This window comes from Microbispora sp. CL1-1, assembly GCF_012034195.1.
Taxonomy (GTDB): Bacteria; Actinomycetota; Actinomycetes; order Streptosporangiales; family Streptosporangiaceae; genus Microbispora.
The window spans coordinates 57,672-111,901 of the sequence record NZ_JAATEK010000004.1; the positions used below are offsets into that span (position 1 = coordinate 57,672).

At 71.2% G+C, this 54,230-nt stretch carries 59 protein-coding genes, 1 tRNA gene and 1 pseudogene (2 of these 61 cut by a window edge); 32 read left to right on the forward strand and 29 right to left on the reverse strand.

All coding sequences use genetic code 11. The annotated features are described in order from the left end of the window. Together HCK04_RS06265 and HCK04_RS06270 are read left to right on the forward strand one after the other, a co-directional pair. Positions 1–209, forward strand: the 3' end of a protein-coding gene (locus HCK04_RS06265) for a pyridoxamine 5'-phosphate oxidase family protein (RefSeq protein WP_142645932.1). The gene continues 220 nt to the left of window position 1, outside the view; only the last 209 of its 429 coding nucleotides appear in the window; its start codon lies off the left edge, out of view; the stop codon is at positions 207–209. Next, a complete protein-coding gene (locus HCK04_RS06270) occupies positions 209–1,213 on the forward strand; it encodes a zinc-binding alcohol dehydrogenase family protein (RefSeq protein ID WP_142645933.1) in 1,005 nt (334 codons plus the stop codon). The genes HCK04_RS06265 and HCK04_RS06270 overlap by 1 nt, the downstream gene beginning before the upstream one ends. Positions 1,214–1,229: 16 nt before the next feature. On the opposite strand, the gene HCK04_RS06275 is transcribed toward HCK04_RS06270, so the two are convergent. Continuing rightward, the gene (locus HCK04_RS06275) at positions 1,230–1,709 is read right to left on the reverse strand and encodes a CBS domain-containing protein (RefSeq protein WP_142645934.1); all 480 of its coding nucleotides are present in this window, start codon (positions 1,707–1,709) and stop codon (positions 1,230–1,232) included. Then, positions 1,706–2,398 carry a CBS domain-containing protein gene (locus tag HCK04_RS06280; protein ID WP_142645935.1) on the reverse strand — a complete coding sequence of 231 codons (693 nt, stop codon included), beginning with the start codon at positions 2,396–2,398 and terminating at the stop codon, positions 1,706–1,708. The genes HCK04_RS06275 and HCK04_RS06280 overlap by 4 nt, the downstream gene beginning before the upstream one ends. Before the next feature lie 131 nt (positions 2,399–2,529). Between HCK04_RS06280 and HCK04_RS44090 the strand changes: the two genes are divergently transcribed. The 3 genes from HCK04_RS44090 to HCK04_RS06295 are packed head-to-tail and all read left to right on the forward strand — an operon-like array spanning position 2,530 to position 6,528. Continuing rightward, positions 2,530–4,188 (forward strand): FAD-dependent oxidoreductase, encoded by a 1,659-nt coding sequence (locus HCK04_RS44090; protein WP_142645936.1) that lies wholly within the window; start codon positions 2,530–2,532, stop codon positions 4,186–4,188. Then, on the forward strand, positions 4,185–5,633 hold the full coding sequence (locus tag HCK04_RS06290) for an ATP-binding protein (protein WP_142645937.1): 1,449 nt from the start codon (positions 4,185–4,187) through the stop codon (positions 5,631–5,633). Before HCK04_RS44090 ends, HCK04_RS06290 begins: the two co-directional genes overlap by 4 nt. 31 nt (positions 5,634–5,664) lie before the next feature. Next, positions 5,665–6,528: an NAD(+)/NADH kinase gene (locus tag HCK04_RS06295; RefSeq protein WP_168065698.1), complete on the forward strand. Its 864-nt coding sequence runs from the start codon at positions 5,665–5,667 to the stop codon at positions 6,526–6,528. A gap of 45 nt (positions 6,529–6,573) precedes the next feature. Here HCK04_RS06295 and mgrA read toward each other — a convergent pair whose 3' ends face one another. The 3 genes from mgrA to HCK04_RS06310 all read right to left on the reverse strand — a co-directional run bounded on the left by mgrA (position 6,574) and on the right by HCK04_RS06310 (position 10,613). After that, positions 6,574–7,569, reverse strand: a complete 996-nt coding sequence (mgrA, locus tag HCK04_RS06300) for an L-glyceraldehyde 3-phosphate reductase (RefSeq protein WP_142645938.1) — start codon at positions 7,567–7,569, stop codon at positions 6,574–6,576. A 220-nt stretch (positions 7,570–7,789) separates the two neighbouring features. After that, positions 7,790–8,419 carry an alpha-ketoglutarate-dependent dioxygenase AlkB gene (locus HCK04_RS06305; protein WP_142645939.1) on the reverse strand — a complete coding sequence of 210 codons (630 nt, stop codon included), beginning with the start codon at positions 8,417–8,419 and terminating at the stop codon, positions 7,790–7,792. 58 nt (positions 8,420–8,477) lie between these two features. Next, positions 8,478–10,613 (reverse strand): glycogen debranching N-terminal domain-containing protein, encoded by a 2,136-nt coding sequence (locus HCK04_RS06310; RefSeq protein WP_260617139.1) that lies wholly within the window; start codon positions 10,611–10,613, stop codon positions 8,478–8,480. A 148-nt stretch (positions 10,614–10,761) separates the two neighbouring features. On the opposite strand from HCK04_RS06310, the gene HCK04_RS06315 reads away from it, so the two are divergent. The 5 genes from HCK04_RS06315 to HCK04_RS06335 all read left to right on the forward strand — a co-directional run bounded on the left by HCK04_RS06315 (position 10,762) and on the right by HCK04_RS06335 (position 16,046). Further along, positions 10,762–11,811, forward strand: coding sequence for a LacI family DNA-binding transcriptional regulator (locus HCK04_RS06315; RefSeq protein WP_142645940.1), 1,050 nt, complete (start codon positions 10,762–10,764; stop codon positions 11,809–11,811). A gap of 40 nt (positions 11,812–11,851) precedes the next feature. Next, positions 11,852–13,099, forward strand: a complete 1,248-nt coding sequence (locus HCK04_RS06320) for an extracellular solute-binding protein (protein WP_142645941.1) — start codon at positions 11,852–11,854, stop codon at positions 13,097–13,099. 63 nt (positions 13,100–13,162) lie between these two features. Then, entirely contained in the window at positions 13,163–14,278 is a 1,116-nt protein-coding gene (locus HCK04_RS06325; RefSeq protein ID WP_260617140.1) for a sugar ABC transporter permease, read from the forward strand. After that, on the forward strand, positions 14,275–15,126 hold the full coding sequence (locus HCK04_RS06330; RefSeq protein ID WP_260617141.1) for a carbohydrate ABC transporter permease: 852 nt from the start codon (positions 14,275–14,277) through the stop codon (positions 15,124–15,126). Before HCK04_RS06325 ends, HCK04_RS06330 begins: the two co-directional genes overlap by 4 nt. 575 nt (positions 15,127–15,701) lie before the next feature. Further along, positions 15,702–16,046 (forward strand): hypothetical protein, encoded by a 345-nt coding sequence (locus HCK04_RS06335; RefSeq protein WP_142645943.1) that lies wholly within the window; start codon positions 15,702–15,704, stop codon positions 16,044–16,046. A 256-nt stretch (positions 16,047–16,302) separates the two neighbouring features. On the opposite strand, the gene HCK04_RS06340 is transcribed toward HCK04_RS06335, so the two are convergent. After that, positions 16,303–16,527, reverse strand: a complete 225-nt coding sequence (locus HCK04_RS06340; protein ID WP_142645944.1) for a hypothetical protein — start codon at positions 16,525–16,527, stop codon at positions 16,303–16,305. Between the two features lie 182 nt (positions 16,528–16,709). Here HCK04_RS06340 and HCK04_RS06345 point away from each other — a divergent pair, with 182 nt between their 5' ends. The 5 genes from HCK04_RS06345 (at position 16,710) to HCK04_RS06365 (ending at position 21,063) form a co-directional block, all read left to right on the forward strand. Next, entirely contained in the window at positions 16,710–18,050 is a 1,341-nt protein-coding gene (locus HCK04_RS06345) for a helix-turn-helix transcriptional regulator (protein WP_142645945.1), read from the forward strand. Positions 18,051–18,207: 157 nt separating this feature from the next. Next, complete coding sequence (locus HCK04_RS06350; protein ID WP_142645946.1) at positions 18,208–18,822, forward strand: TetR/AcrR family transcriptional regulator; 615 nt, start codon at positions 18,208–18,210, stop codon at positions 18,820–18,822. A 42-nt stretch (positions 18,823–18,864) separates the two neighbouring features. After that, positions 18,865–19,797 carry a LysR family transcriptional regulator gene (locus tag HCK04_RS06355; protein WP_185948929.1) on the forward strand — a complete coding sequence of 311 codons (933 nt, stop codon included), beginning with the start codon at positions 18,865–18,867 and terminating at the stop codon, positions 19,795–19,797. 147 nt (positions 19,798–19,944) lie between these two features. Beyond that, on the forward strand, positions 19,945–20,658 hold the full coding sequence (locus tag HCK04_RS06360) for an SDR family oxidoreductase (protein ID WP_142645948.1): 714 nt from the start codon (positions 19,945–19,947) through the stop codon (positions 20,656–20,658). Between the two features lie 36 nt (positions 20,659–20,694). Then, positions 20,695–21,063, forward strand: coding sequence for a nuclear transport factor 2 family protein (locus HCK04_RS06365; RefSeq protein ID WP_142645949.1), 369 nt, complete (start codon positions 20,695–20,697; stop codon positions 21,061–21,063). 25 nt (positions 21,064–21,088) lie between these two features. Here HCK04_RS06365 and HCK04_RS06370 read toward each other — a convergent pair whose 3' ends face one another. Continuing rightward, entirely contained in the window at positions 21,089–21,916 is an 828-nt protein-coding gene (locus tag HCK04_RS06370) for an oxidoreductase (RefSeq protein WP_142645950.1), read from the reverse strand. A 100-nt stretch (positions 21,917–22,016) separates the two neighbouring features. Between HCK04_RS06370 and HCK04_RS06375 the strand changes: the two genes are divergently transcribed. After that, complete coding sequence (locus HCK04_RS06375) at positions 22,017–22,418, forward strand: LysR family transcriptional regulator (RefSeq protein ID WP_142645951.1); 402 nt, start codon at positions 22,017–22,019, stop codon at positions 22,416–22,418. 4 nt (positions 22,419–22,422) lie between these two features. Here the strand turns inward: HCK04_RS06375 and HCK04_RS06380 are convergent, their stop codons facing one another. Next, entirely contained in the window at positions 22,423–23,076 is a 654-nt protein-coding gene (locus HCK04_RS06380; protein ID WP_142645952.1) for an HAD family hydrolase, read from the reverse strand. Positions 23,077–23,257: 181 nt separating this feature from the next. Between HCK04_RS06380 and HCK04_RS06385 the strand changes: the two genes are divergently transcribed. After that, positions 23,258–24,049 carry a class II aldolase/adducin family protein gene (locus HCK04_RS06385; protein WP_142645953.1) on the forward strand — a complete coding sequence of 264 codons (792 nt, stop codon included), beginning with the start codon at positions 23,258–23,260 and terminating at the stop codon, positions 24,047–24,049. Positions 24,050–24,118: 69 nt separating this feature from the next. On the opposite strand, the gene HCK04_RS06390 is transcribed toward HCK04_RS06385, so the two are convergent. The 5 genes from HCK04_RS06390 to HCK04_RS06410 are packed head-to-tail and all read right to left on the reverse strand — an operon-like array spanning position 24,119 to position 29,903. After that, positions 24,119–25,537 carry a cellulose binding domain-containing protein gene (locus tag HCK04_RS06390; RefSeq protein ID WP_142645954.1) on the reverse strand — a complete coding sequence of 473 codons (1,419 nt, stop codon included), beginning with the start codon at positions 25,535–25,537 and terminating at the stop codon, positions 24,119–24,121. 35 nt (positions 25,538–25,572) lie between these two features. Next, positions 25,573–26,844, reverse strand: coding sequence for a beta-N-acetylhexosaminidase (locus tag HCK04_RS06395; protein WP_142645955.1), 1,272 nt, complete (start codon positions 26,842–26,844; stop codon positions 25,573–25,575). Positions 26,845–26,849: 5 nt separating this feature from the next. Continuing rightward, entirely contained in the window at positions 26,850–27,698 is an 849-nt protein-coding gene (locus HCK04_RS06400) for a carbohydrate ABC transporter permease (protein ID WP_142645956.1), read from the reverse strand. Beyond that, complete coding sequence (locus HCK04_RS06405) at positions 27,695–28,642, reverse strand: sugar ABC transporter permease (protein ID WP_142645957.1); 948 nt, start codon at positions 28,640–28,642, stop codon at positions 27,695–27,697. The genes HCK04_RS06400 and HCK04_RS06405 overlap by 4 nt, the downstream gene beginning before the upstream one ends. Position 28,643: 1 nt before the next feature. Beyond that, the gene (locus HCK04_RS06410) at positions 28,644–29,903 is read right to left on the reverse strand and encodes an extracellular solute-binding protein (protein WP_142645958.1); all 1,260 of its coding nucleotides are present in this window, start codon (positions 29,901–29,903) and stop codon (positions 28,644–28,646) included. Positions 29,904–30,044: 141 nt separating this feature from the next. Here HCK04_RS06410 and HCK04_RS06415 point away from each other — a divergent pair, with 141 nt between their 5' ends. After that, a complete protein-coding gene (locus tag HCK04_RS06415; RefSeq protein ID WP_142645959.1) occupies positions 30,045–30,773 on the forward strand; it encodes a GntR family transcriptional regulator in 729 nt (242 codons plus the stop codon). A 194-nt stretch (positions 30,774–30,967) separates the two neighbouring features. Then, positions 30,968–31,492: a DinB family protein gene (locus HCK04_RS06420; RefSeq protein WP_142645960.1), complete on the forward strand. Its 525-nt coding sequence runs from the start codon at positions 30,968–30,970 to the stop codon at positions 31,490–31,492. Positions 31,493–31,607: 115 nt separating this feature from the next. Here the strand turns inward: HCK04_RS06420 and HCK04_RS06425 are convergent, their stop codons facing one another. Continuing rightward, positions 31,608–32,990, reverse strand: coding sequence for a DUF2786 domain-containing protein (locus HCK04_RS06425; RefSeq protein WP_205829931.1), 1,383 nt, complete (start codon positions 32,988–32,990; stop codon positions 31,608–31,610). A gap of 421 nt (positions 32,991–33,411) precedes the next feature. Here HCK04_RS06425 and HCK04_RS06430 point away from each other — a divergent pair, with 421 nt between their 5' ends. Then, positions 33,412–33,615 carry a hypothetical protein gene (locus tag HCK04_RS06430; RefSeq protein ID WP_142645961.1) on the forward strand — a complete coding sequence of 68 codons (204 nt, stop codon included), beginning with the start codon at positions 33,412–33,414 and terminating at the stop codon, positions 33,613–33,615. 16 nt (positions 33,616–33,631) lie between these two features. Here HCK04_RS06430 and HCK04_RS06435 read toward each other — a convergent pair whose 3' ends face one another. Further along, positions 33,632–34,213, reverse strand: coding sequence for a TetR/AcrR family transcriptional regulator (locus HCK04_RS06435; protein ID WP_260617142.1), 582 nt, complete (start codon positions 34,211–34,213; stop codon positions 33,632–33,634). Between the two features lie 210 nt (positions 34,214–34,423). On the opposite strand from HCK04_RS06435, the gene HCK04_RS06440 reads away from it, so the two are divergent. Both HCK04_RS06440 and HCK04_RS06445 read left to right on the forward strand, forming a co-directional pair. Further along, positions 34,424–35,200 (forward strand): SDR family oxidoreductase, encoded by a 777-nt coding sequence (locus HCK04_RS06440; RefSeq protein ID WP_142645963.1) that lies wholly within the window; start codon positions 34,424–34,426, stop codon positions 35,198–35,200. 22 nt (positions 35,201–35,222) lie between these two features. Next, the gene (locus HCK04_RS06445) at positions 35,223–35,570 is read left to right on the forward strand and encodes a DoxX family protein (RefSeq protein ID WP_260617143.1); all 348 of its coding nucleotides are present in this window, start codon (positions 35,223–35,225) and stop codon (positions 35,568–35,570) included. Between the two features lie 88 nt (positions 35,571–35,658). Here HCK04_RS06445 and HCK04_RS06450 read toward each other — a convergent pair. Beyond that, a tRNA-Lys gene (locus HCK04_RS06450) sits at positions 35,659–35,735 on the reverse strand. A 248-nt stretch (positions 35,736–35,983) separates the two neighbouring features. Beyond that, positions 35,984–36,580 carry a nucleotidyltransferase family protein gene (locus HCK04_RS06455; RefSeq protein ID WP_142645964.1) on the reverse strand — a complete coding sequence of 199 codons (597 nt, stop codon included), beginning with the start codon at positions 36,578–36,580 and terminating at the stop codon, positions 35,984–35,986. 55 nt (positions 36,581–36,635) lie between these two features. Between HCK04_RS06455 and HCK04_RS06460 the strand changes: the two genes are divergently transcribed. After that, positions 36,636–37,136, forward strand: a complete 501-nt coding sequence (locus tag HCK04_RS06460) for a DUF1360 domain-containing protein (protein ID WP_142645965.1) — start codon at positions 36,636–36,638, stop codon at positions 37,134–37,136. A gap of 19 nt (positions 37,137–37,155) precedes the next feature. Next, complete coding sequence (locus tag HCK04_RS06465) at positions 37,156–37,644, forward strand: DUF6328 family protein (protein ID WP_142645966.1); 489 nt, start codon at positions 37,156–37,158, stop codon at positions 37,642–37,644. Positions 37,645–37,752: 108 nt separating this feature from the next. Here HCK04_RS06465 and HCK04_RS06470 read toward each other — a convergent pair whose 3' ends face one another. Further along, on the reverse strand, positions 37,753–38,571 hold the full coding sequence (locus HCK04_RS06470) for a TIGR03557 family F420-dependent LLM class oxidoreductase (RefSeq protein WP_142645967.1): 819 nt from the start codon (positions 38,569–38,571) through the stop codon (positions 37,753–37,755). 120 nt (positions 38,572–38,691) lie between these two features. On the opposite strand from HCK04_RS06470, the gene HCK04_RS06475 reads away from it, so the two are divergent. Next, the gene (locus tag HCK04_RS06475; RefSeq protein WP_167530303.1) at positions 38,692–38,841 is read left to right on the forward strand and encodes a GPGG-motif small membrane protein; all 150 of its coding nucleotides are present in this window, start codon (positions 38,692–38,694) and stop codon (positions 38,839–38,841) included. Positions 38,842–38,999: 158 nt separating this feature from the next. Here the strand turns inward: HCK04_RS06475 and HCK04_RS06480 are convergent, their stop codons facing one another. Both HCK04_RS06480 and HCK04_RS06485 read right to left on the reverse strand, forming a co-directional pair. Next, on the reverse strand, positions 39,000–39,728 hold the full coding sequence (locus HCK04_RS06480) for a metallophosphoesterase (RefSeq protein WP_221889876.1): 729 nt from the start codon (positions 39,726–39,728) through the stop codon (positions 39,000–39,002). Next, positions 39,725–39,970, reverse strand: coding sequence for a BON domain-containing protein (locus HCK04_RS06485; protein WP_142645968.1), 246 nt, complete (start codon positions 39,968–39,970; stop codon positions 39,725–39,727). Before HCK04_RS06485 ends, HCK04_RS06480 begins: the two co-directional genes overlap by 4 nt. Before the next feature lie 449 nt (positions 39,971–40,419). Here HCK04_RS06485 and HCK04_RS06490 point away from each other — a divergent pair, with 449 nt between their 5' ends. Continuing rightward, a complete protein-coding gene (locus tag HCK04_RS06490; protein WP_240971074.1) occupies positions 40,420–41,643 on the forward strand; it encodes a glycosyltransferase in 1,224 nt (407 codons plus the stop codon). A 252-nt stretch (positions 41,644–41,895) separates the two neighbouring features. On the opposite strand, the gene HCK04_RS06495 is transcribed toward HCK04_RS06490, so the two are convergent. Together HCK04_RS06495 and HCK04_RS06500 are read right to left on the reverse strand one after the other, a co-directional pair. Further along, positions 41,896–42,993 (reverse strand): DNA topoisomerase IB, encoded by a 1,098-nt coding sequence (locus tag HCK04_RS06495; protein WP_142645970.1) that lies wholly within the window; start codon positions 42,991–42,993, stop codon positions 41,896–41,898. Further along, entirely contained in the window at positions 42,990–44,075 is a 1,086-nt protein-coding gene (locus HCK04_RS06500) for a glycosyltransferase family 9 protein (RefSeq protein WP_142645971.1), read from the reverse strand. The genes HCK04_RS06495 and HCK04_RS06500 overlap by 4 nt, the downstream gene beginning before the upstream one ends. 268 nt (positions 44,076–44,343) lie before the next feature. On the opposite strand from HCK04_RS06500, the gene HCK04_RS06505 reads away from it, so the two are divergent. The 3 genes from HCK04_RS06505 (at position 44,344) to HCK04_RS06515 (ending at position 47,579) form a co-directional block, all read left to right on the forward strand. Then, entirely contained in the window at positions 44,344–44,592 is a 249-nt protein-coding gene (locus HCK04_RS06505; protein WP_142645972.1) for a hypothetical protein, read from the forward strand. A 4-nt stretch (positions 44,593–44,596) separates the two neighbouring features. Next, complete coding sequence (locus HCK04_RS06510; RefSeq protein ID WP_312845720.1) at positions 44,597–45,595, forward strand: SDR family oxidoreductase; 999 nt, start codon at positions 44,597–44,599, stop codon at positions 45,593–45,595. Between the two features lie 157 nt (positions 45,596–45,752). Next, a complete protein-coding gene (locus tag HCK04_RS06515; protein ID WP_142645973.1) occupies positions 45,753–47,579 on the forward strand; it encodes a transketolase in 1,827 nt (608 codons plus the stop codon). A gap of 12 nt (positions 47,580–47,591) precedes the next feature. On the opposite strand, the gene HCK04_RS42050 is transcribed toward HCK04_RS06515, so the two are convergent. Both HCK04_RS42050 and HCK04_RS42055 read right to left on the reverse strand, forming a co-directional pair. Next, positions 47,592–47,759 carry a hypothetical protein gene (locus HCK04_RS42050; RefSeq protein WP_240971169.1) on the reverse strand — a complete coding sequence of 56 codons (168 nt, stop codon included), beginning with the start codon at positions 47,757–47,759 and terminating at the stop codon, positions 47,592–47,594. Positions 47,760–47,889: 130 nt separating this feature from the next. Further along, positions 47,890–48,141, reverse strand: a pseudogene (locus HCK04_RS42055) (excinuclease ABC subunit UvrA); the annotation flags it as partial. Positions 48,142–48,160: 19 nt separating this feature from the next. On the opposite strand from HCK04_RS42055, the gene HCK04_RS06525 reads away from it, so the two are divergent. Beyond that, a complete protein-coding gene (locus HCK04_RS06525; protein WP_240971076.1) occupies positions 48,161–49,267 on the forward strand; it encodes a WYL domain-containing protein in 1,107 nt (368 codons plus the stop codon). Here HCK04_RS06525 and HCK04_RS06530 read toward each other — a convergent pair. Both HCK04_RS06530 and HCK04_RS06535 read right to left on the reverse strand, forming a co-directional pair. After that, positions 49,227–49,619 carry a ChaB family protein gene (locus HCK04_RS06530; protein ID WP_142645974.1) on the reverse strand — a complete coding sequence of 131 codons (393 nt, stop codon included), beginning with the start codon at positions 49,617–49,619 and terminating at the stop codon, positions 49,227–49,229. The genes HCK04_RS06525 and HCK04_RS06530 overlap by 41 nt on opposite strands. Positions 49,620–49,663: 44 nt before the next feature. Next, positions 49,664–49,924, reverse strand: coding sequence for a DUF6458 family protein (locus HCK04_RS06535; RefSeq protein ID WP_142645975.1), 261 nt, complete (start codon positions 49,922–49,924; stop codon positions 49,664–49,666). 87 nt (positions 49,925–50,011) lie between these two features. Between HCK04_RS06535 and HCK04_RS06540 the strand changes: the two genes are divergently transcribed. Further along, entirely contained in the window at positions 50,012–50,533 is a 522-nt protein-coding gene (locus HCK04_RS06540) for a shikimate kinase (protein ID WP_205829933.1), read from the forward strand. A 238-nt stretch (positions 50,534–50,771) separates the two neighbouring features. On the opposite strand, the gene HCK04_RS06545 is transcribed toward HCK04_RS06540, so the two are convergent. The 3 genes from HCK04_RS06545 to HCK04_RS06555 form a co-directional block, all read right to left on the reverse strand. Continuing rightward, complete coding sequence (locus tag HCK04_RS06545) at positions 50,772–51,239, reverse strand: ATP-binding protein (RefSeq protein ID WP_168065700.1); 468 nt, start codon at positions 51,237–51,239, stop codon at positions 50,772–50,774. Between the two features lie 347 nt (positions 51,240–51,586). Beyond that, positions 51,587–52,525, reverse strand: a complete 939-nt coding sequence (locus HCK04_RS06550) for an aldose 1-epimerase family protein (RefSeq protein WP_142645977.1) — start codon at positions 52,523–52,525, stop codon at positions 51,587–51,589. 123 nt (positions 52,526–52,648) lie between these two features. Then, complete coding sequence (locus HCK04_RS06555; protein ID WP_142645978.1) at positions 52,649–52,885, reverse strand: hypothetical protein; 237 nt, start codon at positions 52,883–52,885, stop codon at positions 52,649–52,651. A gap of 372 nt (positions 52,886–53,257) precedes the next feature. Between HCK04_RS06555 and HCK04_RS06560 the strand changes: the two genes are divergently transcribed. Next, positions 53,258–54,230: the 5' portion of a cytochrome P450 gene (locus HCK04_RS06560; RefSeq protein WP_142645979.1), read on the forward strand. The gene runs 203 nt beyond the window's last position; the window shows 973 of its 1,176 coding nt (coding positions 1–973); it begins with the start codon at positions 53,258–53,260; its stop codon lies off the right edge, out of view.

The following is a 54,230-nucleotide window of genomic DNA, read 5'->3' on the forward strand; positions in this document are numbered from 1 at the left end:
AGGGGGCCGACTTCATGGTGGCCTTCGAGGTGGACCACATCGACGAGAGCACCCGCGAGGGCTGGAGCGTGCTCGTGCGCGGCGGGGCCCACCACATCACGGGCGACGTGAACAAGGACGCCGTGGAATCGTGGGCGGGCGGCGAACGCCCGCTCTACATCCGGATCTCGCCCAACGAGATCACCGGCCGGCGCATCACGCACGCGTGATGGACGCCTGGGTCGTGGCCCGGCCGGGGCCCGTCGCGACTCGGCCGCTGGAGCGCACGGTGCTGCCGGACCCCGTGCCCGGGCCGGGGGAGCTGCTCATCCGCGTCGAGGCGTGCGCGGTCTGCCGCACCGACCTGCACCTCGCCGAGGGCGATCTCCCCCCGAGGCGTCCGCGTACGGTTCCCGGGCACGAGGTCGTGGGACGCGTGGCCGGGCTCGGCCCGGACACGCAGGGGCCGCCGGTCGGCGCCCGCGTGGGCGTGGCCTGGCTGCGCTCGACCTGCGGGCGGTGCCGCTACTGCCGGCGCGGCGCGGAGAACCTGTGCCCCGAGTCCACCTACACGGGCTGGGACGCCGACGGCGGATACGCGGAGCTGCTGACCGCCCCCGCGGCGTACGTCTATCCGCTGCCCGAGGACGTCCCGGCCGAGACGCTCGCCCCGCTGCTGTGCGCGGGGATCATCGGCTATCGCGCGCTGGTCCGCGCCGACCTGCCTCCGGGCGGGCGGCTCGGCGTCTACGGGTTCGGCGCCTCGGCCCATCTGACCGCGCAGATCGCGATCGCCGAGGGCGCGACCGTGCACGTGATGACGAGGTCGGCGGCGGCCAGGGAGCTCGCGCTGCGGCTGGGCGCGGCCTCCGCGGCGGGCAGCGCCGACCCGCCGCCCGAGCCTCTGGACGCGGCCATCCTGTTCGCCCCGGTGGGCGATCTCGTGCCGGTCGCGCTGGCCGCGCTCGACCGGGGCGGCACGCTCGCGGTGGCGGGGATCCACCTCACCGACATCCCGGTGCTGAACTACCAGCGCCACCTGTTCCAGGAGCGGACGCTGCGCAGCGTGACGGCCAACACCCGCGACGACGGGCGGGAGTTCCTGCGGCTGGCGTCCCTCCACCACCCGCGGGTCACGACGACGCCCTATCCCTTCGCCGCCGCCGACCGGGCGCTGGCCGACCTGGCCGCCGACCGCGTGGAGGGGGCGGCGGTCCTGCTCATGGACGGGTGACAGCCAGGGGTGACGCTTATGGACGGGGCGCGGACGGCACCGGCTCCAGGCGGAACAGGCCGCCCTTCACGTACGTGGGGTCGCCGACCGGCCGCGCCGTCCTCCCGGCCAGCGCCATCAGCACGTCGGTGGTGGTGACCAGGCCCCGCAGGACGTCGTCCGGGCCCAGCACGGGGACCGCGCAGCAGTCGGCGTCGGCCATCAGCGCGGCGACCTCGGGCAGCGGGGCGTCCGGGGCGACCCGGGGACAGCGCCGCCCCTGCAGGAGCGTGCGCACCGCCGTCCGGGACTGCTCGGCGGGGCCGCCCGACCAGTGCGCGGCGACGTCCTCCCGCCCGAGCACGCCGACGAGCCGGAAGCAGGCGTCCACGACCGGGAGGTGGTGGACGCCTGCCCGCCACATGAGCTCCCAGGCCATCAGCGGCGACTCCTCCGGCTCCACCGTGACGAGCGTCCGGGTCATCACGTCGGACGCGGTCATCGTCTCGACGCTCATCGGTCCTTCCCGCCCTCCGGGGTCCACCGGGGCGCGCCCGCGGGGACTGCCCGGTCCGCGTCGTCCGTCTCGTAGGTGATGGAGGAGTCGACGTCCACCACGCCGTCCACCTGCCAGACCTCATCGATCAGGGCGCGGACCTGGCGACGCCGCGCCACGCTGCCGGCGAGGTGGACGATCCCGTCCTCGACCCGTACGGAACACTGCGGGGAGTAGCGCGACACCACCGCGATGACGTCGTCGCGGAGGTCCTCCGCGGGCCGGCAGAACGCCCTGATCAGGTCCGACTGTTTGACCAGTCCGGTGATGCGGCCGGTCTCGCCGTCCACGACCGGCAGCTCCTTGATCCTGTTGCGGCGCATCAGGCAGGCCGCCCGCCGCAGCGTGGTGTCCTCGGTGACCGTGATCGCGGGGCTGGTCATGATCTGGGCGGCGGTGCGGCCGCTCGCCTTCCTGCGCTCCCTGCACCGGGACGGCCCCTCGATGATCAGGTCGCCGGGTCGCCGGTCGAGGCTCTTGAGCAGCAGGTCGCTGTCGCTCACCATGCCGATGACGCGCCGGTCCCCGTCCACGACGGGGACCGCCCCCACATGGAAGCGGCACATCGCGGTGACCACGTCGGCGAACGAGGCCGTCGCCTCGACGGCGACGACGAACCGGTTCATGACGTCGCTCACGGTCATCGGCATGGCGGGCCTCCCTCGTCTCCCCCAGCCTTCGCCACGACCGGCCGCGGGGCGACCGGCGAACGTCCCCCTCCCGTGGGACCTATGTCCTCAGGGGTGCCAATCAGGGAAGACCCGCCAGTACCGTGTGAGATGTGCAGAATGCCGCGATCCTCACCGTAGATGACGACCCGTCCGTCTCCCGGGCCGTGGCTCGTGACATCCGCCGCCGATACGGCGACCGCTACCGGGTGATCCGAGCCGAGTCCGGCCCCAGCGCGCTCGACGCGCTGCGCGAGATCAAGCTGCGCGGCGAGCAGGTCGCCGTCCTCCTGGCCGACTATCGGATGCCCCAGATGAACGGCATCGAGTTCCTCGAGGCCGCCATGGACGTCTTCCCGCTGGCGCGCAGAGTGCTGCTGACCGCGTACGCGGACACCGATGCGGCCATCAACGCGATCAACATCGTCGATCTCGACCACTACCTGCTCAAGCCGTGGAACCCGCCGGAGGAGAAGCTCTACCCGGTGCTCGACGCGCTGCTGGAGGCGTGGCTCGCCGCGCCCGCCGTGACGATGCCGGAGACCAAGGTCGTCGGGCACCGCTGGTCGGCGCACTCGTTCGCGGTGCGCGACTTCCTCGCCCGCAACCTCGTGCCGTACCGCTGGCTGCGGGCCGACGAGGCCGAGGGCACCCGCCTGCTGGCCGCCGCCGGGATGAGCGAGGCGGACGTGCCGGTGGTGATCACCACGGACGGCAAGGCCCTGGCGCGGCCCACGGAGGCCGACCTCGCCGCGCACGTGGGTATGGCCACCACCCCCGCCTCGGATCTCTACGACCTCGCCGTGATCGGCGCGGGACCCGCCGGCCTCGGCGCCGCCGTCTATGGCGCGTCCGAGGGACTGCGCACCCTGCTCGTGGAGCAGCGGGCCACCGGCGGCCAGGCCGGGCAGAGCAGCCGGATCGAGAACTACCTGGGCTTTCCCGACGGGGTCTCCGGCGCCCAGCTCACCGACCGCGCCCGCAGGCAGGCGCTGAAGTTCAACACCGAGCTGCTCACCGCCCGCGAGGTCGTCGGCCTCGAACGGAGCGGTTCGGCGACCCTGCTGCACTTCGGCGACGGCACCGCCGTGACGGCGCACACGGTCGTGCTGGCGACCGGCGTGTCATACCGGCTCCTGAACGCGCCCGGCCTGGCCGACCTGACCGGCCGGGGCGTCTTCTACGGCGCGGCCGCCACCGAGGCCCCGAGCTGCGCCGGGGAAGAGGTCTACATCGTCGGCGGGGCCAACTCGGCCGGGCAGGCGGCGGTGCACTTCTCCCGCTACGCCCGCAAGGTGCACGTCCTCATCCGGGGCGAGGACCTCACCCGGTCGATGTCGCGCTATTTGATCGATCAGATCGAGGCCATCCCCTCGATCGAGGTCCATCCGTGTACGCAGGTGGTCGCCGGCGAGGGCCGCGACCATCTGGAGCGCCTGACCCTGTGCGACGGGACGACCGGCCGGACGACCACCGTGCCGGCGTCGTGGCTGTTCGTCTTCATCGGGGCGGAGCCGCGCACCGACTGGCTCGGCGACGTGGTCGCCCGCGACGCCGGCGGCTATGTGCTGACCGGCTCCGACCTGCTCGCCGACGGCCGCCGCCCGGCCGGGTGGACACTGTCCAGGGACCCCTATCACCTGGAGTCGAGCATGCCCGGCGTCTTCGCGGCGGGCGACGTGCGGGCCGGGTCGGTCAAGCGCGTCGCCTCGGCCGTGGGTGAGGGCGCCATGGCGGTCTCACTCGTTCACCGTTATCTGGAGACTCCATGACCGACCATCCCCATGAGCCGACGCTGCCCCCCGACGAGCTGCGCACGCTGTTCCTGTTCGAGGCGCTGGACGACGCGCAGCTCGCCCGGCTGTCGGAGGCGGGGCGGGTCGAGCGACGGCTCGCCGGCACCCTCGTCTACCCGGAGGGCGACCCCGCCACCTGCTTCTTCGTGCTGCTGAACGGCACGGTCGCGATGAGCAGGCGGGTGCAGGGCGACGACGTCGAGGTGAGCCGCACCAGCCAGCGCGGCGTGTACGCCGGCGCCACCCAGGCGTACATCTCCGGCGAGTTCTCCCAGCTCTACCTGAACTCGCTGACCGCGGTCACCGACGCCGAGTTCTTCGTGCTGCCGGCCGAGGTGATCGCCGAATGCGTGCGCGAGTGGTTCCCGATGGCGATGCACCTGCTGGAGGGGTTGTTCCTCGGCATGCGCACCAGCCAGACGATCGTCAGCGAACGGGAGCGGCTGCTCGCGCTCGGCTCGCTGTCGGCCGGACTGACCCACGAGCTGAACAACCCGGCCGCCGCCGCCGTACGGGCGACGTCGGCGCTGCGCGAGCGGGTGGCGGGCATGCGGCACAAGCTCGCCATGATCGCCGACGGGCGGCTGGACGGCAGTCAGCTGCACGACCTGGTGGAGCTCCAGGAGAACGCGGTCAAGCGGTCGGCCTCCGCCCCCGACCTCACGCCGCTGGCGCGCTCCGACGCCGAGGACGCGGTCGCCGACTGGCTGGACGACCACGACATCGTCGGCAGCTGGGACCTGGCGGCGACGCTGGTGGCCGGTGGCCTCGACGCGAGCTGGCTCGACCAGATCGCCGGAGCGGTGGGCGAGGAGAACCTGGAGTCCGCGATCCGATGGCTCACCTACACGGTGGACGCCGAGCTGCTGATGTGCGAGATCGACGACGCGGTCAACCGGATCTCGGGCCTGGTCGCCGCTGCCAAGCAGTACTCCCAGCTCGACCGCGCCCCGTACCAGACGGTCGACGTGCACGACCTGCTCGACGCCACGCTGACCATGATGCAGGGCAAGATCCCCGGGGGCGTCCACACGGTCAAGGACTACGACCGGTCGCTGCCGCTCATCCCGGCGTACGCCGCCGAGCTCAACCAGGTGTGGACCAACCTGATCGACAACGCGCTCGGCGCGATGAACGGCACGGGCACGCTGACCCTCCGCACCCGGCGCAAGGACGGCCACCTGGTCGTCGAGGTCGGCGACACCGGCACCGGCATCTCGCCCGAGGTCCGGCCCCGCATCTTCGAGCCGTTCTTCACCACCAAGCCCGTCGGTGAGGGCACCGGCCTGGGCCTGGACATCTCCTATCGGATCGTGGTCAACAAGCACCACGGGGACATCCGGGTGGACTCACAGCCCGGCGACACCCGGTTCCGGGTCTACCTTCCGCTGGACCAGGCGGCCCCGGAGGCCGTTCGGTAGAGCCGCCCACACGGCCCCGTACAGTGTGGGCATGGGCATGGTCAGCACCGTGGGTCTCGTCCTGCACCCGCAGCGCGACTCCAGGGAGGCGATCGAGACGATCGTCGAGTGGGCGCGCAAGCGGGACTGCGCGGTGCTGGGGCTGCCCGACGAGGTCGGGCGCATCGACTGCAGCGCCATCGCGGTGGACGCCCAGACGCTGGTGAAGCGGTCCGACCTCCTCGTCAGCCTCGGCGGCGACGGCACGATGCTGCGCACGATGCGCCTGATCGCCGGGCGGCCGACCCCCGTCCTCGGGGTCAACCTGGGACGGCTCGGCTTCCTCGCCGAGATCGACGTGGACGAGCTGGCCCCCGCGCTGTCGGCGATCGACGAGCACAGATACACGGTCGAGCCGCGCATGGCCGTCCGGGCGACGAGCCACGACGGCCGGATGGTGACCGCGTTCAACGACATCGCCCTCGTCCGCATCCCCGGCGACGGGCTCGCCGCGGTGTCCGTCTCGGTCTACGGCGAGCCGTTCGTCCGCTACTCCGCCGACGCCGTGATCGTCTCCACCTCGACCGGCTCCACCGCGTACAACTTCTCGGCGGGTGGCCCGATCGTCTCCCCCACGGTCGAGGGTTTCCTCGTCGTCCCGGCCGCCGCCCACTCGGCGTTCAACCGGGCGCTGGTCCTGTCGGCCGACGAGGAGGTGACGCTCGACGTGCTCCCGACCAGCGGACAGCTCGCGCTGGAGGTCGACGGCACCATCGGCGGCCACCTGTGTCCCGGCGACCGGCTCACGGTGACCGCGCTGCGCGCCGCCGCCCGCGTGGTGCGGCTCGGCACGACGACCTTCTACGAGCGAGCCCGCCGCAAGCTCCGCGTGAACGGCAGTGCCGAGGCCGACTGACCGGGCCGGCACGGGTGTGCCGCCCCGGACAACACGTCGGGAGGGTTATAGCAGGCTCTCGATCGCGGCCAGCTCCTCGGCGGTGAGCGCCGGCGCGTCCAGGGCCGCGACGTTCTGCTCGAGCTGGGTGACCGAGCTCGCCCCGATCAGCACGGACGTGACCCGCTGGTCGCGCAGGATCCACGCGAGCGCGAGCTGCGCGAGCGACTGACCGCGCTCCTGGGCGATCTTGTTGAGGCCGCGCAGGGTCTCCAGCAGCTCGGGGGTGAGCCGGTCGCGCTTCAGGAAGTGGCCGATCGCCATCCGGGAGTCCGCCGGCACCGCGCCGTCGAGGTAGCGGCCGGTGAGCAGGCCCTGCGCGAGCGGCGAGTAGGCGATGCACCCCGCCCCGGCCCGCTCCAGCGTGTCCAGCAGGCCGTCCTCGACCCAGCGGTCGAGCATGGAGTAGCGCGGCTGGTGGATCAGCAGCGGCGTGCCCAGCTCGCGCAGCACGGCGGCGGCCCGCTCGGTCTGCTCCGCCGAGTAGTTCGAGATGCCTACATAGAGCGCCTTGCCGGAGCGCACCGCCGTGTCGAGGGCGCCCATCGTCTCCTCGATCGGGGTGTCCGGGTCGGGCCGGTGGGAGTAGAAGACGTCGACGTAGTCGAGGCCCATCCGGCTCAGCGACCGGTCGAGGCTCGCCAGCAGATACTTGCGCGACCCCCACTCGCCGTACGGCCCGGGCCACATGTCGTAGCCCGCCTTGGTCGAGATGAACAGCTCGTCGCGGTAGGGCCGGAAGTCCGCGCGCAGGTGGCGGCCGAAGTTCTCCTCCGCCGAGCCGTACGGCGGGCCGTAGTTGTTGGCCAGGTCGAAGTGGGTGATGCCGAGGTCGAAGGCACGGCGCAGGACGGCGCGCTGCACGTCGAGCGGGTGGCCGTCGCCGAAGTTGTGCCACAGCCCGAGGGAGATCTCGGGGAGCAGCACGCCACTCCTTCCGCTGCGCCGATACCGCATGTCGTCGTATCGAGCGGGGGCGGGGACGTAGGGGTGCGGGGTCATCCGTGGCCTTTCTTGCGCGACTGGGCCGGTCCTTTGCCGCGGCCTTACTCAAGGACTACCAGCTAACCGCACGTGCTCAAGGCTGGCCCACCGCCCCCTGCCCACCGCGCTCTGCCCACCGCGCTCTGCCCACCGCGCTCTGCCTACCGCGCTCTGCCCACCGGCCCCGGCCCAGTGCCCCCTGCCCACCGGCCCCCTGCCCAGTGCCCCCGGCCCGTGCTCAGCGCACGCCGCGCGGGCGGAACTGCACGCTGATGCGGGCGCCGGTCACCTTCGCCGACTTGGGGATCGCGTGCTCCCAGGTGCGCTGGCAGCTCCCGCCCATGACGATGAGGTCGCCGTGGCCCAGCTCGTGCCGCAGCGCCGGGCCTCCCCCGCCGCGGGGGCGCAGCAGCAGCGGGCGCGGGGTGCCGACCGACACGATCGCGACCATCGTGTCGTGCGTGCTCCCCCGCCCGATGGTGTCGCCGTGCCAGGCGACGCTGTCCCTGCCGTCGCGATAGAGGCACATGCCGGCCGTACGGAACGGCTCGCCGAGCTCCTCCTCGTAGTGGGCGTTGAGCGCGTCCCTCGCCTGCACCAGCACCGGGTCGGGCAGCTCCTCGTCCTCCTCGTAGAACTTCAGCAGGCGCGGCACGTCCACGACCCGGTCGTACATGTGCCTGCGCTCGGCGTGCCAGGGCACCGCCTCAAGCAGGCGTTCGAAGAGCGCGTCGGCCCCCTCGATCCAGTGGGGCCGCACGTCGATCCAGGCGCCGCGCTCCAGGAGAGTGCGGCGCACGGACGAGCCCAGCTCGCCGACATGAACGTCCTCGCCCCAGTCGAGCAACGAAGCCTGGAAAGCCGTCATGGCTACCAGCATATTCAAACATGCATTCGATCATGTCGGGAGCCGAGGGCCGGGTTCGTCAGCGTACGTCGAGGTCGAGGCCCGGCGGCAGGCCGGTGACGGTGGCGCGGCCCGCCGCGTCCACGGCGACGCTCACCTCCGCGCCCGCCACCCGCAGTCCCCGGGCCGACACCGCGCCGAGGGGCGCCCCGGCCATGGGCCGCAGCAGCACCCGCCCGGCCGGCACGTCGGGATAGAGGCCCAGCGCCGCGTGGGTGATCGCCACCGCCGCGGCGGCCGACCACGCCTGGGGACGGCAGGCCGCCGGGTAGGGCATGGGCCTGCCGAAGGCAGGGTGCGGGCCGGCCCCGTCCCCGGCGTACAGCTCGGGCAGCCGGTAGCCGAACGCCTCCCCGGCGGCGAGCAGCCCTTCGGCGAGCCCGGCCGCCTGTGCCGCGAACCCGGCCCTGGCCAGCCCGCCGAGCACGATCGCCGTGTCGTGCGCCCAGATCGAGCCGCAGTGATAGGACAGCGGGCTGAAGCCGCCGTCGCCGGACGACATCGTGCGCAGCCCGTAGCCGCCGCTCATCGCCGGGCCGGCCAGCAGGTCCGCGACCTGGGCCGACTCCGCCTCCGACAGCAGGCCGGTGCCGAGGAGGTGGCCGATGTTGCTGGTCAGCGCGTCCACCGGCCGCTTGTCGATGTCGAGCGCGAGCGCGGGGAAGCGGCCGTTCGGGCCGTCCACCCAGAACCGGGCGCGGAACCGCTCCGACAGCGCGTCGGCGTGCGCGTTCCACCGCGCGGCGCCGGGACGGCCGAACGCCTCCAGCAGCGACGCGGCGTTCCTGGCCGCCTCGTACGCGTAGCCCTGCACCTCCACCAGCGCGATCGGCGGCTTGGCCTGGCTCCCGTCGCGGAACCGGATGGAGTCGCCGGAGTCCTTCCAGCCCTGGTTGGCCAGGCCCCGCTCGGAGGTGTCGATGTATTCCACGAACCCGTCGCCGTCGGGGTCGGCGAAGTCCGCGAGCCAGCCGAGCGCGGCCTCCATGTGCGGCAGCAGCGCCGCGACCTCGCGCTCGGGCATCCCCCACCGCCAGGCGTCGTGCAGGAGGCTGATCCACAGCGGCGTGGCGTCGATCGTGCCGTAGTAGGCCGCGGGCAGCCGCAGGCCGTTGCCCTCGACGGTGAACTCGCGCCGCCGCAGCTCGTGCATGATCTTGCCCGGCGCCTCGCCCGAGGCCGGGTCCACCCGCGTGCCCTGCCGGCGGGCGAGCACCCGCAGCGTGCCGGCGGCGAGGTCGGTGCCGAGCGGCAGCAGCATCCGGGCGGCCCACAGGCTGTCGCGCCCGAAGAGCGTGAGGAACCACGGCACCCCCGCGCCGAGGAAGGTGTCCTCGGGCGCGCCGGTCTCCGCCAGCCGCAGCGACCGCAGGTCTTCGAGCGACTGGTGCAGCAGCCGGGTCAGCCGCCGGTCGGCTGCGGTGACCTCGGGTTTGCTCCACTCCAGCGCCCTGGCCGGGGTGACGACGACGGCGGCGGGGTCGTCCACGACGACCTCCCAGCGCAGCGTCGCCGTCCCGCCCGGGGGCAGGCTCAGCTCCCAGCGCAGCCGCGCGCCGCCGCCGGTCTCCGCGCGGGCGTCCTCGCCCGCGGCCGTGACGCGGATGCCGCCGCTCCGCCACGACAGGCCGCCGCGGCCCGCGCCGTCCGTACGAGCCGGGTCCGGGCCGTCGGGCTCGGCGGGGACGATGTCGCCGCCCGACTTGACCACCTCGATCGGCGCGAAGTCGCAGCCCAGCTCGACGGTGACCGACGCGATCACGGCCACCGTGGCGGTGGAGGTGATCTCCACACGCTCGCTCATGCCGCGCGCGCCGACCTCCCGTACGCGTTCGAGACGCACCGTGGGGTCGGGCTGGGGGTCGCCGAGCCAGCGGGCGAGCGAGACGAACCGGGTGCGCCCGGCCTCCTCGTGCACGTGGCCGATGGCCTCGGGCTCGCGGCCGTTCACGAGCAGCGTCGCCTGCGACAGCGCCCGATGGTCGGCGTGGAAGAGCCCCTGGACGCCGAAGGGGCGGATCTGGCCGTCAGCGCCGCTCAGCGCTCCGGTCGGCGCCATGACGGTGCTGACCAGCTCGTGCAGCGGTGGTTGCAGGCGGTACGCCGCACCGGCGGCGAACTCGCCGCCCGGACCGGGCGTGGCTCCGACGAGCACCGAGGGGCCCTCCTGGATCGAATCGCCCCGGCCTTGACCTTGACATGTGGTCGCCGGGGGTGCACATTGCGAAACATTCGCTTTACTTTGATCGATCTAATCATGCCTTACTCCTCCTTGAACGTTCAAACCCCCAGAAGGGCAGATCATGGCCGAAAAGGTGACAATCGCCGACGTGGCCCGGCTCGCCGGCGTATCACGCCAGACGGTCTCGAACGCCCTGAACAGCCCCGATGTCGTCCGCGAGGAGACCAGGCAGCGGGTGCTGCGCGCGGTTGAGGAGCTGGGCTACCGGGTCAACCAGGCCGCCCGCCAGATGCGCACCGGCCGGTCCCGGCTGATCGCCATCCGGATCGAGCCCGACCGCGACGGCATCAACGGCTCGGTGCTCGACCGCTTCCTGCACGGCCTGACCGAGTCGGCCGCGCGGTCCGGCTACCGGGTGCTGCTCTACACGGCCGACGACGACCGGGCCGAGGTCGACACGTTCGAGGACCTGCTCGGCGCGTACGAGCCCGACGCGTTCGTGCTGACCAGCACCCACCACGGCGACCTGCGTACGGCCTGGCTGCAGGACCACAAGGTGCCGTTCGTCACCTTCGGCCGCCCCTGGAGCGCGGACTCCCCGGAGCACCTGTGGGTGGACGTGGACGGCGCGGCGGGCACGGCCGCCGCCACCCGGCACCTGCTCGACGCGGGCCACCGCGCGATCGGCTTCCTCGGCTGGCCGTCCGGCTCCGGGGTCGGCGACGACCGCCGCGAAGGGTGGGCGCGCACGCTCACCGCGGCGGGCGTCGACCCCACCGGCCTGAGCCGGGCCACCAGCGACGAGGTCGCCGACGGCGAGAAGGCCGCCTACGACCTGCTGCGGTCGGATCTCGGGGTGACCGCGCTGGTGTGCGCCAGCGACTCGCTCGCGCTCGGCGCGCTGCACGCCGCCCGCTCCCCCGGCCTCGCCTGGCGGCCCGGCAGAGGGCCCGGCGGCGGCGCAGCGGAACGGCCGGTCGCGGTGATCGGCTTCGACGACACGCCGGTGGCCAAGGCCGTCGGCCTGACCAGCCTGAGCCAGCCGCTGGCGCAGGCCGCCGCGCACTGCGTGGCGCTCCTCACCACACTCCTCGACGGCCAGGCCGACCCCGGCGAACCGCCGGCGAACGTGCTGCTCGAACCCTCGCTGGTCGTCCGCCAGTCGGCGTGAACCGGCGCGTCATCCCCCTCAACGAAGATCGGGAACTCTCATGAAGAACAGAACCGTACGTACGGCGGTGCTCGGCGCCGCCGGCGCCGCTCTCCTCGCCACGGCCGCCTGCGGCAGCGGTTTCGACGACGACAAGGCGGCCTCTCCCGCCCAGCAGAGCGCCGGCCCTGCCGACCTGCAGATCCTCATCGGCTCCTCGGGCGACGCGGAGACCACCGCGGTGAAGGACGCCGCCGCGGCCTGGGCGAAGAAGTCCGGCTCGACGGCGACCGTGACCCCGGCGCAGGACCTCGCCCAGCAGCTCGGCCAGGCGTTCGCGGGCGACAACCCGCCCGACGTGTTCTACGTGGACGCCTCCCGGTTCGCCGACTACGCCAGCGTGGGCGCGCTGGAGCCGTACGCCGGCAAGCTGTCCGACACGTCGGACTTCTACCCGAGCCTGCGCGCCACGTTCACGTACAACGGCACGTTCTACTGCGCGCCGAAGGACTTCTCCACCCTCGCCCTCGTGATCAACGACGACATGTGGGCCAAGGCCGGGCTGGGCGAGGGCGACGTGCCCACGACCTGGGACCAGCTCAGGTCGGTGAGCGAGAAGCTCAAGGCCAAGGGCATGACGCCGCTCGCGGTCGCCGACACCCGCGACCGGATCGGCGCGTTCATGGTGCAGGCGGGCGGCTGGATCACCAGCCCCGACGGCAAGCAGGCGACGGCCGACAGCCCCGAGAACCTCACGGCCCTGCAGTACGTCCAGTCGCTGCTCAAGGACAAGCTCGCCCAGTTCCCGAGCCAGCTCGACGCGGGCTGGGGCGGCGAGGCGTTCGGCAAGGGCAAGGCCGCGATGACCATCGAGGGCAACTGGATCAAGGGCGCGCTCAAGGCCGACTTCCCCGACGTGAAATACAGCGTGCACGAGCTTCCGGCCGGCCCCAAGGGCAAGGGCACCCTGTCGTTCACCAACTGCTGGGGCATCTCGGCGAAGAGCAAATTCAAGCAGCAGGCGATCGACTTCGTCGAGGCGATGACCACCGTCGACCAGCAGATGGCCTTCGCCCGGGCCTTCGGGGTCATGCCCTCGCGGCAGTCGGCGAAGGACGCCTACACCCAGGAGTTCCCCGCCGACGCCCCGTTCGTGAACGGCGCCGACTACGCCCAGGGCCCGGTCAACGCGCCGAAGATGGACAGCGTCCTGGCCGACTTCGACACCGGCATCCAGAAGCTCACCTCCAGTGACCCCAAGGCGCTGCTGGAGCGCGTGCAGAAGAACACCCAGGCCGCCCTCGGCTGACGCGGAGGCGGTGCGGGCCCCGGCCGGTCACGGCCGGGGCCCCGCCGACCGGAAGGAGTGACCGTGGCCGACACCGTGGCCGACACCGCACCCGTCCCCGCGCCCGGCGCCCCACGGGCCCCGCGGCCCGGGCCCCGGCTGAGCGCGGCCGTACGGGAGAACATCGCGGGCTGGCTGTTCGTGGCGCCGGTGGTGGTGATCCTGGGCCTGTTCCTGCTGCTGCCGATCCTGATGGCGATGTGGGTCAGCCTCACCGACTGGAACGGCCAGGGCAGCCCGTTCCGCTCGGGCGTGCCGTTCGTCGGGATGGAGAACTACACCCGGCTGTTCACCGAGGACGGCCTGGCCCGCCAGGACTTCATGACCAGCATCCGCAACAACTTCTACTATGTCGTGATCGTCGTGCCGGCCCAGACGGTGCTGGCGCTGGGGCTCGCCCTGATCGTGAACAGCAGGATGCTGAAGGGAAAGACGTTCTTCCGCGCCGCGTTCTTCTTCCCCTCGGTCACCAGCTCGGTGGCGATCAGCGTGGTGTTCCTGTTCATCTTCGCCAACTCCGGCGCGGTGACCAGCCTGCTGAAGGTGTTCGGGATCGACGGGCCGCAGTGGTTCTCCGACTCGCGGGGCGTGCTCCACCTGCTGCTCGGCGGGCTCGGCCTGGCCGACCCCGACAATCCGCCGGCGGCGCTGACGAGCGGCGGGCCGTTCGGGCTGTCGTGGTGGGAGTGGCTGTCCGGGCCGAGCGTGGCGATGTGCACGATCATCATGCTGGTCGTCTGGACGACGTCGGGCACGTTCATGCTGATGTTCCTGGCCGCGCTCCAGGACATCCCGGTCACGCTGGAGGAGGCCGGCATGCTCGACGGCGCCGGGCGCTGGCAGCGGTTCCGGCACATCACGCTCCCGCTGCTGAAGCCCACGCTGTTCCTGGTGCTGACGCTCGGCCTCATCGCGACCTGGCAGGTCTTCGACCAGGTCTACGTGATGAGCCAGGGCAACCCGGCCAAGACCACCCTCACCCCGGCCTTCCTGTCGTATCAGACGGCCTTCCGCAGCTTCGAGTACGGCTCGGGGACGGCCATCTCGTTCGTGCTGTTCGCCATCATCGTCGTGCTCGCGCTGCTCCAGCGGTGGATCATGCGCGACCGCGACCCCGCCCGCCGTACGAGGAGGTCGTGACCGTGAAACGCCGGGACTCCCGCTCGCTCGCCTCCACCTTCGCGGGCTACTTCGTGCTGGTCTTCTTCGCGCTGGTCTTCCTCTATCCGTTCGTGATCCAGGTCGCGAACTCGTTCAAGACCGAGCCGGACGCCGCGGCCAACGCGCTGTCGCCCGTCCCCCATCCCTTCTCCACCAGCGGTTACGAGAAGGTCTTCCTCAACACCGACCTGCCGCTGTGGCTGGGCAACTCGGTGCTGGTGACGATCCTGGTCACCGCCGGGCGGGTGCTGCTGTGCTCGATGGCCGGGTACGCGCTGGCGCGCATCCGCTTCCGCGGCCGCAAGGCGCTGTTCTCCGCCGTCATCGGGGTCATGGCCGTGCCGCCCGTGGTGCTGTTCGTGCCGAAGTTCCTCGTGCTCAACCAGTTCGGCCTGTACGACAGTTACACGGCGCTGGTGCTGCCCCTGATCGTGGACGCCGCGGGCGTCTTCATCATGAAGCAGTTCTTCGAATCGGTCCCGGTGAGCGTGGAGGAGGCCGCGCGCATCGACGGCGCGGGGGTGTGGCGGACGTTCTGGTCGGTGGTGCTGCCGATGGCGCGACCGGCCCTGATCACCCTCACGATCATCTCCTTCCAGGGGAGCTGGAACGAGTTCGCGCACACCCTCGTGGCGGTGCAGAGCCCGGAGCTGTTCACGCTGCCGCGCGGCATCGCCGACCTGGTCAGCGGCTCGCTCGGCAAGGGCACGCAGTATCCGCTCAAGCTCGGCGCCGCCGTGCTCGCCACCATCCCGGTGGCGGTCATCTTCGTGGTGTTCCAGCGCTACTTCGTACGCGGGGCCAACGAGGGCGCGGAGAAGGGCTGACGGACCGGCCCCATCGCGGACCGGCCCGTCGCGGGCCGGTCCGGTGACCTCGTTCAGCGGCCGTCGGATTTCAGGGGCCGTCCGATCGCCCCGCCACCACCAGCCGCCCTGCGCGGCCAGCAGGTCCCGGCCCACCCTCCACCGTCATCGCGTGGCCGGGCGCGGTGAGGACGAAGCGGTCCGGCCCGCCCCTCGTCGGTCACGCGGTAGACCGTACGTTCCGTCCGTCGGCCCTCTCTGCTGGTCTCCACGGGGACGATGAGCTCCTCGCGGGCCAGCCGGTCGACCGCGTGTAGAGGCTGCGCGGCAGGCCACCGATGTAGTCCCTGTGCGTGTCGATGACGAATCGATGCAGCTCATAGGGGTGCGGGCCGTACCGACAGCAGGGCGAGCACCGTCAGCCCGACCAGGTCCCTGTCCGCCCGTCCCCGCGCCATCGCTCCCCCACCGCCTTTCGCAAGGGAAGCGGGAACTCCTTACCAGACCGGCACACGCAGCCCGGCCGTCGACCCGAGGACTCCCACCCGCCCAGAGCACCGGCACTGGCGCCGAGGGGGCAGCCCGCACCCTCCTTTTTGTGGAGACATTTCCCAATAAAGCGCCAATCGAGCGACATAGCAGGCATCGCCGTCATCGACCTGGCGCTGCAGGTCGATCTCCTGGACGATGGTGGGCTGACCGGGAAGGCCGACGCGCTCTTCTACCTCAGCAAGGAGGCGTTCAAGCGCCGCCTGATAGACGACCTGTGGAAGGCCCGCGCAGCGACGGCCCCGAAATCCCTCGTACGGGTCCTCCTCACTCCGGTGATCCTCGACGCCGTACGGAAGGAGCTGCGGCGGCAGACGGGACACAATGCGGACGAGAAGGAGATCGAGCGCGTCCTCCAGGCGGAGGTACTGCGGCCTGATTTGCTGGCCTGATCTCCTCGTCTGAACAGCGGAGGGTGCGCGCGGATGGATCTGTTCCAGATCAAGTTCCGGGAGTCGGACGATTACCGGCCGGGCACGAAGGGGCACGAACGCCGGTGCACCTGAGGCGGGTCGTCATGCGCGTCGCCGGCCGAGTTCACTGTCACCGATCGCGCAGGCGCCGACAACGGCGCCTGCGCGGTTCACGTCGTCCACTACATCAGGGACCGTCTCCGGCACGGCGGCTGACCGTACCGGAGGGTCCCGGTCACCCGGCGGCGGGGTCGGCGGCGAGCGCGGCGATCAGCTCGGCCTGTGCGTCCAGAGCGGCGGCGAGGGCCTCGGGATCGTCGGCGTCGAGCGTCATCGCGCATCCCATGCGGATCGCTTCGAGGTCCACCGCGCCGCGCCTGGTCGCCCACCAGCGGCCGATGTCCGACCGCCAGATGATCCAGCCGGTATGGACCCGTGCGATGTCCTCCAACGTGGTCATGTCACCCATCTCCAAGCGGCTGCTCGCGGAAGTGGGCCAAGCTAAGCGCTTTTAGAGCGGTTGGAGTATCAGCCAGAGGACGTCCAATCACAGCCAGTAGCCGCGCGAACACGGAATCTCCCGTAGTGTCGGCGTGTCACGCTGACACAGCGTGCTTGCGGTCGTGCGAGGAGGGGTGCGACATGCCGGCCAACCACCGCCATCCGCCGAACCGCCGGCTCGCGTGGGAACGCCTGCAGCGCGGGTGGTCCTACGAGGAGCTGTGCGAGCGCATCCGCGCGTCCATGCGGTCATGCGACGAGAAGGACACCGGCCTGACGGCCAACACGGTGCGACGGTGGGAGACCGGCGAGCGGTGGCCGGATCCGCGTTACCGCAAGCACCTCGTGACGATTTTCGACAAGCCCGCGAGCGAGCTGGGACTGCTCACCCCCGACGAGATGGCCATGCGGCCGGTCACGGAGGTGGTGGACGAGATACGGAGGCTGCTGAGCATGATCGTCGCAGAAGGCATCGACCGCTCCACGTTCCTGCGGGGGATCTTCGGCGCGGGCGTGCTCGCTCCGCTCCTCGGCGAGGGCGGCGAACGTCTTCCCGCGGCGGTGGAACGAGGACGCGGAGTCGACGCCGAGTCGGCCGAGGCGTTCGCCCGGGTCGTCGACAAGCAGGCCGCCCTCTATTGGACCTCGCCGCCGGACGACATCTTCCAGGCGTCGGTCGCGCACACCCGGCTCGGCATGAGCCTGCTGCGTTCGGCGCCGGAGGGAGCGGTCAGGCAGACGCTGGCCGAGGCCGCCGCGCGTTCGGCCCTGCTGTCGGGCAGGGTCGCCTTCTTCGACCTCGATGACGGCCCCACCGCTGCGCGGCTGTACCGGATGGCCCTGTCGGCCACCCGGGAGTGCGGCGACCATCCGCTCGCCGCCGCCGTGCTCGCCCACGCGGCGTTCGTGCCGGGGTTCGCGGGCAACCGTACGGACGCCCTGGGCCTGCTGGACGCGGCGTTCGCGCACGCCTGGCACGGCGTCGGCCCGCTCACCCGGGCGTGGCTGCACTGCGTGGCGTCGGAGATCTCGGCCCGCTGCGGCGAGCCGAAGGAGTGCATGCGCCACATCGACCGCGCCGACCAGATGGTGGACGCGGGCGGCGACGACCCCAAGTGGCTGGACTTCTTCGAGCGGGCGAGGCTCGACGGGTTCGCCGGCTACAGCGCGCTGACGGCGGGCCACCACGAGGAGGCGGCCCGCAGGCTGCGCAAGGCGCTCGACGACCTGGGCCCGAACGGCGGCAAGCAGCGCTCGGTGCTGCTCGCCGACCTCGCCGCCGCCCACGCCCCCACCGACGGCGACCAGGCCGCCGAACATCTCAGGCAGGCGGTCGACGCGCTGGACGACCAGTGGTACGCGATCGGGCATGACCGGGTCCGCCGCGTGCTGCAGGTCCTGCCGCCCGCCGCCCAGACGCGGGCGCTGGACGAACGGCTGACCGACCTCGGCCGGTCGCGGCACCCCGAACTTACGATGTGACGACGGCCCTCCTCACCCGGCCCCCTCACACGACCCCCTCACGCGCCCTATCATCCGGCCCCCTCACGCGCCCCCTCGTCCGGCCCCCTCACACGCCCCCGTCACGCGGCCGTCGGCCAATCGGAGCATTTTATATGACCGGTCGTATACTGACCGCATGGGACGGACCAGCGATGCCAAGGAGAAGATCCTCGGCGCCGCCCGGACGCTCATCGAGCTGCGTGGTTACTCCGCCCTGGGGGTGGCGGAGATCTGCAAGGCGGCCGGTGTGCCCAAGGGCAGCTTCTACTACTTCTTCGAGACCAAGGAAGCCCTCGCTCTGGCGGTCATCGACGAGCACTGGGCCGACCAGGAGCGGGACTGGAGGCGGATCCTGTCCGGCGAGGGGGAGCCGCTGGCACGTCTGCGCCGGCTGTTCGAGGCGACCCAGGCCGTCCAACGTGCCGGGCAGCAGAACTGCGGCACCGTCTCGGGCTGCATGTTCGGCAATCTCACGCTGGAGATGAGCAACCAGACCGAAGCCATCCGCGGACGGCTGCAGGAGATCTTCGAGGCGCAGGTCGACATGATCGAGGCGGTCGTCGTCGAGGCCAAGGCTCGTGGGGATGTCGCCGTGGCCGACACCCGGGAGGCCGCGCGGTCGGTGGTGGCCCAGTTGGAGGGGCACGTTCTGTTCGCCAAGCTCTACAACGACACGCAGCGGCTCGGTCCCCTGTGGGCCAACTGCCTGGCGCTGCTCGGCGCCCGCGCCGAGATGGCCCACGGTCTCTGACCCCCGCCCGTCCAGTAGTAGGCGCTCTCTAGCATGGCAAGCATGGAGCTGCGCCAGTTGCGGTATTTCGTCGCGGTCGCCGAGGAGCTGAACTTCGGCAGAGCCGCCAGGCGCCTGCTCATCGCCGGCCCTTCCCTGTCCCAGCAGATCAAGGCGCTGGAGCGCGACCTGGGCGTGCGCCTGTTCGACCGGGATCGCCGCTCGGTGTCCCTCACCCCCGCCGGTTTCGCCCTGCTGTCCGACGCCCGGGCCCTGCTGGAGCGCGCCGACGACTTCCGGCACCGGGCCCGCCGGCTGGCCGGATCGGAACCGGTGCGGCTCGGCTACGTCAACTGGCTGCCCCCTGACCTGACCGCGCGTACGGCAGCGGCGGCGCAGGTCCACGTCGACGCCTGGGTCGCGCCCTCGCACACCCAGGCCGCCAGGGTCGCCGAAGGCGGCCTGGACCTCGCGATCTGCTGGCTGCGCACCGGCGATCTGGAACGGCACGGCCTGCACGCTCAGCTCATCGGCGCCGACCGCCTCTACGCCGTGGCCACCGGCGGGGACACCACCGAGGTCCCCGCCCGCGAGACCGGCATCCTGCTCGACGCCGACACCACCTCCTGGTCGTCCTGGAACGCGTACGCCGAGGAGCTGGCCGGCGAGACCGGGGCCACCGCGGTCCGCATCTCCGACGGCGGCATCACCGGCCCGGGGTTCTTCGATCACGTGCGCCGCTGCCGCCGTCCGATCGTCAACTCGCCCAAGGGCCAGACCACTCCGTTGCCGCCGGACCTCGTACGGCGCCCGGTCGTCGCGCCGGAGATCTACTGGACCTGGTCGGTGGTGTGGCGCCGCACCGAGGTACGCGGCTCGGTGCTCGCCGTCGTGGAGGCGCTCCGCGCCGACGGCCACTTCGGGATCGACGGCCCGGACGCCTGGCTGCCCAAGGACGATCCGCACCGTCGCCAGGCCAGGCTCGCGGAGCTTTAGGAGTCTGTGCCTATCAGATGGGAGCATTCCGGTTCCGGCTGAGACCTCATGATGCTTTGACTTCGCCTCTCCAGCGGCCTACGTTCACGGTGTGAATAGACGACCGGTTGACTAGTAACCGGCCGGTCCATCTGGAGAAGGATCATCATGAGCATTCCGCAGCAGAAGGTCGCCCTCGTCACCGGCGCGTCGCAGGGCATCGGCGCCGCACTGGTCACGGCCTACCGCAAGCTGGGCTACGCCGTCGTCGCCGTCTCACGCACGATCTCGCCCTCCGACGACCCCGGCGTCATCGCCGTCCAGGGCGACGTCGCCGACCTCGCCACCGCCGAACGCGCCATCGCCACGGCAGTCGAGCGGTTCGGCCGGGTGGACACCCTGGTCAACAACGCGGGCATCTTCGTCGCCAAGCCGTTCACCGACTACACCGCCGACGACTACAGCGCGGTGACCAGGGTGAACCTCGACGGCTTCTTCCACATCACCCAGCTCGCCATCGCGCGCATGCTGACCCAGGGTGGCGGCCACGTCGTCACCATCACCACCAGCCTGGTCGACAACGCCGACTCCCGGGTGCCGTCCGTGCTGGCCTCGCTGACCAAGGGCGGCCTGCAGTCCGCGACCAAGTCGCTCGCCATCGAGTACGCCACGCGCGGCATCCGCGTCAACGCCGTCTCGCCGGGCTCCATCAAGACCCCCATGCACCCGGAGGAGACCCACCAGGCCCTCGCGGCGCTGCAGCCGGTGGGCCGGATGGGCGAGCCGGGCGACGTCGCGGACGCGGTCGTCTACCTGGAGACCGCCCCCTTCGTGACCGGCGAGATCCTCCACGTCGACGGCGGTATGAGCGCCGGCCACTGATCCGCGATCCCCGGCCTCACCGACAGGAGACCTCTGATGACCAGCGACATCGACAGGGAAACGATCCTCAGGGACGTCCTCGACCAGTGGAGAGCCGGCGTCGGCGCCCACGAACCGCAGCGGGTCGCCGCCCTGTTCACGGAGGACGCGATCTTCCAGGGGCTGCGCCCCTACACCGTCGGGAGGCCGGGGATCGCCGCCTACTACGACTCCCAGCCGCCCGGGCTGACGGCGGCGTACCGCATCCTGGAGACCACGGCCCCCGCCGACGGCCTCGTCCTCGGCTACCTGGCCGTCGACTTCTCCTTCACCGACCGTCCCGCCCTGCACGTCTATCTCAGCGTGCTGGTGAAGCGGACGGAGGAGGGCTGGCGCATCGGCCACTACCAGGTCTCCCGCCTGTGAGTCTCCGAGGCCCGGATGGGCGGCTCTAGAGGCTCGTGGCCCGGCTGAGCTTCTCCCATTGGTCCAGGTCGGCGCGGAGCGACTCGTGGTGGGCGCGGATGGCGTCCACCGCGTCGTCGCCCAGGGCGAGCCGCAGCGGAGGGTCGGCGTGGTCGACGACCTGGAGGATCGCCTGCGCCGCCTTGGCCGGGTCTCCGGGCTGGGTGCCGTCCATCCGGTCCACGAACGCCCGGGTCGCGCCCGCCGACATCTCGTAGGCGTCGATGGGCTCCGAGCGGTGCATGCGGTGGCCGCCGAACTCGGTGCGGAACACCCCCGGCTCCACGATCAGCACCCGTACGCCGAAGGGCGCGACCTCGGCGGCGAGCGCCTCCGACAATCCCTCCAGGGCGAACTTGGCGGCGCAGTAGGCGCCGAACCCCGGCATGCTGAGCTGCCCGCCCATCGAGCTCATCTGCACGATCGTCCCGCTCCCCTGCCGGCGCAGATGCGGCAGGACGGCCTTGGTCACGGCCACCGCCCCGAAGAACATGACCTCCATCAGCGCACGCAGGTCGGCCATGTCGATCTCTTCGACGGCCCCCACGGACCCGTAGCCGGCGTTGTTCACCACGACGTCGATCCGGCCGAAGGCCGACAGGGTCCCGGCCACCGCGGCGTCGATCGACGCGGCGTCGGTGACGTCCAGCCGCGCCGCGCGCACCCGATCGCCACCGGCTTCGACCAGGTCCGCCAGCGTCTCGGGCCGTCGCGCGGTCGCCATCACCCGGTCTCCCGCCGCCAGCGCGGCCTCGGCCAACTCCCGGCCGAAGCCCGCCGAGCATCCGGTGATCAACCACACCCGTCCTGTCATGATCCCCACTCCTCGTTCTCGTGATCAGTGCGACCACTCTCCCCGGAGCGAGCCCCGCACGGCCAACACACGTTCCCTGCGGGGGTTACAGTCAGAGCCTGTGACCCCCGAGCTGCGCCATCTGCGGTATTTCGTCGCCGTGGCCGAGCATCTGAGCTTCACCGTCGCCGCGCGGGAGCTGCACATCGCCCAGCAGTCGCTGTCGCAGCAGATCGCGGCGCTCGAACACGCCCTCGGCGGGCGGCTGTTCGACCGCGACACCCGGGGCACGCGTCTGACCGAGGTCGGCCGTATGTTCCTGCCCGAGGCGCGGGCCGTTCTCACGCACGCGGACGCGGCCCTGGAGACCACCCGCAGGGCGGTGCGCGGCGAGATCGGCAGGCTCCGGGTGGCCTTACTCATCTCGACCGCGCACCCCGCCCGCGACCGCCAGGCCGTACGGAACCTGCTCGGCGTGGCGGCGGACCTGGCCGCCTCGGTCGACCTCACCGAGGCCGGGTGAGCGATCAGTCGCCGTTGTGCTTGCGGATCAGGGCGGGCAGCTCGGCCAGCGAGTCGACGTGGAACAGGCACGCCCGTTCCACCGGCTCGTCGCGGAGGATGTGGCCCCAGGGCCCCCGCCGTACGAGGGCGGTGCGCAGCCCGGCCTTCTGGGCGGGCCGGATGTCGTTGTCGAGGCGGTCGCCCACGTAGAGGACGGACTCCGCCGGGCAGCCGGCCTCCGTCACCACGCGGTCGAAGAAGGACGCGTCCGGTTTCTCCACCCCCCAGCCGTCGGAGGTGCCGATCACGTCGACGGGCAGGTCGAGAGCGCGCAGGATGGTCTCGGCGCGGGAGGTCTGGTTGCCGGCGAGGCCGACGCGCAGCCCCATCTCCCGTAACTCGGCCATGCAGGGGCGGGCGTCGGGGTAGAGGTTCTCCTCGCCGAACGTCTCGGCCTGGCCCGCCGCGGCCCGGCGCTCCCGTTCGACGTGGAGGTCGAACCCGGGCCGGAAATACTGGAAGGTCTCCCGGTAGTCGCCGCCGCGTGCGATCACGGCCCCGAACACGGCGGAGAAGGTGTGCCGCGGAACGCCCAGCCAGTCGGCCCAGGTGCCGTATTCGCGGGATTCGTCCACCAGGGTCTCTCCGACGTCGAAGAAGACCGCTTCCAACCGCATCGGTACCTCCTGTCGCTCGCGCTGCATGCACCTTACGCGGATTCGGTCCGTCTCCACTGCCCGGTTCGGTAGGACCGAAGTCTTTCCGAGGCACCGAAGATGATTCGGTTCCGGCATGGACAGGAGGCGGCGGCGAAGGACACGCTGGACGGGTGAAGCCTCACCAGCCCTGGGAGCCGCGATGAGCCTGTCCGACCTGCAGCCCGTGCCCGCCGACCAGCTCGCCTTCCGGATGCCGCCGACGTTCGAGACCGTGGAGGAGGAGCGGCGGCACCGCAAGGAGCGGCTCGCGGCGGCGCTGCGCCTGTTCGGGAGGTTCGGGTTCGAGGAGGGGGTGGCCGGTCACATCACGGCCCGGGACCCGGAGCACACCGACCACTTCTGGGTGAACCCGTTCGGCATGTCGTTCAAGCAGATCAAGGTCAGCGACCTGATCCTGGTCAACCACGAGGGCCAGGTGGTGGAGGGCCGCTATCACGTCAACCAGGCGGCGTTCGCCATCCACTCGATGGTCCACCAGGCCAGGCCCGACGTGGTCGCGGCCGCCCACTCCCACTCCGTCTATGGCAAGGCCCTGTCGGCGCTGGGCACGCTGCTCGAACCGCTGACGCAGGACGCGTGCGCGTTCTACGAGGACCACGCCCTGTTCGACGACTACACCGGGGTGGTCGTGGAGACCGAGGAGGGCCGCCGCATCGCGCAGGCACTGGGCTCGCACAAGGCGGTGATCCTGCGCAACCACGGGCTGCTGACCGTGGGCGACAGCGTGGAGGCGGCGGCCTGGTGGTTCATCACCATGGAACGCAGCTGCCAGGCGCAGCTCGCGGCCAAGGCCGCCGGGCCGACGGTGCCCATCACGCACGAGAACGCCAAGCTCACCCACGGCCAGATCGGCAACGACCTCGTCGGCTGGATCAACTTCCAGCCCCTGCTCGACCAGATCCTCGCCTCCGACCCCGACCTGCTCGACTGACCTGCCCGGCTGCACGGCCCGGCTGCACGGCCCGGGCCCCGGCCGCCGCCAGGACCCGGGCCAGGGTTTTCATGGCATCGGCACGGTGTCCTGCCACGTGGTGCCGGCGCTCCGGAAGGCGTTCACCCTGGAGGTGACGTCGGCCGGGGCCACGACCTCGTTCTTGCTGAAGTAGAACCAGTCGACCTGCTGGGTGTAGACGCGCGGGGTGGCGCTGCCCAGCAGCCCGCCGCCGATGAACCAGAGGTTGAAGTTCACCGACTGCGGCGTCTCGGGGTAGTAGTCGCCGCCGTGCTCGGCGAACAGCGTGCCGTCGATGTAGTAGCGGACCGTGCCGCCGGAGACCTGCAGCACGAGGTCGTGCCAGCCGGCGTAGCTCGCCGTACGCTCGGTGTGCGTGTTGACCGCGAGCCAGGGCTCGTTGCGGTAGGTCTCCCAGGTGGTCGTGTACATGATCGGGCCCTGCGCGCCCCAGCCGCCGTTCGGCAGATACTCGAAGTCCTGCTCGCTGTAGTCCGGGTCGAGGTCGTACGCCAGGGGCGTGATGGTGAAGAACGTCTCCACGATGTTGTCGCCGTCGGGGCCGCTGTCGGGGGCGTCGGCGAACTTCACCCGCGCGGCGTACGTGCCCTCGAAGAACTTGCGCTGGTGCAGGAACTCGGCCTGCGAGGTGCCCCCGGCGGTGCCGTCGGTGGCCGCCCGCAGTTGCAGCGCCCGGTTGCTCCCGGTGACGACCGGGAAGCTCACGTTGGACGCCGGCCAGCTCGCCCCGGGGACGCCGGGGCCGCCGCTGTTGGTCCGTACGGTCCAGTGGTGCGCGGTGATCTGCGGATCGGCCGAGGAGGCGTAGGCGAAGTCGTCGAAGACGACCCCGCTGCCGCCGCCCGGTCCGCCCGGCGACGGCGAGGTGGAAGGCGAGGCGGTGGGCGACGGGGACGGCGAGGGGTCGGTCACGCCCGCGGGCGGGGTGCCCCAGACCAGCGTGCCGCCCTGGTAGACCGTGACCTTGTCCCAGTCGCCGTACGTCGTGCGCGCGGGGCCGAAGGAGTAGTCGTCGCTCTGCCGGATCGTCTGCCAGTCGGCCCGGTAGAACCGCAGCTGCATGTCGCCGGTCGACGCGCCGGCCGCCAGGCTGCCGGAGGTGAAGCCGACCTCAAGGTAGCGGTCGGCCGCGGCCGTGCCCGAGATCGTCTGAAAGGTTCCGGTGACGGTCGAGCAGGAGACGACCGCCCACGAGCAGGCGAAACGGTACTGCTGGGTGGGCGAGTCGGCGGTGAAGTAGTAGCGGATCTTCACGGTGTTCAGCGGCACCGCCGTGGTCCCGCTGTTGACCAGATCGAACCACGGCTCCACCTGGTCGGCGGTGGCGCCGGTGGCGCTGGTCTTGTAGCGCAGCCGCAGCGACTGGGCCGCCTCGGCGGGCAGGGCCACGACCAGCGCGGCCAGCAGGACGGCCGCGAGACCGCCCCATAAGAGCTTTCGTGACACCGCAGTCTTCCTTTCGTGGGGGGTGGGGTGCGGAGTCAGGGGATGACCGGCCCCGGCCGGACGCCCAGGGACTCCAGGTGGGGGGTGAGCCTGTGCAGGAAATCGCGGTAGTCCCCCGCCGTGCCCCACGCCACCTCGGCGAAGGCGCACAGCCGGGGGAAGGCCATCGCCTCGACGTGCTCGGGCGTGGGCATGTATTCGGTCCAGAGCTGGCACTGCACGCCGAGGATCCGGCCGGTGGCGCCCTCCGGGGCCGCGGGCGGCGCGTAGCCGTACACGTCGGAGAGGGAGAGCATGTGCCCGTGCGGGCCGGGGGCGTCGGCGGGATAGTCGAAGTAGGTGCTGGTGTGCGGGGCGAGCACGACGTCGAACCCTTCGAGCGCCGCCCGCGGGCCGCTCTCGTGGTCGAGCCAGGTCATCGCGGTCACGTCGCGTGCCCCACCGGGACCGTCGTACCAGTGGATCGGGCGCCGGCCGCGGGAGGCCACGTGGGCGCCGACGGTGGCGGTGAACCACGCCCGCGCCGCGTCCGGGCCCGGCAGCCCGAGCTCGGCGATCCGCCGCAGCGCCGCCTCGCTGCGCGCCCACTCGTCCGGCGGGCACTCGTCGCCGCCGAGGTGGACGTACTCGCCGGGGAACAGGTCCATGACCTCGTCGAGCACGTCGCGGCAGAAGCCGATGGCGGCCTCCTCCAGGTTGAACACGTGGGGGCTGATCCCCCACGAGTCCCGCACCGGCAGGCGGCGCGACGGCTGGTTGCCGAGCCAGGGGTAGGCGGCGATGGCCGCCTGGGCGTGCCCCGGCATCTCGATCTCGGGCACGATCGTGACGAACCGGTCGGCGGCGTACGACACGATCTCGCGGATGTCCTCCTGGGTGTAGTGCTCCCCGCTGATCTCGGTGAGCCGGGGATAACGCTTGATCTGCAGCCGCCAGCCCTGGTCGTCGGTGAGGTGCAGGTGCAGCCGGTTGAGCCGGTGCACCGCGAGCAGGTCGATCAGGCGCAGCACGAAGTCCTTCGGCATGAAGTGCCGGGCGACGTCGAGCATCACCCCGCGCCAGGAGTGCGCGGGCCGGTCGGTTATCCGGCACAGCGGCGCCTCGGGGCCGAGCGCCGCCAGGGTGCGCAGGCCGTAGAAACGGCCGGCCGGTCCCCCGGCGGCGAGCTCCGCGCCGCCGGGGGTGACGTCGATCCGGTATCCCTCCTCGCCGAGCCGGGGATCGTCGGGCGCGTGCCGTACGAGGCCGTCGTGGAGCATGACGGTTCCCCCGAGCACGGCCACCTCGCGGGGCCGCGGAATCATCATCTGGGTCATCCCTTCACCGCGCCCGCGATCATCCCGGCGGACACGCGGCGCTGGAGCACGAGGAAGACGAGCAGGACGGGAAGCATGAACAGCGTGGCGGCGGCCATGGTGGCGCCCCAGTCGGTGCCGAAGACGTTGCTGAACCCGGACAGCCAGATCGGCAGCGTACGGTCGCCCTGGTCCTTGATCATGAGGGCGTTGGCGAAGGCGAACTCGTTCCAGGCGGTGATGAAGCCGAACAGCGACGTGGACATCAGGCCCGGCGCGAGCAGCGGCAGCACCACCCGGCGGAACGCCTCGGCCCGGCCGCACCCGTCCATCAGCGCGGCCTCCTCCAGCTCGCGCGGGACCCCCGCGATGAAGCCGCGCAGCGTCACGATCGTGAACGGCAGCGTCGTGACGAAGTAGACGAGCGTCAGCGTCGGCAGCCGGTCGAGCATGTCCGCGTCGCGGGCGATGATGTAGACCGGCACGAGCAGCGCCGACCAGGGCGCGGTCTGGGCGACGAAGACCATCAGGATGAACCCGCGCCGCCCGGACCAGCGCAGCCGGGCCACGGCGAACGCGGACGGCAGCGCCACGGCCAGCGCGAGCAGCACCGCGCTGACGGTGACCGCCAGGCTGTTGCGCCAGAACGTCCAGAACCCGGCGGCGTTCACGGCCGTGGCGAAGTGGGCGAGGGTCGGCCGGGCGGGCCAGAACGCCGGGGTCTCGGTGAGGATGTCCACCGTCGGCTTGAACGCGGTGATCACCATCCAGTAGACGGGGAAGACCGACACCGCCAGCACGCCCAGGGCGGCGGTGTTCAGCACGACCCTGTTGAGCGCGGGCCGGTTGAATGCCACGCGCCTCATGCGTTCTCCTCCCGGAACATGCGGCGCAGGTGGACGACCAGCACCGCGAGCAGCATCAGCACGGTGAGCGTGGAGACGGCCGACCCCAGGTCGTACCGGTGCAGCGACTGCGCGATCTGGAACGCGTAGACCGGCAGCGTGGCCGTCGCTCCTCCGGGGCCGCCCTTGCTGATCGCCCAGATCTGCGCGAAGCAGGTGAAGACCCAGATCACCTCCAGCGACGTGATCAGGCCGAACAGCGGGCGCAGGATCGGGAACGTGACCCGGCCGAAGACCTGCCACGACCCGGCCCCGTCGATCCTGGCCGCCTCGTACAGCTCGCCGGGGATCGTCGTGAGTCCCGCGTAGAGGGTGAGCGCCGCGAACGGCACCGACTGCCAGACGACCAGCGCGACCAGGATCGCGAACGTCGCACCGCCATGGGCGAACCACGTGTAGTCGCGGAAGGAGTCGAAGCCGAGGCCGGCCAGCAGCCAGTTGACCACCCCCAGGCGCGACTGGAACAGCCACTGGAAGATCGTGGTCGCGGCGAGCACCGGGGTGGCCCAGGTGAGCACCATCCCGCTCATGACCGCCAGCCGCATCCGCCGCCCGAGGCGCGGCAGCATCAGCGCGACGGCCGTGGAGATCACCATGATGAGCACGACGTTGGCGGCGGTCCACAGGAACGTGCGCCGCACGACCCCCCAGAACTCCGGCCCGCCGAGAGCCTCGGCATAGTTGGCGAGCCCGGCGAAGCCCGCTCCGCCCCTGATCAGCTCGCCCAGCCGGAAGTGCTGGAAGGAGATCACGACGCTGCGGGCCAGCGGGTAGACGAGCAGGCACGCGAAGCCGGCCAGGGCCGGGGCCACCAGCAGGTAGGGCCAGAACGTCCCCTTCCTGCGGGTTCCCGCCCCGATCAGGGGAGCGGGACGGGCCGCCGTACGGGCGAGGGTGCGCGCCATGTCACGACGCGGTGTTGAGGATCGTGGTGATCACCTCGGAGGCCGCCTTCGCCTCGGTGGCCGCGTCGCCTCCGGTGAGCACCTTGGTCATGTACTCCTTGATGACGTTCTTGGCCTCCACCGCCGCCCAGTTGGGCGAGTTGGGCGTGGCGTGCCCGACCGCGGCGCCCGCCGCCATCGCCGCCGTGGCCTCGTCGCCGCTCAGCACCCCGGCGTACGAGGTGCGGTTGGGCACATAGCTCATCTCCTTGGCCATGTCGAGCTGGAACTTCTCCCCGGCCAGGGCCTTGACCACCTCGTACGCCTCGTCCGGGTGGGCGGACGCCTCGGGGATGATCAGGTCGGATCCGCCGGTGAAGACGGCGCCCGGCTTGTCCGCCGTCTTGCCGGGGATCGGGAAGAAGCCGAGCCTGCCCTTGAGGTCCGGGTTGGCCTTCTCGATCGCGACCGCGCCGCCGGGAGCGGAGATGATCTGCGCGATGTCGCCCTTGCCGAACACGTCGGCCTGCGGCGGCCTGGCCTCGTCGGAGTCCTTGGGGCCCTTGCCGAGCGCTTGGAGGCGCTGGTAGAACGCCATCCCGGCGAGCGCCTGCGGCGTGTCGAGCACGCCCTTCCAGCCGGTTCCGTCCTTGACGGCGAGGTCGCCGCCCTCGTCCCAGACGAATCCGGCGAGGGTGTACCAGTTCTGGCCGGGCAGGTAGATGCCCTGCACGCCGCCCTTGTTCAGCTTCGTGGTGACGTCGATCCACTCGTCGCGGGTCTTCGGCGGGGTCGTGACGCCGGCCTTGGCGAACAGGTCCTTGTTGTAGATGACCACCCGGTTGGCGGCGTACCAGGGGATGCCGTACTGCCTGCCGTCGATCTTCCCCGGCTCGGCCAGGCCGGGCAGCCAGTCGGAGCCGCCCAGGTCGGCGATCTTGGCGGTGAGGTCCCTGACCCCGCCGCTCGCGGCGTACTCGGCGACCTGGGTGTTGCCGACCTCGATGACGTCGGGGGCGTCCTTGCTGGCGAGCGCGCTGGTGACCTTCTGCCCGATGCCGTCCCATTCCTGGATCTGGACGTTCAGGGCGATCCCGGGATGCGACCGCTGGAAGTCGTCCGTGAACCGCTGCACGATCGCGTCCGACAGGCTGTCGCGCATGAACCACACGGTCAGCGTGGTCGTGCCGGTCTCTCCGGATGTCCCTGGCTCGGACGCCGAACCGCATCCGGCGAGCGCGAGGCTGAACGCGGCCGCCGTGGCGAGGAGGCGGTACCTCATCGGTCCTCCCACTGGTCAGTTATTGGTAAACCGTTGAGAGGAGAGTGGTCTTAACCAGTCGGGCTGTCAAGGGGCGAAATATCGGGATATTCGCAGGCATGACGCTGGGAGGAGTGGTCAACTACTGGTAAGGTCTGGGACGTGCAGAGACTTCCAGCGGGCCTCAAACGCGACCGGGTCAGAGATGTCCTGCTCGACCTGATCTCCGACAAGGAGCCCGGCACCGCCATCCCCTCGGAACGCGACCTGTCGCGCGAGCTCGGCGTCTCCCGCCCGACCCTCCGCGCGGCGATCGACGGGCTCGTACGGCAGGGCATGCTCGTGCGGGAGCACGGGCGGGGGACGTTCACCGGCCGCCGGAAGGTCACCCAGCCCCTCGCGGCCGGCGACGACTCCTTCCATGCCCCCGCCGCCGAGGGGAACTGGCTCAGCCGCATCCTGGAGTTCGACTCGGCCCCGGCCACCGCCCGGCTCGCGCACCGCCTGCAGGTCTCCCCCGCCGACCCGGTCCTGCGCGTCGTACGGCTCCGCCTGGTGGACGACGAGCCGATGGCGATCGAGCGCATCCACCTGCCGCACCGCCTGGTCGAGTCGCTGCGGCCCGACGACATGGTGTCCGGGTCGTTCTACCGGTTCCTGCGCACGAGGTTCGGCATCGACGTCCGCCGCGCCACCCAGAGCATCGAGCCGACCGTCACCGACGAGACCGAGGCCGAACTGCTCGGCGTCCCCCAGCACGCACCGGCCCTGCTCATCGAACGCACGGCCCGCGAGGCCAACGGCCGGGTCGTGGAGTTCACCCGGTCCATCTATCGCGGCGACCGCTACCGCATCACCTCCGAGCTGCACTTCGACGACACCTCCGGCTGAGGCGGGGACGCGGCTTCGCATGACGCCGGGACGCGGCTTCGCATGACGCCGAGACGCGGGCTCGCTCGACACGGGGATGCAGGCTCACTCGCGACGGGGGACACGAACTCGCTCGACACGCGGGATGCGGGTTCGCTGAGAGCGTGGGCAGGGGTTCTTGCCGGGAGATCCCCGCGCTCCGTACGGTCCGGGGCATGGCCACTCTTCCTTCGACCGAACCGGCGCAGGCGGTGGTGCGGGCCGCCACGGGCGACGAGCGGCAGGTGCTGGAGGCCTTTCTCGACCTCCTTCGCGCGATGGTCGTCCGCAAGGCCCAAGGGCTGTCCGAGCAGGACGTGCGCCGCCGTCATGTGCCGTCGGCGACGACGCTGGCCGGGCTGATCAGGCACCTGACCGTGGTGGAGCGGAACTGGTTCGGGCGGGTGCTGGCGCAGGACCCGGCCATGGCGCCTCCCTCGGAGAAGGACGCCGACAGGAGCTTCGCGGTCGGCGACGACGACACCATCGAATCCCTGATCACGGCCTACGAGCAGGCGTGCGCGGAGTCGCGGCGCATCGCCGCCCGGTTCCCCCTCGATCACGAGGTGCCGCACGAGCAGATCCCCGCGCTCTCGCTGCGCTGGATCTACGTCCACATGATCGAGGAGACCGCGCGGCACGCCGGGCACGCGGACATCCTCAGAGAGCTCGCCGACGGCGCCACCGGATCCGTCGTCTGACCATCCTGGCGCGCCCCGCGATGTTGTGCCGCGCAGGCAGGCCGCGGGTGATACGCACGCGCCGTCATCGTGCCTGGTCCGGGAGGTCACAGGGTCTCTCAGGTGCGGCTTCGGGTCAACGGCCTCCCTCCGCGAGCTTCCGGCGTACGTCGAGGACGGCCCGGTCGGCGGCGGCCCGGCCGGAGATCCAGCCCTCGCGGTTGCTGACCGCACCCGCGCCGACCAGGGTCAGCGTCGGAAAGAGCTCCTCGACCCTCGCCTCGACGGCCTGTTCCCTGGCCGCCAGCACCGGCAGCAGGTCGCGCCCCGCATCGGCGGCGGCCTCCCGCACCGCCTCCCCCGTCGCCTCCCGCAGCCGCTCGCCGATCCGCTGGGCGTACGCCGCGAGGAACGACTGCCGGAACGACCGCGTGCGGGAACGGCCCAGGCCGTCCCGGCGGGATCCGGCCAGCCGCATCGCGGTCGTGGCCTGCACCAGCAGCGAGGTGAACAGCACCTCCACGGCGGCCAGATCCGCGGGGAACCCGAGCACGGTGGCGAACCCGAAATGCCGGCTCCACACCGAGCGGCAGTGGTTGGCCGAGGCGATGACGTCCAGCAGCATCGCCTTCGGGCCCTCATAGGGCGCGTCGACTCCGAGCCGCCGCCCCTCCGGACCACCGGCTGCTCCCGGACCGGGCGTCTGCGCGGCGAGCAGCGCGGCGTCGATGCTGTGCCGGGCCATCAGCGCCTGCGCCGCGGCGGTGAACGTCTCGGCCTCCGCCTCGAACTCGGTCGACTCGGCCTTGGCCAGCAGGGCCCGAACCCGGGCGAGCGTCCGTTCGTCGACGGCACCGCCCCGGACGCCGGGCGTACGGCGGGCCGTTCCCGGCACGGGGCACAGCCGCTCCAGCGCCGGCAGCGTGGCCAGCAGGTGGATCACCCGGAGCGCGCAGGCGACCATCGCGGTCCTGTCGCCGTCGTCACGGAGATACTCCTCGTCGCGGCCCCACCACACCGTCGCGCCGATGGCGTCGAGCTGGTCGAGCCAGCGGTCGTCCACGGTCGCGGCGGCGTAGGCGCGCATCTCGGCCGCGATGGCGTCGGTCACGAGGCGGACGTGCCGGGCCTCCACCCGCCGGCCCGCCAGCCGGACGAGGTCGGCGGGCTGCCAGCCACCGTGCCAGGCGAGCGTCACATGCCGGTTCAGCGCGTCGAGCAGAGCCCGGTCCACGGCCTCGCGCAGCCCCTGGCCCTGCGCGAGGATCTTCACGCATCGCCGGAACTCGATCTCGTCGTGACGGCGCCGCGCCTCCAGCGCCGCGGACAGCAGCCCGGCCACCATCTCCTCCGCCGCCTGGCCCGGGGAGCCCGACGACCAGGGGAAACTCCAGGTGGCTCCGCCCGGCGGCCCGAGGCTCCACCGCCGCCGTGCGCCCTCCCGCTCCGCGCCACTGCCACTGTCTCTGCCGCTGCCCCTGGCACTTCCCCTGGCACTTCCCCTGCGGCTGCCGCTCATCCGCTCGCCCTCCCCCGATCGCTCGTGCGAGCGATTCTGTCAGCCCCGACCCCCAGTGCCGTGACGTTATCCACAGGCATGCGGGAGCGACCGGCACGCTCCCACGGAAGGAACGGATACAGGACGGTGACGTGCGCGGGCATGCCGTACGCCGCCGAGGAGTCGTAGCGTTCCCGAAAGCCCCCGACCAGGGGCTCACCGAAGGGATCGCCACACCAGGGCGGTTCCACCGATCCCCTAAGGCGCCATGAGCGACAGCCTCACGCCGGGCGGTCACGCGTACGACCCGATCCCACTGCGGCGCGTGACATACCGCTCTGGGCATTTACACGGAAGATCCAGCCAGATAAACCTGATTTCCAGATGCAAAGTGATCTGGGCCACATAGTGCCGCGCCCGATCCTGCGAGGAGTGGTGCCCGATGCTGTACTCGCTGGCGAAGCGATTGCTCTCCGCTCTCGGACGGGGGTTCGTACGGCTCGGGCGCTACTGGGTCGCCCAGTTCGGCCTCGCCTACGCGCTGACCTGGGGTCCCGACACCCCCGATCCGGCGCCGGAACTGGCCGAGGAGACCGAGCACTGGGACTGGTCGATCCCCTACCACTGGTACGAGATCTCCCGCTGACGCCCGCCCGCGCCGCTCACCGCGGCGCGATCACCGAACGGGCCAGCCGGGCGGCGACGGCGTCGTCCAGCGGCGCGTGGCCGATCAGCAGGCGATACCACATCATGCCGAAGAGCTGATCGACCAGCAGGTCCAGATCGCTGTCCGCGGGCAGCTCGCCCTGCCGGAGCCCGCGGGCGAGCAGGGCGCGCAGTTCGTCCCTGCGCCCGGCGGTGAACTGGCGCAGCCCCTCGGCCGCCACCGGGTCGCGCTGCGCCTCGGCCATGATGCCGCGCAGCAGCCCGCTCACCTTCACGGCGGTGCGGAAGGTGGCGGCCAGAAAGGTCTCCAGGTCGTCGGCGAAGACACCGGTGTCGAGGCCGGGCGTCAGTTGCCGGGCCCGCTCCGCCATCGCCTCCAGCAGCACCGCGCCCTTGGAGGGCCACCACCGATAGATGGTGTGCTTGCTCACCCCGGCGGCCTGCGCGATGACGTCGATCGAGACCGCCGAGTAGTCGTTGTCGGCCAGCAGGTCGGCCGCACGATCGAGAATGGCCTGCCGTACGGCCGGATTGCGTCGCCGTCCGGTATGCGGACGGGGCTGCGGCTCTGCGGTCACGCCGCCGAGCATAACAGTTGACGGAACCAACGGTTTCGGCATCCCTCTTGGCCGCAACGGCCCACCTCGCTCCCCTTGTGTCCCCGCCGGGTGTGCACGCTTCCACGCGCCATGTGACGACGGCCCCGGACGGGGACCCCTTGACGAAACTGTCAGTTTCGACAACGCTTTTACCAGAACCGATGGTTCCGACAAGATTGAGGCAACGTCATGGACCTGAACCTGCGTGGCAAGCGGGCGCTCATCACCGGAGCGTCCCGGGGCATCGGCGCGGCCATCGCCGAGGTGCTCGCCGAGGAAGGCTGCGACCTCGACCTCGCCGCACGCAGCGAGCCCGAACTGGAGAACCTCGCCGCCCGCCTGCGCGCCGAGCACGGCGTGGCGGCCACCGTGCACCTCGTGGATCTGCGGCGCGGCGACGAGCTCGACCGGTTCGCCGCCGAAGTGCCGGTGCCGGACATCCTGGTCAACAACGCCGGCGACATCCCCGGCGGGCCGCTGGCCGCGGTGAACGAGGAGATGTGGCGGCACGGCTGGGAACTGAAGGTCTTCGGCTACATCAACCTCACCCGGCACATGTACGCCAGGATGAAGGCCGCGGGCCACGGCGTGATCATCAACAACATCGGCGCCTCAGGCGAGGGAGCCGACGCCAACTACATCGCGGGCAGCACCGGCAACGCCGCACTGATGACCTTCACCCGGGCCCTGGGCGGCCGCAGCCTGGCCGACGGCATTCGCGTGGTCGGCGTCAACCCCGGTCCCGTCGCCACCGAGCGCATCCTGACCCTTATGAAGGCCCAGGCCCGCGCCCGCTTCGGCGACGAGTCCCGCTATCCCGAGCTGACCGCGATGTTCCCGCTGGGCCGTGCCGCGAGCCCGCGCGAGATCGCCGACCTCGTCGCCTTCCTGGCCTCGGACCGGTCCGCGTACACCACGGGCGCGGTGTTCACCGTGGACGGCGGCGTGTCGGCGGCGGGCCTGTGAGACGGACGCCTTCCTGTGGGCCGTGCAGGGCACCCTCGCTGCGGTCTTCGTCGTGGGCGCGAGGCAGGCCATCCCGTCAAGGAGCACCCTGATCTCCAGGATGCCCTGGACGGCGGATTTCCCCGGGGCGGCGATCCGTCTCATCGGGATCGCCGAGCTGGCCGGAGCGGCCGGGCTCGTCCTGCCCGCGGTCACCGGCATCGCACCGGTCCTGACGCCGCTGGCGGCGACCGGCCTGGCCCTGACCATGACACTGGCCGCGATCTTCCATGCCCGGCGGCACGAGTACGCCGCGATTCCCCTCACGGTCGTCCTCTTCGTCGCCGCCGCGTTCACCGCGTGGGCCCGCTTCGGCCCCTACACAACGTGACCGGACTCTGGGACGCGCTGGCCGGGAAAGACGAAACCTGCGGCCCCCGTAGGCGTCGCCGCCGGGAGACCACAGGTCGCGATGAAAGTGGTGCGCCGCCAGGGACTCGAACCCCGGACCCGCTGATTAAGAGTCAGCTGCTCTAACCAACTGAGCTAGCGGCGCCCGCACCACAAGAGTAGCGGCTTCCGGAAGTGTTCCGCGCCATCCGCGGCCCCGCGCCGGGAAAACGGCGCGGCCAGATCAATCTGCATATGAGAGGGGCCGCGCCGGCATGGCGCGGCCCTTTCTCCATCCCGGCGAACCGTACCGGCGAACGATGCCGGCAAACCCACGCCGGCGAAACCGTGCCGGCGAACCCGCGCCGGCGAACCGTGCCGTATGGACCGGTGCGGCGGACCGGAGCGCGGCCTTCAGGGCCAGGTGCCGTCCGGCCGCGGTGTCGTAGGGGCGATGATGCGCAGCCGCTCCAGGAGCGTGACGAACGTCGAGGCGTACGGCGACGGCGCGACGACCGAGGCGACCCGGTCCCAGTCCACCTGCTCCCGCATGGCGCGGACCATGGGCAGCAGCGAACCGTAGTCGCAGGCGTGCTCCGACAGCGGCAGTATCCAGGAGATCACAAGGTCGGTGGCTTCGAGGACGGGCAGGCTCAACGCGGCGGTGTTGATCGGCTCGGCTCTGGCGATCATGGCCTCGGTCACGGGCCTGTCGGCGAGCGAGAAGATCAGGTCGACGAGGACGCCCTCCTCGTCGAACGCCTTGACCAGCCAGTCCTCCGGTGGTTTCGCGGTCCGGAAACCCAGGCTCTCCAGGGTTTTCAGCGCGAGCGGGACGTCTTCCTCGACCAGGGCGAAGTCGACGTCATGTAGTGATGGCGCGGCGCCCCTCGCATAGCCGGCGCAGCCTCCGGCCAGCGCGAACCGCACCCCGGCCTCCTTGAGACCGGCCCCGGCGCGCTTGAGCGTCTCAAGGATCGCGTCGGTGACTTCGTGACTGTGACTACCCACTTACGTCGCTTGCCCAGCCATGTTCGGCGCAAACAATCCCGGGTAGAGCGCGCTCATGACCGAGACCCTCCAGGAAATCAAGCGTGAGTACGAGGGCGAGGACAACCGTCCCCTGGCCTCGTACACACGAGTTCTCGCGGTGTACGGCGGGGCCGTCGCGGCGCTGCTCGCCGCGGCGAAGCTGACGGGCCGCAGGCCCCCCGAGAACATCAAGGCGATGGACCTCATGCTGATGGGGCTGTTCACGCACCGGCTCTCGCGCACGCTTGCGAAGGACCCGGTCACCAGCCCCATCCGCGCTCCCTTCACCCGCTATGAGGGCCCCTCCGGCCCGGCGGAGCTCAAGGAGAAGGTCCGCGGCCACGGGTTGCGGCACGCTGTGGGCGAGCTGCTGACCTGCCCGTTCTGTCTGGCCCAGTGGGTGGCGACCGGATACGCGGCGGGCACCGTGTTCTTCCCCAGGGTGACCCGGCTGGCCGGGGCCACCATGGCGGCCGTGGCGATCTCCGACTGGCTCCAGCTCGCGTACGCGCGCCTGATGAAGGCCGCGGAGTGAGCGAGGCGGGAAAGCGGACATGAGTGAGGTGCTCGAACCTCTGGAGAACACCGGCGAGAGCCGCAAGGAGCGCGTCGACCGCGAGCTCGGCGAGCTGCTGCAGGGCCTGCGGGTGGCCGCGACGGGCGTGCAGGTGCTGTTCGCGTTCCTGCTGACGCTGCCGTTCTCCTCCGGCTTCGGAAAGATCGATACGACCGGGAACTGGCTGTTCTACCTGGCGGTCGTCAGCGCGGCGGTCGCGTCGATCTGCACGATCGCCCCGGCGACCCAGCACCGGATCCTGTTCCGGTCGGGGCTCAAGGAGCTGCTGCTGCACCGGGCCAACCGGCTGGGCGTGGCCGGCGGACTGGCCCTGGCGGTGTCGATGAGCTGCTCCACCGCCCTGGTGCTGGACGCGCTGACCAGCCCGGGGCCCGCCGCGCTGATCGGCGCGGGCGTGGCGCTGCTGTGCGCCTGGCTGTGGTTCGTCCAGCCGCTCCTGTCGCTGCGCCTGGTCGACAACGACTAGAAGCCAAGAACGGCTAGAAGCCAAGAACGACCAGAAGCCAAGAACGACTAGAAGCAGAACGCGGAAGCAGAACGCGACCGCGGCGGCCGCGCTCCCGTATGCCTCGCGTCAGCTCAGCTCCCTGGAGCGCCGTTCTCTGAGGCGGGGCAGGATCCGCGTCGAGTAGAACTCGAAGAACCCCTCCTGCTCCGTGCCGATCTGCGCGATGTAGACCTCGTCGAAGCCGGCGTCCACGTGCGCGCGGATCGCGCTCAGATGTGCCTCCGGAGAGGGCCCGCAGGGCGTCGACCGGGTGGCGGCCTCCTCCGTGACGAGCTGCGCGAGCTGCTCGAAATGCCGCGGCAGCGGCAGGAGCTGGGCGGCCTCGCCGGGGATCCCCTGGTTGGGCCAGAGCCTGTGGACGGTCTTGCGCGCCTCGGCCTCGTCGTTCGCCCAGCACACCTTCAGCCCGGCCGCGCACGGCCTGCCCTCGCCGCCCGCCTTGTGGAACGCCTCGACCATGTCGGCGGCGGGCGCGGTGTGGATGTAGCCGTCGACGGCCTCCTCCAGCATGCGCTGCCGCTGCTCGGCCGGGGGCCACTGATCGCCCAGGATGTGCTCGTTCAGCGCCTCGCCGGTGCCGACCCCCAGGCGGAACCCGCCGTCCAGCAGGGTCTGGGCTGTCGCGGCGGCCTGGGCGATGATCGCCGGGTGGACGCGGATGATGGGGCAGGTGACCGCGGTGGTCACCGGCAGCGACGTGGCCTGCGAGACGGCTCCGATGACGGACCATACGAACGAGCTCTCGCCCTGCTCGTCCAGCCAGGGGTGAAAGTGGTCGGAGATCCACAGCACCTCGAAGCCGGCTTCCTCGGCGAGTTTCGTCTGCCGTACGAGCTCCTTGGAATCATGCTCCTCACTGGACAGGAAATATCCGAAAGTCGTCATGCATCGCCAGATGCCTGGTTATTGTCAAGCAAACGTAACAATGGGTGCTTCGGCGGCAAATTCGATCGGTGCCAGGGCTCGATGATGTTACGAGACCCTTTGCAGGGGCAGTGGAGGGCCATGGCTACTCTGCTTTGGATCATCGCCGTGGTACTGGTCATCGCCGGGATCTACGTCATCCTGGCCCGTCGGGACATCCTCTGGGGGATCGTCCTCATCGTCCTCGGATTCCTGGTCGGCCCCGGGGGCGTCAGCATCTTCAATCCCTAACCGCAACCTCACCCACCAGCCGCAACCTCACCCACGCTACTCGCGGACACCGAGACGGCCACCGGCCGAAGGGCCGGTGGCCGTCTCGGGACCGGGACCTGGGTCTGGATCTGGACCGGGGTCGGGGTCGGGATCGGGATCGGGATCGGAACAGCGAATCAGCAATGGTCGCCGTTCAGGCAGTAAACGGTGTAGGCGTGCTTGATGACCGGAAGGGCGACATTACGCACCCGGATACCACCGGGAGTGACGCCTTTTTCCGTGCCCGCATGCGCGTGACCGTGAATGAAAAGATCCGCGCCCTCGGCGTCGGCCGCCTCCGCCAGCATGTAGCTGCCGAGGAACGGATAGATTTCCGGCGGCTCGCCCATCAGCGTGTCCTTGACCGGCGAGTAGTGGCTGAGCACGACCCTGTGGTCGGCGTCCAGATCCTTGAGCGCCCGCCGCCACCGTTCGGCGATCTCCTTGGTGTGCCGGACGAACGCCTTGGTCTCCGGCTCGCCGAACTCGCTCGCGCACTTCCCGGCGAACCCGCCGCCGAAGCCCTTGCCTCCGGCGACCCCGAGCCGTACGCCGTCGATGGGGACGACCGTGCTCTCGTCGTCGAGGACGACGATGCCGGCGTCACGGAGGAGAGCGATGATCTCCTGGTTGCAGTCGGAGTGGTAGTCGTGGTTGCCGAGCACGGCGACGACGGGGATGGGCAGGCCGCTCAGCTCCTCGGCGACCACCCGGCCCTCGGCGATCGTGCCGTGCCTGGTCAGATCGCCTCCCACCAGCAGCACGTCCGCGCGACGCTCGATGCCCTCGATCTTCTTGCGATAGTGGCCGCGCAGATCCTCGCCCAGATGGATGTCGGCGACGGCGGCGATCCGCAGCTCCCTCACAGGTGCTCCTCCTCTCCCGCCTCCCGCACCTCGACCAAGGTGATCTCGTTGTGCAGCCGCAGGCCGGGAGCCGCCTCCCTGGCGACGTTCTCGATCTGGTGGCGCCGCTCGTCACAGGAGACCTGTCCGCGCAGGTAGACCTCTTCTCCTCGTACATCCACCCGAATGCCCAGCTCGGTGGTCCGATCGTCCTCCGCGAGAGCCCGCTGGACGCGGGCCGCGACATAGTGCGGCGTCTCCATCTCTTCCCCTCGTGTCCCCCTCGGTTCCTTCTCGCTAGCGCTGCCCGGCCCTTTCCGGGCGAAACCCGTTGGTTTGACGGGCGTGAGGGTGGATAGGGGAGTTGATGTTCCGGTGCCTAAGACGCAGGTACCTCCGTGGCGTGAGCATGCCGTGATGGAGGAGCGTCTTGGGAACAGGCACCGGCACCCCACCCCGCCGCGTCGCCGCCCATGGGCCGCACGCCCGCTCCCTGCCTTCCCACCCCCCGCCTTCCCACCCCCCGCCTTCCCACTCCGTGCCTGCCGGCCGCGGCCCGCCATGCGTGCGCCTGCTGCTCCCGCACGCCGCGACCGGCCGCCGTCCCCATACCGGCCGTCGACCCCGTACCGGTCACCGGGCCCGTACCGGCCGCCGGGCCCGCCCACCTGGACTCCCTGATCCCCGAGCCGGGTATTCGCCACTGCCGCACATGGAGGAACCCCCAGTGAAGATCGCCATGGTCTCGGAGCACGCCAGCCCGCTCGCCACCCTCGGCGGTGTCGACTCCGGCGGCCAGAACGTGCACGTCGCCGCCCTCGCCCTGGAGCTCGCCCGCGCCGGTCACGAGGTCACCGTCTACACCCGCAGAGACCGCGAGGACCTGCCGGAAACCGTCGCCTTCGGCCCGGGTGTGGACGTCGTCCATGTCCCCGCGGGCCCCGCCGCCGAGATGCCCAAGGACGAGATCCTGCCCTGGATCCCCCACTTCGGAAAGTGGCTGCACGACCGGTGGCTGTTCGACCGCCCCGACATCGTGCACAGCCACTTCTGGATGAGCGGGCTGGCCGCGCTCGCCGCGGCCGAGAAGCTCGGCATCCCGGTCGTCCACACCTACCACGCGCTCGGCAGCGTCAAGCGGCGGCACCAGGGCCCGGCGGACACCAGCCCGCGGGAGCGCGTCCAGGCCGAGGCCGACATCGGGCGGCGGGTCGACGGCATCATCGCGACCTGCAACGACGAGGTCGACGAACTGATCCGCATGGGCGTGCGGCGCCGCGCGACCCGGGTCGTCCCCTGCGGCGTGGACGTCGCCACCTTCCACCCCCACGTCGAGCCTCTGGAACGGCCGGAGCGCCCGCGCCTGCTGTCGGTCGGCCGTCTCGTGCCGCGCAAGGGCCTGGAGACCACCATCGAAGCCCTGCGGCACCTGCGGGACGCCGAGCTGGTCATCGCGGGCGGACCCCCGGCGGCCGAGCTGCACCGCGACCCCGAGGTCACCCGGCTGCGGTGGCTCGTGACGCGGGCGGGCGTCTCCGACCGGGTCCGTTTCCTGGGCCGGGTCGAGCGCGACACCCTGCCCGCGCTGATGCGCTCGGCCGCCGCCGTCGTTTCGGTGCCCTGGTATGAGCCGTTCGGGATGGCGGCGCTGGAGGCGATGGCCTGCGGCGTCCCGGTCGTCGCCTCCGCGGTCGGCGGCCAGAAGGAGACGGTGGTCAACACCGTGACCGGCCTCCTCGTGCCGCCCCGCAACCCCGCCGCGCTAGCCAGGGCGCTGCGCAGGCTGCTCGGCGACCGGGTGCGGCGCACGGCGTACGGCATCGCGGGGGCCGACCGCGCCCGCGCGAGGTATGCCTGGAGCCGCATCGCCACCGAGACCCTGGCCGCCTACGACCGGGTGCTGTCCGCCCGTGAGCCGGCGAGGAGCGCTTCCTGATCCGGCCTATGGGGTGAGCCACTGATGTCCACGGCCCCCGTGCCGCGTTCCGGGGGCATCGGCGGCATCGGCGGCATCGGCGGTCCGCGCACCGGTGCGGTTTCCATCTGCTCAACCGCAAGTGCTCAACCGCAGGCGGTCAACGGGCAGATGGTCAGCCACAGGCGGTCGACGGCAGGTGCTCAACCGCAGGTGCTCAACCGCAGGCGGTCGACGGTAGGCGCTCGGCGGCAGGTGCTCGGCGGCAGGTGCTCAACGGCGCCGTGCGGGCGCCCGGCACAGGAGTTCGATGACGGCCTCCTCGACCGGCCCGTGGGTGGCGAGCCTGCCCTCGCCGGTGTCCTCGCCCAGCCGCCCGAGAGGGATCGTCCGCCCCTTCTCGTACAGCGCGACGACGCGTGGGTCCACGTAGGAGGCGCGGCAGACCGACGGTGTGTTGCCCAGGTATTCCGACACCTCCTTCATCACCCGGGAGACGGCCCGCTTGCGCCCGGCGCCGCTGCGTACGGGGCGGGAGACGGCGAGCCCGACCGCCGCCAGGACCGTGGCGTGCCAGGTGCGGAAGTCCTTGGCCGAGACCTCGGTGCCGAACGCATCCTTCAGGTAGGCGTTGATGTCGGCGCTCCGCACGTCCACCCAGCCCTCGTCGGTGCGGTAGCGCAGCAGCTCGCCCCTGCGGCCCTTCGACAGCGCCGACAGCACCGCGCACACGTCGGCGTCGGTCAGCACCTGCTCCCGCTCCTTGCGGCCCTTGGCCAGGTAGCGGCACACGACCTCACCATCGCCGCATCTGACGTGCGAGGTCTTCAGCGTGGCCAGGCCGTACGAGTCGGTGTACTCCTCCCCGCCGACGCGGAAGAAGCCGATGTCGAGCATGCGCGCGGCGGTGGCCAGCACGCGCTCGCGGCTCAGCTCGTCGCCGCGCAGGTCGCGCGCCACCCGCTCGCGGAACGCCGGAAGCCGCCGGGCGATCTCCAGCACGTGGTCGAACTTGGCCTCGTCCTGCTGCCTGCGCCACTCGTCGTGGTAGCGATACTGCCGCCGGCCCGCCGAGTCGGTGCCCACGGCCTGGAGGTGACCGTCCGGATGGGCGCAGATCCACACGTCGGTCCAGGCCGGCGGGATCGCGAGGTGCCTGATCCGGCGCAGGGTGGCGTGGTCCTTCACCGTACGGCCGGAGGCCCAGGTGTAGCTGAACCCGCGCCCGCGGCGCCTGCGCCGGATGCCCGGCTCGCCGGGATCGCTCGGCCGCAGCTCGACGGGCGGTGTCTGGAAGACCTTGGCCGCCTCCGCGAGGGTCTCTTCGTCCGGGGAACCCCGGGTGGCCGCCTTCTGGGTCACAGTGCTCATCGCAGCAGCTCCCACGCCTGTTCGAGCACCTCGTCCACGCTCACGTCGCCCACCCACGAGACGTCCTGGTGACCGCACTCCCGCATGCCCAGCCGGGGGTCGGCGGGCGTCCCGCAGACCGGGCAGCCGGACGTCCAGGAGATCAGCGGCCGCTGGTGGCCCCTGCTCAGCGGACCCCAGTTGATCATGTTGCCGCACCAGTAGACGCCGACGGTGGGGGTGCCGGTCGCCGCCGCCAGGTGACGCGGCCCCGTGTCGTTGGAGACCAGCAGGTCGCAGGCGGCGTACAGCGCCGTGAGCCCGCCGAGGGACAGCTCTCCGACGACGGCCCTCGCCGGGGTCTGCATCTGCGCGACGACCTTCTCGACGACGTCCCGCTCCTCCTCGACGCCGGTCACCACCACCGGCCGTCCGAGGCGGTCGGCTACCTCGGCGAAGCGTTCCGGCGGCCATCTCCTGCGCCGGTCCCCCGCGCCCGGGTGGATCGCCACCAGTCCCCTGGGCACCTTGCCGAGCGTGCGGTTCAGCTCGGCCCAGTCCTTCCGCACGACCGCTATCCTCGGCTCGATCTCGGTGGCGGTCGCGCCGACCAGCCCCGCCACCTCCAGGTAGCGCAGGGTCTCGTGCTGGTAGTGGACGTACGGCACCCAGCGGTCGAGCGGCTCGGCGTCGGGGGCGCGCAGGCCGGCCGTCACCCGCGCTCCCAGGCGGCGGATGAACGGATTGGAGTCGCGCCCGCCGCCGTGCATCTGGACGGCCAGGTCGAACCTGCGCCGGCGCAGGTCCTCGCACAGCTCCTCGTACCGTTCCTCGTACGGCTTCTCGGGCGCGGCGGACCCGCCGGACCCGTCGGCCGGGGAGGAGACGCCGGAGATGGGCGGCAACGCCACCACCTCGTCCACCGGACCCGGGCGATCGCGCAGAAACCGCGCGTGCCACTCACGGCCGAGCAGGGTGATCCTGGCGGCCGGGTAGGCCCGCCTGAGCGCCCCGATGGCGGGCAGCGCCAGCAGCAGGTCGCCGAGGGCGCTGGCCCTCAGCACCGCGATCCGCTCGACTCCTTCCACGAGCAGGGCGCTCATGCCACCCGCCCCGTCCCCTCGTGCATCGGACACCCCCATTCGTCCGGCCCGCCGGCTGACCCCCGGCGGAGCACTCGTGTGGAGCGACGTCTGATCCCGGTTACCCCGGTGCGACGGCCCCAAACCGAGCGGACGGGTCTGCGGTGCCTGCTGTTTCCCCTGCGTTTTCGGGGGTAGCCGCCGGGAGATGACGGCGCTGCACCCCGGATATGTCCAGGCCCGTTCGACCGCGGCGATAGCGAACCGGATTCGAGGGTAGAGGGGGCCCATGACCGAAGAACAACGCTCTCCGACCGGCAAGCCCATGGTGGAGGCGACCCCGATGGATGTGATCCGCATCCGCATCGGGTCGTTCGCACTGGTCTTCTGCGTCGCCGTACTGGTGCTCTCCTTCGTCGGCCGCCTGTGGGTGCTGACGGGGATCGTCGTGGTGATCATGGCGGCCATCGGCCTCTACATGGCCTTCGCCGTACGCAAGCAGAAGAAGCTGGGCGGCGGGCCCCGATCGAGAGGATGACGAGGTGAGCCTGAAGGACAAGGTCGTCGTGGTGACCGGCGCCAGCGGCGGCGTGGGCCGCGCGGTGGTCCGGCAGCTCGGAGCGGAGGGCGCGAAGGTCGCGCTCATCGCACGAGGAGAGGCCGGCCTCGCCGGCGCGGCCGTGGACGTCGGGGCGGAGGGCGGCACCGGAAAGACCTTCGCAGCGGACGTCTCCGACTACGACCAGGTCCGCAAGGCCGCCCAGCGCGCCGAGGCCGAGCTGGGCCCGATCGACGTGTGGATCAACATCGCGTTCACGACGGTGTTCGCGCCGTTCCTGGAGATCACTCCCGAGGAGTACGAGCGCGAGACCAAGGTGACCTATCTCGGCTACGTCTGGGGCACCCGGGTGGCTCTGGAGATGATGAAGCCGCGCGACAGGGGCGCCATCGTGCAGGCGGGCTCGGCCCTGGCCTACCGGTCGATCCCGCTGCAGTCGGCGTACTGCGGCGCCAAGCACGCGATCGTCGGGTTCACCGAGTCGGTTCGGACCGAACTTCTCGCCGAGGACTCGGGCGTGAAGATCACGGTGGTGCAGCTTCCGGCGCTGAACACTCCGCAGTTCGACTGGGGGTTGAACCGGATGCGACGGCACGCGCAGCCGGTGCCGCCGATCTACCAGCCGGAGGTGGCCGCCGACGCGCTCGTCTACGCCGCCGGGCATCCGGAGCGCAAGGAGTATTGGGTCGGCGGGATGACCGCGGCCACGATCATCGGCCAGCGGCTGGCGCCCGCGCTGCTCGACCGCTATCTCGCGAGGACCGGAGTGAAGTCGCAGCTCACCGGTGACAAGACCCCGACCGGGGTGTCCAACCTGTGGGAACCGGCGGACGAGGACAAGGACTACGGCGCGCACGGCGGCTTCGACCGGCGCTCGCACGGCCGCAGCGTGCAGCTGTGGATGTCGCAGCACCGCCGCCTCGTCACCGCCGCCGGCCTCGGGCTCGCCGCCCTCGCCGGACTCGGCCTGCGCCGCCGCTGACGGCTCAGGCCCGCGCTCCTCTCCCCTACCCGACCCGGCCTCGGGCGAGGTGCCCGGCAGCCCGGTCGGTGATACGCGCGGGTGTGAATATCGCTCTATATCGAGGCACGACCTTTTCCTGCTGATACGTAGGGGCATACCGGGGTAGTCGAGGGCGATGGACGAGCTTGACTACCACTTCCTGTGCGAACTCGCGGCCCAGTTCCGGGTGGACTCGGTGCGGGCCGCCGCGGCCGCCGGCTCGGGACATCCCACGTCCTCGATGTCGGCGGCCGAGCTGATGGCCGTACTGCTCGCGCGTCACCTGCGCATTGATATCGCGGACCCGGCCAACCCGGCCAACGACCATCTCGTCTTCTCGAAGGGCCATGCCTCACCCCTCCTGTACGCGATGCTCAAGGCCGCCGGGGTGATCAGCGACGAGGAGTTGCTGACCTTCCGGAAGCGCGGCAGCCGCCTGGAGGGACATCCCACGCCCCGGGTGCCGTTCATCGACGTGGCCACCGGCTCGCTGGGCTTCGGCCTGCCCGTGGGGGTGGGGCTGGCGCTGACCGCACGGAGTCTGGACCGCCTGCCGTACCACGTCTGGGTGTTGTGCGGCGACAGCGAGCTCGCCGAGGGATCGATGTGGGAGGCGTTCGAGCACGCCGGGCACGAGGGGCTGAACAACCTCACGGCGATCATCGACGTGAACCGGCTCGGTCAGCGCGGCCCGACCCGGCACGGCTGGGACCTCGGCGCGTACGCCGCCAGGCTCGGCGCCTTCGGCTGGCACACCATCGAGATCGACGGCCACGACCCCGGCCAGATCGACTACGCGCTCGCCGACGCCCGGGCCACCCGGCGCCGCCCGACGGCGATCATCGCCAGGACCTGCAAGGGCCGCGGCGTGTCGGCCGTGGAGAACCGCGAGGGCAAGCACGGCAAGCCGCTTGAGGACGCCGAGCGGGCGATCGAGGAGCTCGGCGGGCCGCGCTCCCTCACCGTCGAGGTCACCCCGCCGGACGCCCCGGCCACGCCGTACCGGTACGCCGACGGCACGCTCGACCTGCCGGCATATGAGGTGGGTGAGCGGGTGGCCACCCGGACCGCCTTCGGCGAGGCGCTGGCCGCGCTCGGCACGGCGCGGGGCGACGTCGTCGGGCTCGACGGCGAGGTGGCCGACTCGACGAAGCTGGAGGCGTTCGCCAAGGCGCACCCCGAGCGGTTCTTCGAGTTCTACATCGCCGAGCAGCAGATGGTCGCCGCCGCCGTCGGCATGGCGGCCCGCGGCTGGACCCCCTACGCCGCGACGTTCGCCGCCTTTCTCACCAGGGCGTACGACTTCGTGCGGATGGCGGCGGTGAGCCGGGCGGGCATCTGCCTGGTGGGCTCGCACGGCGGAGTGTCCATCGGCGAGGACGGGCCCTCCCAGATGGGCCTGGAGGACCTCGCGGCGTTCCGCGCGGTGCACGGCAGCACCGTGCTCTACCCCTGTGACGCCAACCAGACGGCCCGGCTGGTCGCGGACATGGCCGGCCTGGAGGGCATCCGCTACCTGCGGACGACCCGAGGCGAGACCCCGGTGATCTACGGCCCGGACGAGGAGTTCCCGGTGGGCGGCTGCAAGATCCTGCGCACCGGCGGCCAGGCGACCGTGGTGGCCGCGGGCATCACCGTGCACGAGGCGCTGGCCGCCGCCGACCTGCTCACCGAGGACGGCGTCTCCGTCACCGTCGTCGACGCGTACTCGATCAAGCCGCTCGACTCGGCCGAGCTGCTCGACGCGGCCAGGGCCACCGGGAAGGTCGTCACCGTGGAGGACCACTGGCCGGAGGGCGGGCTCGGCGACGCCGTCCTCTCCGCGCTCGCGGACGCGCCGGTGCCGGTACGCAAGCTGGGCGTGTCGGTAATGCCGGGCAGCGCGACCTCACAGGAGCAACTGGAGGACGCCGGCATCGACAGGGGCGCCATCCGCGAGGCCGTCCTGTCCCTGCTCCGCTGAGACCCGCCGAGCCTACCGGTGGGCGGCGAGGGCGCGGGCCGTCGGCGTCCCGGCGTCCGGCGGGTAGTCCGCGACGTGCCCCTGGTAGAGGACGCGCCCGCCGTGCCTGCCGGGGCCGGGCCCGAGATCGATCAGCCAGTCGGCCTGCCGGACGACGTCCAGGTTGTGCTCGATGACCACGACGGTGTGCCCCCGGTCGACGAGGGCGTCCAGGACCCGGAGCAGCGTCGATGTCGCTCATGTGCAGGCCCGTGGTCGGTTCGTCGAGCACGTACGTCGTGGGCCGCTCGGCGTCGCGCAGCTCCTTGGCGATCTTGAGCCGCTGGCACTCCCCTCCGGACAGCGTGGTGAGCGACTGGCCCAGCCGGAGATAGCCGAGACCGGCCTGCGACAGGTGCCGCAGCGCCCGGTCGACGGCCGTGTCGGACAGCCGGCGCCTGGCCTGGTCGACGGAGAGGGCATCGACGTCGGCGATGGACAGGCCGTCGACGGTGTACGCGAGCACCTCGGGGGTGAAGCGCCGCCCTTCACACGCCTCGCAGACGACCTCCTGGCCGTCCATGAAGGCCAGGTCGGTGTAGATGATCCCGAGCCCGTCGCACTTCGGGCAGGCGCCTTCGGAGTTGGCGCTGAACAGCGCGGCGGGGACGCATGCTGGCCCTGCGTCGATCCTCCAGACGGGACGGCCGTTCAGCGGGGACGAACTGGCCGCGCGCCTCGACGTCAGCCCCCGCACCGTGCGCCGCGACGTGGACCGGCTCCGGGAGTACGGCTATCCCGTGGAGACTCAGCCGGGACCGGGCGGCTACTACCGGCTCGTGGCGGGCCGGACGATGCCCCCGCTCGTCCTCGACGATGACGAGGCGATCGCCGTGCTGCTCGGTCTCGCGACTCTCGCCTCCTCCGGTTCGGGCGAGGACGGGGCGCTCGACGACGCGGCCACCCGCGCGTACGGCAAGCTCGACCAGTTCCTGCCCGCGCGGCTGCGTCCGCGCGTGGCCGCGCTGCGGGCGAGCCTGGAGACCGGCCGGCAGCTCGCGCCCGCGGTGAACGCGGCGCTTCTCGCCGGTCTCGCCGAGGCGATCGACGACCGGGAGGTCGTACGGTTCGGTTATCGCGACAGACACGGCGGAGAGAGCCGCCGGCGGGTGGAGCCGCACCGGCAGGTCCATCTGCTTCTGCGCTGGTATCTGCTGGGGTGGGACCTGGACAGGGACGACTGGCGGGTGTTCCGCCTCGACCGCGTCCGCGACCTCGTGCGCACCGGTGTCCGGCACGCTCCCCGTGCCCTGCCCGCCGACGCGGCCCTGGCCTACCTCCGCCAGGGCCTCAACGCCGACCGCCGGCGCGTACGGCTCGTCGTGCGGGCGCGGCCCGACCAGGTGGCCGACGCTGAAGTTCGAGGACGCCGAGATGCGCCGTGGGCTCGGCGCCGGAGAGACCCGGGTCACCGTCTGGCTCGACTCCTGGGAATGGCTCGTCCTCGGCCTCGCCCGTCTCGACGCCGACTTCACCGTCATCGAGCCCGAGGACTTCCGCGGTGCCTATGCCGCCTTCGCCCGTCGTCTCCTCGCCGCCTCCGGCCGCCCGGAACCACCGTCCACGTGACAGGCCCTTCCGGGCTGCCGGCGGCGCGTACGAGAGCGATCAGCGGGCCTTGGCGGTCGCCTTACGGTTGGCCTTCTTGATGGCGTCCACGAGCTCGTCCTTGGTCATCTTCGACCGGCCCTGGATGCCGAGGCGGCCGGCGACGTCATAGAGATGCTGCTTGGATGCGTTCGCGTCGACGCCCTCGGCCGTCTTGCCCTGCTTCGGCGTGCCCTTCTTCGCCTGCTCGTCCGACGGTCCGCGTCCCCCCTTCTTCTCCCAGTGGTCGCCCACCTTCTCGAAGGAGTGCTTGAGTGCGGCGAACGCCGTACGGTGGGCGCGCTGGCCCTCGCCGTACGTCTCGACTGCGGAGTCGTGCGCCTTGATCCACGTCTCCTGGGCCTCCTTGGGCGAGCGCTCCAGGGTCGAGGGCAGTTCCTTACGTCCTGGCATGTTCCATGCCTCCCTTCAGGCCGTCGGAAGTCCGTTGGAGGGGGTCAGATGGTGGGGTCGTCGTAGCGCCGCTCCTCGTACACGTGGCGGCGGGTGGCGGTCGTGTCCACGGGGGCGGCAGCGGTGACAGTGGTCCTGCGGCGGACCGTCGTCAGGCGCCAGATGCCGAAGAGCAGCCCGGCCAGGCCGCCCACCATGAGGATCACCCCGATCACCTGGATGTCGAGGCCCGCGATGGTGAAGTCGACCGCCCAGGTGAGGATGGCCCCCAGCATGATGAGGATGATGCTTCCGGCGATGGTCATGGCTTTCCTCCTTCGCCTTCTGCTCTATCCCCTCCACGGATTCCAAACGTCGCATGCGGGTGCCCGCATAGGGCAGCATTGCGAGTTATGACCGATATCCCCATTGTGGTGATGGGACTCATGGGCGCCGGGAAGAGCACCGTCGCCCGGCTGCTCGCCGACGCGCTCGGCCGTCCCATGCGCGACAGCGACGCCGATCTGGAGGCCAGGTTCGGCACGACCGCCGCCGCGATGGCCGCCGGTGTGGGCGCGGACGAGCTGCACGCCCGAGAGGCGCTGGTGCTGCGGGAGGCGCTGGCGGACCGTCCCACTCCTGTCGTCGCGGCCGCCGCCAGCACGGTCGAGGACCCCGAGACGCGCCGTGCGCTGGCCTCCGCCTTCGTGGTCTTCCTCGACGGCCCGCCCGAGGTGCTGGCCGAGCGGATGAAGTCGAGCACCCACCGCCCGCACTTCAAGCCCGACCTCGTACGCATGCTGACCGAGCAGCGCGACCTGCGGCTGCCGTGGTTCCGGGAGGTCGCGGACGTGACGGTCGATCCCTCCACCCACAGGCCCGAGGAGATCGCGGCCACGGTGCTCGCGCGTCTCGACGGCGCGAAGACCCGCTGAAAAGAAGACCCGCTGAAAAGACGTACGGAAAACCCTGCTGAGGAGACCCGCAAAAAGCCCTGCGCCGACGACAGGACCGCCCGATCCCAGGGCGGGTCAGGTTGAGCGGATCCGCCGGACGGGCCGCGCGTGAGCCGGGCGGATCAGTGGGGGCACGTGGTTCGGGCCGGCGGGCGCGCCGGTTTGGGCGGGTCAGGTGGCCGGGCCGCGCGTGAGCCGGGCGGGTCAGGTGGCCGGGTCAGCCGACCGCGATGCGCATCTGGTGCGGGACGACGGGCAGCGGCGACGGGCTGCCGGACCCGGCGAGAAACCAGACGGTCTTGCCGCTCCGGCCCGAGCTGGCCACTCCCCAGTCGTCGGCGAGTTCGTCCACGATGAGCAGGCCACGGCCGCCGACCGAATCGATGTCCGCCTCGCGCTGGTGCGGCACGCCCTCGCCCTGGTCGAAGACCTCCCCGTACACCCAGGTGCCGTTGCTGCCGAGCCGCAGGGTGAAGACGTTCCCGCCGTGCCGTACGACGTTGGAGGCGAGTTCGCTGACGATGAGGCAGCAGTCGTCCACGAGCTCGTCCAGGCCCCACCGGCCGAGCTCGCGGCGGACGAGAGCACGTGCCTCGCCGACACTCGCTCCGATGGCGGGCAGGAGGCATTCCGCGGTCCAGACAGGGGCCGGGTCGACCGGCGCCGTACCGAAGGGGAGAGTCACGCGCGCCTCCTTAGGCTCATGGGAGCGCTCCCACGGCTCAAGATACGGCACGCAACGCAGTCATGTGAATTCAAAGAAACAAGATTGTTTCCGGTCAATGCCCGTTCCGTGATGCGCGGAAAGGAGGAAAGGCCATCGATCTTCTGTACGTTGCCGGGAGTGCGCACGTCAGCGGCACCCCATCCGGCATGCCCCGCCCGCCACCGTGACCACGGAACGTGCCCACACCACCGGCTTCACCATGAAAATAGCTGAAATACGAGCATCCGTGACTCGCGATGCACACAGACCGAATCATCTCGCATGTCCACTGTGCGACATAAGACCCAATTCGTCCGGCCTGCCGCTCACCCGAGCGCGGTGATCCCCCAGCGGTGGGCGACCCGTTCCCCGGGGGCCAGGCGCACCAGGCACTCGCCGGTCGCGAAGGCGTTCGGCGGGCAGCTCATCGGCTCGACCGCCACTCCGGCCCGCCGGTACGGCTCGGCCAGCGTGTCCCCCGTGAAGACCTGGAGCCACTCGACGCCGGACGCGGCCCACAGCTCCACGCCCCGGGATCCGCCGGACGTCCGGAGCCGGGCCCGCACCAGCCCGTCGCCGTCCCGCCGCAGGGACGTGTACGGGGTGTCGAGCACCGTGCCGCCGATGCGGCGTCCCGCGCGGAAGTCGTACTCCGTGCCCTCGACCGGGCGACGGCCGGTAGGGATCTGCTGCTCGTCAACCGGAGTCCACTCGGCCGCGGGCAGCTCCAGCACGGCGTCGTCCACCGTCTCCTCGCCGAGGGTGAGGTAGGGGTGCGCGCCCATGCCGTACGGCGCGACGCCCTCCCCCACGTTGACGGCCGCCACCTCGACCTCCAGGCCCGCCTCCCCCAGGGCGTACGACGCGGTCAGGTCGAGCACGTGCGGATAGCCGAGCTGGGGGAACAGCCGCAGCCCGAGCCGGATCGAGGCGTCGTCCCGGTCGAGGACCGTCCAGGGCATCAGGCGGGCGAAGCCGTGCGCGGCGTTGCCGGTCCTGGGCTCGGTGATCGCGAGCTGCCTGGTCTCGCCGTCGAAGTCGTATCTGCCGTCGCGCACCCGGTTGGGCCAGGGCAGCAGCAACTGTCCGGCGGCGCCCACCGGCTGCGCGTCCGCGGGGAACGACATGATCAGCGGCCGCTCGTTGTACGTCAGGGCGCGCAGGCCCCCGCCCACTTCGGTGACGGTCGCCGCGTATCCGTGCGCCGCGATCGTGTGCTGCGTGCCGGTCGGGGAAACGGCTTCGCGAACCGCTGATTCTGTCATGAGAGGGATTTTCCCATCCGGCCCATGACGCCCGCAGGGGACCCTGTGGAGAGCCTCGGGGCCGAGACCCGGCGGACTCTCGGGTCGTGAGCCCGGCAGCGGACCGGGCCCACGTCCTGGGCGTCACGTGGAGAGCGTCTTGCCCGCAAGGCCCTCCTGCGCGGTGAGCAAGGCGCGCAACTCCTCCGCGCTTTCGCCGCATGCGGTCATGATCAGGCCCCGGTCCATCTCGATCCGGGACAGCGACCTGGTCAGCCGGGTCGCGTACCAGCGGCCGGCGTCGCTCCTCCAGATCGACCAGCGGCCGGCGTACTCGCTGCTCAGTTGTCTCCAGGCAGCGTCCTCGGCTGAGAACCGCACTCGTCACCACCTCCAGGCTCTGTGCCGGGAGACAACGGTGTGCTCATCCGGACACGATTGGTAGTGAGAAGCGGTCTCCCCCCTCCGGCCGCACCGCCACACCGGCCCCGACGAAGATCTCCCGCCGGTTGCGGTGACTTCACCACGACTTGATCCCCGTTCCTCCCGTACCACCTGTCTCATGCCGGGTCGCGGGAACGACGCTGGTATGCGCGGGGCACGAGTGTCCGGGCGCGAGCAGGCGCGGCGGGGTGTCGTGTGGCAAATGTCGCCTCTCGGGTCATGCCGGATATGGTTTTACTACCTTGCCGGACAGAGAGTCAGGGGAGAGATTCGAGAGGGCCGACATCGAAAACGAAGGGAAGGTCACTTATGCCCGGACTCCCGCGGCTGCCGTTCGAGCGGCCGGACGTCCTGGGGATATCCCCCGGCTTCGGCGAACTGCGAGCCAGAGCGCCGATCGCCAAGGTCACGACCGCCATGGGCGACGAGGCATGGCTGATCACGGGCTACGAGGAGATTCGGCAGGTGTTCGCCGACGACAGGTTCGGCCGCTCCCACCCCACCCCCGAGACCGCGGCCCGCCTGTCGAACAACGCCCTCCTCGGCGGCCCGACCGGCCAGTACGCCACGGAGCGGTCGGTCCACAAGCAGATGCGGCGCCTGCTCACCCCCGCGTTCTCGGCCCGCCGCATGCGGATGTTGTCGGACCGGATCGGGTCGCTGGTCGGGGCGCTGCTCGACGGGCTCGACGAGCAGGGCCCGCCGGCGGACCTGCACGCCGGTCTGTCGCTCCCGCTGCCGATCCAGGTGATCTGCGAGCTCCTCGGCGTGCCGTACGAGGACAGGACCAGGTTCCGGGCCATGGCCGAGGCGATGACCGACCTGACCGATCCCGAACGGTCCGCCACCGCCCAGATGGAGATGAACACCTTCACCTACGAGATCGTGAAGGCGAAGCGGGACAACCCGGGCGAGGACGTCTACTCCGACCTGGCGGAGGCCTCGCTGCCGGAGGACGACGTGGCGAGGATCGCGGGTGGCCTGCTGTTCGCCGGTCACGAGACCACGGTCAACCAGATCGACTACGGCGTGCTGCTGTTCCTGCGCAACCCCGCCCAGCGTGACGCGCTGCTGCACGACCCCTCCCTCGTGGACGGCGCCGTCGAGGAGATCATGCGGGTGGCCTCGCCGAGCGAACACGGGCTGGTGCGTTACGCGCACGAGGACGTCGAGGTCGCGGGGGTGCGGATCCGCGCGGGTGAGCTCGTCATGCTGTCCACCCCGGCGGCCAACAGGGACGAGCGCGTCTACCCCGACCCCGACACCTTCGACATCCGGCGGC

What these genes read in the sequence shown, in the direction of transcription:
- HCK04_RS06440 (WP_142645963.1), top strand. Translation starts at nt 34,424, where the DNA reads ATGGACCTGAACCTGCGTGGCAAGCGGGCGCTCATCACCGGAGCGTCC.
- HCK04_RS06295 (WP_168065698.1), top strand. Translation starts at nt 5,665, where the DNA reads ATGGGCATGGTCAGCACCGTGGGTCTCGTCCTGCACCCGCAGCGCGAC.
- HCK04_RS06365 (WP_142645949.1), top strand. Translation starts at nt 20,695, where the DNA reads ATGACCAGCGACATCGACAGGGAAACGATCCTCAGGGACGTCCTCGAC.
- HCK04_RS06315 (WP_142645940.1), top strand. Translation starts at nt 10,762, where the DNA reads ATGGCCGAAAAGGTGACAATCGCCGACGTGGCCCGGCTCGCCGGCGTA.
- HCK04_RS06345 (WP_142645945.1), top strand. Translation starts at nt 16,710, where the DNA reads ATGCCGGCCAACCACCGCCATCCGCCGAACCGCCGGCTCGCGTGGGAA.
- HCK04_RS06530 (WP_142645974.1), bottom strand. Translation starts at nt 49,619, where the DNA reads ATGCCAGGACGTAAGGAACTGCCCTCGACCCTGGAGCGCTCGCCCAAG.
- HCK04_RS06355 (WP_185948929.1), top strand. Translation starts at nt 18,865, where the DNA reads ATGGAGCTGCGCCAGTTGCGGTATTTCGTCGCGGTCGCCGAGGAGCTG.
- HCK04_RS06490 (WP_240971074.1), top strand. Translation starts at nt 40,420, where the DNA reads ATGGAGGAACCCCCAGTGAAGATCGCCATGGTCTCGGAGCACGCCAGC.
- mgrA (WP_142645938.1), bottom strand. Translation starts at nt 7,569, where the DNA reads ATGACCCCGCACCCCTACGTCCCCGCCCCCGCTCGATACGACGACATG.
- HCK04_RS06500 (WP_142645971.1), bottom strand. Translation starts at nt 44,075, where the DNA reads ATGAGCGCCCTGCTCGTGGAAGGAGTCGAGCGGATCGCGGTGCTGAGG.
- HCK04_RS06385 (WP_142645953.1), top strand. Translation starts at nt 23,258, where the DNA reads ATGAGCCTGTCCGACCTGCAGCCCGTGCCCGCCGACCAGCTCGCCTTC.
- HCK04_RS06340 (WP_142645944.1), bottom strand. Translation starts at nt 16,527, where the DNA reads ATGACCACGTTGGAGGACATCGCACGGGTCCATACCGGCTGGATCATC.
- HCK04_RS06505 (WP_142645972.1), top strand. Translation starts at nt 44,344, where the DNA reads ATGACCGAAGAACAACGCTCTCCGACCGGCAAGCCCATGGTGGAGGCG.
- HCK04_RS06270 (WP_142645933.1), top strand. Translation starts at nt 209, where the DNA reads ATGGACGCCTGGGTCGTGGCCCGGCCGGGGCCCGTCGCGACTCGGCCG.
- HCK04_RS06405 (WP_142645957.1), bottom strand. Translation starts at nt 28,642, where the DNA reads ATGGCGCGCACCCTCGCCCGTACGGCGGCCCGTCCCGCTCCCCTGATC.
- HCK04_RS06460 (WP_142645965.1), top strand. Translation starts at nt 36,636, where the DNA reads ATGACCGAGACCCTCCAGGAAATCAAGCGTGAGTACGAGGGCGAGGAC.
- HCK04_RS06550 (WP_142645977.1), bottom strand. Translation starts at nt 52,525, where the DNA reads ATGACAGAATCAGCGGTTCGCGAAGCCGTTTCCCCGACCGGCACGCAG.
- HCK04_RS06470 (WP_142645967.1), bottom strand. Translation starts at nt 38,571, where the DNA reads ATGACGACTTTCGGATATTTCCTGTCCAGTGAGGAGCATGATTCCAAG.
- HCK04_RS06475 (WP_167530303.1), top strand. Translation starts at nt 38,692, where the DNA reads ATGGCTACTCTGCTTTGGATCATCGCCGTGGTACTGGTCATCGCCGGG.
- HCK04_RS06420 (WP_142645960.1), top strand. Translation starts at nt 30,968, where the DNA reads ATGGCCACTCTTCCTTCGACCGAACCGGCGCAGGCGGTGGTGCGGGCC.
- HCK04_RS06495 (WP_142645970.1), bottom strand. Translation starts at nt 42,993, where the DNA reads ATGAGCACTGTGACCCAGAAGGCGGCCACCCGGGGTTCCCCGGACGAA.
- HCK04_RS06395 (WP_142645955.1), bottom strand. Translation starts at nt 26,844, where the DNA reads ATGATGATTCCGCGGCCCCGCGAGGTGGCCGTGCTCGGGGGAACCGTC.
- HCK04_RS06305 (WP_142645939.1), bottom strand. Translation starts at nt 8,419, where the DNA reads ATGACGGCTTTCCAGGCTTCGTTGCTCGACTGGGGCGAGGACGTTCAT.
- HCK04_RS06350 (WP_142645946.1), top strand. Translation starts at nt 18,208, where the DNA reads ATGGGACGGACCAGCGATGCCAAGGAGAAGATCCTCGGCGCCGCCCGG.
- HCK04_RS06360 (WP_142645948.1), top strand. Translation starts at nt 19,945, where the DNA reads ATGAGCATTCCGCAGCAGAAGGTCGCCCTCGTCACCGGCGCGTCGCAG.
- HCK04_RS06430 (WP_142645961.1), top strand. Translation starts at nt 33,412, where the DNA reads ATGCTGTACTCGCTGGCGAAGCGATTGCTCTCCGCTCTCGGACGGGGG.
- HCK04_RS06525 (WP_240971076.1), top strand. Translation starts at nt 48,161, where the DNA reads ATGATCCCGAGCCCGTCGCACTTCGGGCAGGCGCCTTCGGAGTTGGCG.
- HCK04_RS06370 (WP_142645950.1), bottom strand. Translation starts at nt 21,916, where the DNA reads ATGACAGGACGGGTGTGGTTGATCACCGGATGCTCGGCGGGCTTCGGC.
- HCK04_RS06275 (WP_142645934.1), bottom strand. Translation starts at nt 1,709, where the DNA reads ATGAGCGTCGAGACGATGACCGCGTCCGACGTGATGACCCGGACGCTC.
- HCK04_RS06535 (WP_142645975.1), bottom strand. Translation starts at nt 49,924, where the DNA reads ATGACCATCGCCGGAAGCATCATCCTCATCATGCTGGGGGCCATCCTC.
- HCK04_RS06290 (WP_142645937.1), top strand. Translation starts at nt 4,185, where the DNA reads ATGACCGACCATCCCCATGAGCCGACGCTGCCCCCCGACGAGCTGCGC.
- HCK04_RS06410 (WP_142645958.1), bottom strand. Translation starts at nt 29,903, where the DNA reads ATGAGGTACCGCCTCCTCGCCACGGCGGCCGCGTTCAGCCTCGCGCTC.
- HCK04_RS06540 (WP_205829933.1), top strand. Translation starts at nt 50,012, where the DNA reads ATGACCGATATCCCCATTGTGGTGATGGGACTCATGGGCGCCGGGAAG.
- HCK04_RS06425 (WP_205829931.1), bottom strand. Translation starts at nt 32,990, where the DNA reads ATGAGCGGCAGCCGCAGGGGAAGTGCCAGGGGAAGTGCCAGGGGCAGC.
- HCK04_RS06485 (WP_142645968.1), bottom strand. Translation starts at nt 39,970, where the DNA reads ATGGAGACGCCGCACTATGTCGCGGCCCGCGTCCAGCGGGCTCTCGCG.
- HCK04_RS06400 (WP_142645956.1), bottom strand. Translation starts at nt 27,698, where the DNA reads ATGAGGCGCGTGGCATTCAACCGGCCCGCGCTCAACAGGGTCGTGCTG.
- HCK04_RS06320 (WP_142645941.1), top strand. Translation starts at nt 11,852, where the DNA reads ATGAAGAACAGAACCGTACGTACGGCGGTGCTCGGCGCCGCCGGCGCC.
- HCK04_RS06280 (WP_142645935.1), bottom strand. Translation starts at nt 2,398, where the DNA reads ATGCCGATGACCGTGAGCGACGTCATGAACCGGTTCGTCGTCGCCGTC.
- HCK04_RS06380 (WP_142645952.1), bottom strand. Translation starts at nt 23,076, where the DNA reads ATGCGGTTGGAAGCGGTCTTCTTCGACGTCGGAGAGACCCTGGTGGAC.
- HCK04_RS06465 (WP_142645966.1), top strand. Translation starts at nt 37,156, where the DNA reads ATGAGTGAGGTGCTCGAACCTCTGGAGAACACCGGCGAGAGCCGCAAG.
- HCK04_RS06515 (WP_142645973.1), top strand. Translation starts at nt 45,753, where the DNA reads ATGGACGAGCTTGACTACCACTTCCTGTGCGAACTCGCGGCCCAGTTC.